54 protein-coding genes and 1 pseudogene (1 of these 55 only partly in view) are annotated in these 56931 nt (G+C 64.5%); 29 read left to right on the forward strand and 26 right to left on the reverse strand.

Features of this window, described 5'->3' with window-relative positions; genetic code table 11:
* The 10 genes and pseudogenes from QF015_RS16165 to QF015_RS16210 form a co-directional block, all read left to right on the forward strand.
* A pseudogene (locus QF015_RS16165) lies at positions 1 to 480 on the forward strand (lipoyl synthase); the annotation flags it as partial.
* Between the two features lie 602 nt (positions 481 to 1082).
* The gene (locus QF015_RS16170) at positions 1083 to 1535 is read left to right on the forward strand and encodes a hypothetical protein (RefSeq protein WP_310207716.1); all 453 of its coding nucleotides are present in this window, start codon (positions 1083 to 1085) and stop codon (positions 1533 to 1535) included.
* An 87-nt stretch (positions 1536 to 1622) separates the two neighbouring features.
* Positions 1623 to 2456, forward strand: coding sequence for a hypothetical protein (locus tag QF015_RS16175; protein ID WP_429390156.1), 834 nt, complete (start codon positions 1623 to 1625; stop codon positions 2454 to 2456).
* 1 nt (position 2457) lies between these two features.
* Positions 2458 to 2973 carry a hypothetical protein gene (locus QF015_RS16180; protein WP_310207710.1) on the forward strand — a complete coding sequence of 172 codons (516 nt, stop codon included), beginning with the start codon at positions 2458 to 2460 and terminating at the stop codon, positions 2971 to 2973.
* Positions 2970 to 4241: an Ig-like domain-containing protein gene (locus QF015_RS16185; RefSeq protein ID WP_310207707.1), complete on the forward strand. Its 1272-nt coding sequence runs from the start codon at positions 2970 to 2972 to the stop codon at positions 4239 to 4241. Before QF015_RS16180 ends, QF015_RS16185 begins: the two co-directional genes overlap by 4 nt.
* Positions 4242 to 4422: 181 nt before the next feature.
* Complete coding sequence (locus tag QF015_RS16190; protein WP_429390157.1) at positions 4423 to 5487, forward strand: FUSC family protein; 1065 nt, start codon at positions 4423 to 4425, stop codon at positions 5485 to 5487.
* Between the two features lie 65 nt (positions 5488 to 5552).
* On the forward strand, positions 5553 to 6074 hold the full coding sequence (locus tag QF015_RS16195; RefSeq protein WP_429390158.1) for a MarR family winged helix-turn-helix transcriptional regulator: 522 nt from the start codon (positions 5553 to 5555) through the stop codon (positions 6072 to 6074).
* A gap of 115 nt (positions 6075 to 6189) precedes the next feature.
* Positions 6190 to 6555 carry a hypothetical protein gene (locus QF015_RS16200; RefSeq protein WP_310207697.1) on the forward strand — a complete coding sequence of 122 codons (366 nt, stop codon included), beginning with the start codon at positions 6190 to 6192 and terminating at the stop codon, positions 6553 to 6555.
* Positions 6552 to 7517 carry a serine/threonine-protein kinase gene (locus QF015_RS16205; protein ID WP_310207694.1) on the forward strand — a complete coding sequence of 322 codons (966 nt, stop codon included), beginning with the start codon at positions 6552 to 6554 and terminating at the stop codon, positions 7515 to 7517. The genes QF015_RS16200 and QF015_RS16205 overlap by 4 nt, the downstream gene beginning before the upstream one ends.
* A 73-nt stretch (positions 7518 to 7590) precedes the next feature.
* Complete coding sequence (locus QF015_RS16210) at positions 7591 to 7851, forward strand: GlsB/YeaQ/YmgE family stress response membrane protein (protein WP_310207691.1); 261 nt, start codon at positions 7591 to 7593, stop codon at positions 7849 to 7851.
* Between the two features lie 99 nt (positions 7852 to 7950).
* On the opposite strand, the gene QF015_RS16215 is transcribed toward QF015_RS16210, so the two are convergent.
* The 4 genes from QF015_RS16215 to QF015_RS16230 all read right to left on the reverse strand — a co-directional run bounded on the left by QF015_RS16215 (position 7951) and on the right by QF015_RS16230 (position 15921).
* On the reverse strand, positions 7951 to 9462 hold the full coding sequence (locus QF015_RS16215) for a leucyl aminopeptidase family protein (RefSeq protein WP_429390159.1): 1512 nt from the start codon (positions 9460 to 9462) through the stop codon (positions 7951 to 7953).
* Positions 9459 to 11213 carry an MFS transporter gene (locus QF015_RS16220; protein ID WP_429390160.1) on the reverse strand — a complete coding sequence of 585 codons (1755 nt, stop codon included), beginning with the start codon at positions 11211 to 11213 and terminating at the stop codon, positions 9459 to 9461. The genes QF015_RS16215 and QF015_RS16220 overlap by 4 nt, the downstream gene beginning before the upstream one ends.
* 152 nt (positions 11214 to 11365) lie before the next feature.
* Positions 11366 to 13168 (reverse strand): SLC13 family permease, encoded by a 1803-nt coding sequence (locus tag QF015_RS16225; protein WP_429390161.1) that lies wholly within the window; start codon positions 13166 to 13168, stop codon positions 11366 to 11368.
* Positions 13169 to 13284: 116 nt separating this feature from the next.
* A complete protein-coding gene (locus QF015_RS16230; RefSeq protein ID WP_429390162.1) occupies positions 13285 to 15921 on the reverse strand; it encodes a LuxR C-terminal-related transcriptional regulator in 2637 nt (878 codons plus the stop codon).
* 126 nt (positions 15922 to 16047) lie between these two features.
* On the opposite strand from QF015_RS16230, the gene QF015_RS16235 reads away from it, so the two are divergent.
* On the forward strand, positions 16048 to 16644 hold the full coding sequence (locus QF015_RS16235) for a DedA family protein (protein WP_310207675.1): 597 nt from the start codon (positions 16048 to 16050) through the stop codon (positions 16642 to 16644).
* Positions 16645 to 16712: 68 nt separating this feature from the next.
* Here the strand turns inward: QF015_RS16235 and cls are convergent, their stop codons facing one another.
* From cls to QF015_RS16250, 3 genes are read right to left on the reverse strand one after another with little or no spacing between them, the layout of a single operon-like run.
* Positions 16713 to 18179, reverse strand: a complete 1467-nt coding sequence (gene cls, locus QF015_RS16240; protein ID WP_429390163.1) for a cardiolipin synthase — start codon at positions 18177 to 18179, stop codon at positions 16713 to 16715.
* Positions 18180 to 18185: 6 nt separating this feature from the next.
* On the reverse strand, positions 18186 to 19250 hold the full coding sequence (locus QF015_RS16245; RefSeq protein WP_429390164.1) for an AI-2E family transporter: 1065 nt from the start codon (positions 19248 to 19250) through the stop codon (positions 18186 to 18188).
* A gap of 52 nt (positions 19251 to 19302) precedes the next feature.
* Positions 19303 to 19680 carry an SHOCT domain-containing protein gene (locus tag QF015_RS16250; protein ID WP_310207667.1) on the reverse strand — a complete coding sequence of 126 codons (378 nt, stop codon included), beginning with the start codon at positions 19678 to 19680 and terminating at the stop codon, positions 19303 to 19305.
* 345 nt (positions 19681 to 20025) lie between these two features.
* Between QF015_RS16250 and QF015_RS16255 the strand changes: the two genes are divergently transcribed.
* Complete coding sequence (locus QF015_RS16255; RefSeq protein WP_429390165.1) at positions 20026 to 21261, forward strand: hypothetical protein; 1236 nt, start codon at positions 20026 to 20028, stop codon at positions 21259 to 21261.
* Here the strand turns inward: QF015_RS16255 and QF015_RS16260 are convergent.
* Positions 21258 to 22013: a ZIP family metal transporter gene (locus QF015_RS16260; RefSeq protein WP_429390166.1), complete on the reverse strand. Its 756-nt coding sequence runs from the start codon at positions 22011 to 22013 to the stop codon at positions 21258 to 21260. The two genes, QF015_RS16255 and QF015_RS16260, sit on opposite strands and share 4 nt — an antisense overlap.
* Positions 22014 to 22232: 219 nt before the next feature.
* On the opposite strand from QF015_RS16260, the gene QF015_RS16265 reads away from it, so the two are divergent.
* The 3 genes from QF015_RS16265 (at position 22233) to QF015_RS16275 (ending at position 24221) form a co-directional block, all read left to right on the forward strand.
* Entirely contained in the window at positions 22233 to 22838 is a 606-nt protein-coding gene (locus tag QF015_RS16265) for a TasA family protein (RefSeq protein WP_429390167.1), read from the forward strand.
* Positions 22839 to 23035: 197 nt separating this feature from the next.
* Entirely contained in the window at positions 23036 to 23761 is a 726-nt protein-coding gene (locus QF015_RS16270) for a signal peptidase I (RefSeq protein ID WP_429390168.1), read from the forward strand.
* Positions 23754 to 24221 carry an Hpt domain-containing protein gene (locus tag QF015_RS16275; RefSeq protein WP_429390169.1) on the forward strand — a complete coding sequence of 156 codons (468 nt, stop codon included), beginning with the start codon at positions 23754 to 23756 and terminating at the stop codon, positions 24219 to 24221. The genes QF015_RS16270 and QF015_RS16275 overlap by 8 nt, the downstream gene beginning before the upstream one ends.
* Positions 24222 to 24231: 10 nt before the next feature.
* On the opposite strand, the gene QF015_RS16280 is transcribed toward QF015_RS16275, so the two are convergent.
* Positions 24232 to 25500, reverse strand: coding sequence for an MFS transporter (locus tag QF015_RS16280; RefSeq protein ID WP_429390170.1), 1269 nt, complete (start codon positions 25498 to 25500; stop codon positions 24232 to 24234).
* Between the two features lie 183 nt (positions 25501 to 25683).
* On the opposite strand from QF015_RS16280, the gene QF015_RS16285 reads away from it, so the two are divergent.
* Both QF015_RS16285 and QF015_RS16290 read left to right on the forward strand, forming a co-directional pair.
* Entirely contained in the window at positions 25684 to 26424 is a 741-nt protein-coding gene (locus QF015_RS16285; RefSeq protein WP_310207649.1) for an IclR family transcriptional regulator, read from the forward strand.
* 117 nt (positions 26425 to 26541) lie between these two features.
* Positions 26542 to 27729, forward strand: a complete 1188-nt coding sequence (locus tag QF015_RS16290) for a 4-hydroxybenzoate 3-monooxygenase (RefSeq protein ID WP_310207646.1) — start codon at positions 26542 to 26544, stop codon at positions 27727 to 27729.
* Between the two features lie 140 nt (positions 27730 to 27869).
* Here QF015_RS16290 and QF015_RS16295 read toward each other — a convergent pair whose 3' ends face one another.
* The gene (locus QF015_RS16295) at positions 27870 to 29699 is read right to left on the reverse strand and encodes a DUF222 domain-containing protein (protein ID WP_429390171.1); all 1830 of its coding nucleotides are present in this window, start codon (positions 29697 to 29699) and stop codon (positions 27870 to 27872) included.
* Between the two features lie 49 nt (positions 29700 to 29748).
* Positions 29749 to 30099, reverse strand: coding sequence for a MerR family transcriptional regulator (locus QF015_RS16300; RefSeq protein WP_310208582.1), 351 nt, complete (start codon positions 30097 to 30099; stop codon positions 29749 to 29751).
* 44 nt (positions 30100 to 30143) lie between these two features.
* Here QF015_RS16300 and QF015_RS16305 point away from each other — a divergent pair, with 44 nt between their 5' ends.
* On the forward strand, positions 30144 to 30602 hold the full coding sequence (locus tag QF015_RS16305) for a VOC family protein (protein WP_429390172.1): 459 nt from the start codon (positions 30144 to 30146) through the stop codon (positions 30600 to 30602).
* A gap of 114 nt (positions 30603 to 30716) precedes the next feature.
* On the opposite strand, the gene QF015_RS16310 is transcribed toward QF015_RS16305, so the two are convergent.
* Together QF015_RS16310 and QF015_RS16315 are read right to left on the reverse strand one after the other, a co-directional pair.
* Positions 30717 to 31583 carry a class II glutamine amidotransferase gene (locus QF015_RS16310; protein ID WP_429390173.1) on the reverse strand — a complete coding sequence of 289 codons (867 nt, stop codon included), beginning with the start codon at positions 31581 to 31583 and terminating at the stop codon, positions 30717 to 30719.
* 68 nt (positions 31584 to 31651) lie between these two features.
* Positions 31652 to 33052 (reverse strand): glutamate decarboxylase, encoded by a 1401-nt coding sequence (locus tag QF015_RS16315; protein WP_310207633.1) that lies wholly within the window; start codon positions 33050 to 33052, stop codon positions 31652 to 31654.
* Positions 33053 to 33405: 353 nt separating this feature from the next.
* On the opposite strand from QF015_RS16315, the gene QF015_RS16320 reads away from it, so the two are divergent.
* The gene (locus QF015_RS16320) at positions 33406 to 34224 is read left to right on the forward strand and encodes a DUF2382 domain-containing protein (protein WP_429390174.1); all 819 of its coding nucleotides are present in this window, start codon (positions 33406 to 33408) and stop codon (positions 34222 to 34224) included.
* 107 nt (positions 34225 to 34331) lie between these two features.
* The gene (locus tag QF015_RS16325; RefSeq protein WP_310207626.1) at positions 34332 to 34538 is read left to right on the forward strand and encodes a hypothetical protein; all 207 of its coding nucleotides are present in this window, start codon (positions 34332 to 34334) and stop codon (positions 34536 to 34538) included.
* Here the strand turns inward: QF015_RS16325 and QF015_RS16330 are convergent.
* Positions 34507 to 36366 carry a glycoside hydrolase family 15 protein gene (locus QF015_RS16330; protein ID WP_429390175.1) on the reverse strand — a complete coding sequence of 620 codons (1860 nt, stop codon included), beginning with the start codon at positions 36364 to 36366 and terminating at the stop codon, positions 34507 to 34509. The genes QF015_RS16325 and QF015_RS16330 overlap by 32 nt on opposite strands.
* A 10-nt stretch (positions 36367 to 36376) precedes the next feature.
* Positions 36377 to 37042 carry a TetR/AcrR family transcriptional regulator gene (locus QF015_RS16335; RefSeq protein ID WP_429390176.1) on the reverse strand — a complete coding sequence of 222 codons (666 nt, stop codon included), beginning with the start codon at positions 37040 to 37042 and terminating at the stop codon, positions 36377 to 36379.
* Between the two features lie 112 nt (positions 37043 to 37154).
* On the opposite strand from QF015_RS16335, the gene QF015_RS16340 reads away from it, so the two are divergent.
* Entirely contained in the window at positions 37155 to 38204 is a 1050-nt protein-coding gene (locus tag QF015_RS16340) for an NAD(P)-dependent alcohol dehydrogenase (RefSeq protein ID WP_429390177.1), read from the forward strand.
* Positions 38205 to 38246: 42 nt separating this feature from the next.
* Here QF015_RS16340 and QF015_RS16345 read toward each other — a convergent pair whose 3' ends face one another.
* Positions 38247 to 39173, reverse strand: coding sequence for an EamA family transporter (locus QF015_RS16345; RefSeq protein WP_429390178.1), 927 nt, complete (start codon positions 39171 to 39173; stop codon positions 38247 to 38249).
* Positions 39170 to 39784, reverse strand: coding sequence for a helix-turn-helix domain-containing protein (locus tag QF015_RS16350; RefSeq protein WP_429390179.1), 615 nt, complete (start codon positions 39782 to 39784; stop codon positions 39170 to 39172). The genes QF015_RS16345 and QF015_RS16350 overlap by 4 nt, the downstream gene beginning before the upstream one ends.
* A 107-nt stretch (positions 39785 to 39891) precedes the next feature.
* On the opposite strand from QF015_RS16350, the gene QF015_RS16355 reads away from it, so the two are divergent.
* Together QF015_RS16355 and QF015_RS16360 are read left to right on the forward strand one after the other, a co-directional pair.
* Positions 39892 to 40788, forward strand: coding sequence for an SDR family oxidoreductase (locus tag QF015_RS16355; RefSeq protein WP_310207611.1), 897 nt, complete (start codon positions 39892 to 39894; stop codon positions 40786 to 40788).
* Between the two features lie 109 nt (positions 40789 to 40897).
* Complete coding sequence (locus QF015_RS16360; RefSeq protein ID WP_310207608.1) at positions 40898 to 41128, forward strand: DUF6458 family protein; 231 nt, start codon at positions 40898 to 40900, stop codon at positions 41126 to 41128.
* 106 nt (positions 41129 to 41234) lie between these two features.
* On the opposite strand, the gene QF015_RS16365 is transcribed toward QF015_RS16360, so the two are convergent.
* Positions 41235 to 42152 carry a carbon-nitrogen hydrolase family protein gene (locus QF015_RS16365; protein WP_310207605.1) on the reverse strand — a complete coding sequence of 306 codons (918 nt, stop codon included), beginning with the start codon at positions 42150 to 42152 and terminating at the stop codon, positions 41235 to 41237.
* Entirely contained in the window at positions 42153 to 43733 is a 1581-nt protein-coding gene (locus QF015_RS16370; RefSeq protein WP_429390180.1) for an APC family permease, read from the reverse strand.
* Between the two features lie 113 nt (positions 43734 to 43846).
* On the opposite strand from QF015_RS16370, the gene QF015_RS16375 reads away from it, so the two are divergent.
* Together QF015_RS16375 and QF015_RS16380 are read left to right on the forward strand one after the other, a co-directional pair.
* On the forward strand, positions 43847 to 44485 hold the full coding sequence (locus QF015_RS16375) for a TetR family transcriptional regulator C-terminal domain-containing protein (protein ID WP_310207600.1): 639 nt from the start codon (positions 43847 to 43849) through the stop codon (positions 44483 to 44485).
* 34 nt (positions 44486 to 44519) lie between these two features.
* Positions 44520 to 44804, forward strand: coding sequence for a hypothetical protein (locus QF015_RS16380; RefSeq protein WP_429390181.1), 285 nt, complete (start codon positions 44520 to 44522; stop codon positions 44802 to 44804).
* Positions 44805 to 44867: 63 nt separating this feature from the next.
* Here QF015_RS16380 and QF015_RS16385 read toward each other — a convergent pair whose 3' ends face one another.
* From QF015_RS16385 to QF015_RS16405, 5 genes are all read right to left on the reverse strand, one after another.
* Positions 44868 to 45461: a histidine phosphatase family protein gene (locus QF015_RS16385; RefSeq protein ID WP_310207594.1), complete on the reverse strand. Its 594-nt coding sequence runs from the start codon at positions 45459 to 45461 to the stop codon at positions 44868 to 44870.
* Between the two features lie 81 nt (positions 45462 to 45542).
* On the reverse strand, positions 45543 to 46448 hold the full coding sequence (locus QF015_RS16390; protein ID WP_429390182.1) for an alpha/beta fold hydrolase: 906 nt from the start codon (positions 46446 to 46448) through the stop codon (positions 45543 to 45545).
* Positions 46449 to 46516: 68 nt separating this feature from the next.
* Positions 46517 to 48139 (reverse strand): amidohydrolase, encoded by a 1623-nt coding sequence (locus QF015_RS16395; protein WP_429390183.1) that lies wholly within the window; start codon positions 48137 to 48139, stop codon positions 46517 to 46519.
* Positions 48136 to 49362, reverse strand: a complete 1227-nt coding sequence (locus tag QF015_RS16400; protein ID WP_429390184.1) for a serine hydrolase domain-containing protein — start codon at positions 49360 to 49362, stop codon at positions 48136 to 48138. The genes QF015_RS16395 and QF015_RS16400 overlap by 4 nt, the downstream gene beginning before the upstream one ends.
* Positions 49359 to 50816, reverse strand: a complete 1458-nt coding sequence (locus QF015_RS16405) for a purine-cytosine permease family protein (protein ID WP_429390185.1) — start codon at positions 50814 to 50816, stop codon at positions 49359 to 49361. Before QF015_RS16405 ends, QF015_RS16400 begins: the two co-directional genes overlap by 4 nt.
* A gap of 110 nt (positions 50817 to 50926) precedes the next feature.
* On the opposite strand from QF015_RS16405, the gene QF015_RS16410 reads away from it, so the two are divergent.
* Together QF015_RS16410 and QF015_RS16415 are read left to right on the forward strand one after the other, a co-directional pair.
* A complete protein-coding gene (locus tag QF015_RS16410) occupies positions 50927 to 51568 on the forward strand; it encodes a TetR/AcrR family transcriptional regulator (protein ID WP_310207580.1) in 642 nt (213 codons plus the stop codon).
* Between the two features lie 209 nt (positions 51569 to 51777).
* Positions 51778 to 53166 carry a protein kinase domain-containing protein gene (locus tag QF015_RS16415; RefSeq protein ID WP_429390186.1) on the forward strand — a complete coding sequence of 463 codons (1389 nt, stop codon included), beginning with the start codon at positions 51778 to 51780 and terminating at the stop codon, positions 53164 to 53166.
* A 67-nt stretch (positions 53167 to 53233) separates the two neighbouring features.
* On the opposite strand, the gene QF015_RS16420 is transcribed toward QF015_RS16415, so the two are convergent.
* Positions 53234 to 54463 (reverse strand): GAF domain-containing sensor histidine kinase, encoded by a 1230-nt coding sequence (locus QF015_RS16420; RefSeq protein WP_310207574.1) that lies wholly within the window; start codon positions 54461 to 54463, stop codon positions 53234 to 53236.
* A 79-nt stretch (positions 54464 to 54542) separates the two neighbouring features.
* Between QF015_RS16420 and QF015_RS16425 the strand changes: the two genes are divergently transcribed.
* Positions 54543 to 55949 carry an MFS transporter gene (locus QF015_RS16425; RefSeq protein WP_310207571.1) on the forward strand — a complete coding sequence of 469 codons (1407 nt, stop codon included), beginning with the start codon at positions 54543 to 54545 and terminating at the stop codon, positions 55947 to 55949.
* 131 nt (positions 55950 to 56080) lie between these two features.
* A complete protein-coding gene (locus QF015_RS16430; RefSeq protein WP_310207568.1) occupies positions 56081 to 56458 on the forward strand; it encodes an STAS/SEC14 domain-containing protein in 378 nt (125 codons plus the stop codon).
* Positions 56459 to 56572: 114 nt separating this feature from the next.
* On the opposite strand, the gene QF015_RS16435 is transcribed toward QF015_RS16430, so the two are convergent.
* Positions 56573 to 56931: the 3' portion of a hydroxyacid dehydrogenase gene (locus QF015_RS16435; protein ID WP_310207565.1), read on the reverse strand. The gene runs 646 nt beyond the window's last position; the window shows 359 of its 1005 coding nt (coding positions 647–1005); its start codon lies off the right edge, out of view — the gene reads right to left on this strand; its stop codon occupies positions 56573 to 56575.

Raw genomic sequence — 56931 nt, forward strand, 5'->3', positions numbered from 1 at the left:
TTCGCCCACAACGTCGAGACCGTGCCGAGGATTTTCAAGCGGATCCGTCCGGCGTTCCGGTACGAACGGTCCCTGGATGTCATCACGCAGGGCCGGGATCTGGGCATGGTGACCAAGTCCAACCTGATCCTGGGCATGGGTGAGACCCGGGAGGAAATTTCCGAGGCCCTGCGGGACCTGCACGCTGCCGGGTGTGATCTGATCACGATCACCCAGTACCTGCGCCCGTCCGAGCGGCACCTGCCGGTGGACCGGTGGGTCAAGCCGCAGGAATTCGTGGACCTCCAGCACGAGGCCGAGGAGATCGGTTTCCTCGGTGTCATGTCGGGACCGTTGGTGCGGTCTTCGTACCGGGCCGGGCGGTTGTGGGCCACCGCGATGCGGAAGAAGGGCTGGGAAATCCCGGCCGCCCTGGCCCACATCGAGTCCTCGGGCACCACCCGCCAGGAAGCCTCCACCATCCTCGCCGCCCACGGCTAAGCGGCCAAGCACCTCACAGCCCAGCACGAGCGGTACTCGCCGGATGCCCTGATCAGCGAGCTGTCTGCTCGACCCGGAATCGCCGGCATCCAGCTGTACAGCTTCAACTCCCTGGAGGCACTCCCGCAACCGGTGTGATCACACCACAAGCGACATCACGACGGCGGTAAGTCACCTCACAGAGGCGACTTACCGCCGTCGGGGGTTAAGACATGAACCCGAAATCATCGAACACCAGCGCAGTTTTTGCTCAAGACGGGCACAATGTTTGCGCAAGGCACTTAAAAGTCGTGCTGTGGCGGACGACAAAGTACTTCGCGGCCCCTGAAAGCTGATTCCCGGAATTGGGTACCAACGGCCCCGCCCTGCCTGCATTCATGGCTGTCCAACCAAGTAGTGTGCCGTGCAAAAGTGAGTACCCGACTCCCGCTTCAGGGTATTTTCGACCCCCCGATCGGCCGAAAAAATGGCGTACACCCGAGAGTAGCCATGGGACCTTCACTGGCTGAAACATGGGGGCATCGCTTCATCCGACAACAAAGTACGGATGCTGGGGGTTGCGAGGCGGCTCCCCGGGACAGAGAAAACCAAGGAGTCTTATCATGCGCAAGCTTTCCAAGAAGAGCCGTATCACCGCCGCCGTCGCTGGCGTGGCATTGGTAGCTGTGGGCGGCGGAGCCGCATACGCCTACTGGACCACCACGGGTTCGGGCAACGGATCGGCCACCAACTCGGCCGGTGGCGGAACGGTCACCCTCCACGCCACGTTTGCCGGCGGGCTCGCCCCGGGCAACCAGGTGAATGTCGCCTACACGGCTGACAATTCGACCACTTCCAGCACGGTAGTTGGCGCCCTCAGCGCGAACGTGACCACCAACGTGGCAGGGTGTCTGCCCGCCTGGTTCGAGGTCACCGCCGTGACCAGCAACAGCACCGTAGCGGCCGGAGGCGTCGGAACGTCAGTGGGCAGCGGCGTGCTGAAGTTCAACGACAGCGTCGACAACCAGGATGCTTGCAAGTCCGCCATCGTGACGGTCAACGTCTCCAGCCTGTAGCACCGGCCAGCCGGGGACCACTTTGCGAGTGGTGGTCCCCGGCTGGTGCTTCCTGCCCAGCACTGAACCCGTCCGAAAAGAGCTTCCATGGACCCCCGGCCAGAGCGTACTGCTCCATTGCACCGACTCGGAATTCCACTGCGCGCGCTGCTCCTGGCGCTCGTTGTGGCAGTCGTGCCTGTTGCGGCACTGGCCGCAAGTGGCGGACAGAGCCAAGCCAAGGCCACCAAAGGGATCACCGTCACGTTGTCGCCCTCCAGCCGCACGGTGGATCAAGGGCAAACGGCCACCTACACGATCTCCGCCGCCTCGACAGGAGGTTTCGCGGGACCGGTGACGTTCGGCGTCGCGGGCCTGCCGTCAGGAGCGACCGCGGCATGGTCGACGTCGCCTGTGGTCCTGGCGTCCGGAGGCACGGCGCAGGTGACGGTAACCATCACTACTGCCCCCGGCACCCCGGCTGGAAAGTCGGACTTCACGGTGAAGGGGACCGCCGGAACACTCCAGGCGACGGCGCAGGCGCAGTTGCACGTCTTGGAGGTCAAACGGACGTTTGACGTTACCGGAACGGTCAGCGGGCTGCTCGCCCCGGGAGTCTCGCGCTCCGTGGATCTGCTGATCACCAACTCCAACACCAAGGGCATTGCGGTGACCAACCTGACTGTCTCGATGACACAAGTGGTGAGGACTCCCGCCGCAGTTGCGGCCAATCTGCCGTGCACAACGGCGGACTACAAACTCACCCAGTACTCCGGAACGTATCCGCTGACGGTGGAACCGGGTGCACGCTCACTCTCATCGTTGGGAGTACCTGAGCAGAAACGGCCCCTCATCACCATGCTGGACACCTCCCGGAACCAGGATGGTTGCAAAGGTGCCACCCTCCTGCTCACGTTTACGGGTACAGGACAGGCGAACTGACATGACCAATCCAGCCCGGACCCCGCATATCCCCACCACCGGACGCCTTGCGCGAACAGCGGCAGCCACCGTGGCCCTCTGCATCCTCGGCGGCGCGGGATCCGCCTACGCCTACTGGGCCGCTGCCGGCACAGGCAGCGGCTCGGCAACCAACGGCACCATGCAGACCGTCACGGTGGACGCACTCGTCCCGGGCGATACCCTGCAGACCAGCCTGTTCCCCGGCGGAACCGCAGACGTCCTCCTTCGCGCTTCGAACCCCAACCCGCATGCGGTGACCATCTACGGTTTTGCGGCCAATGGCCCCGTCACCGCGGACGCCGCCCATGCCGGCTGCACCACCACCGGTGTGACGTTCACGCCCCCTGCTGCCCCGCTGACCCCTCCGGTGGTGATCCCGGCGAATTCATCCATGCTGCTGACGCTTTCCGGCGCGGCCAGTATGAGCGCAGCATCGTTATCCGCCTGCCAGGGCGCCCAATTTACCGTTCCCGTCACGCTGGAGGTGCGGAAGTGAGTCCGCTTCGTCATAACCCCGCCTCGTCCGCCGTGTTCGGCTGGCGGGGCAGGCTCGCGATCATCGTGGCCGGCCTTCTCCTCGTCTCGTGGGGAGGGCCCGCTGCCAGCGCGTTCTGGGGCTCCATCAGCACGGGTCCAGGTGCAGCGAAAGCCGACGCCGTATCACAGGGCGCCCGGCCCACTACCGCTGTCTCCGGCGCCAACGTGACGGTCTCGTGGACGGCAAGTACGACGGCGGCGGGACGGTCCGTGACCGGCTACAGCATCGCCCGCTACGGTTCTGCGACAGGCGGAACAAAGGTTCCCGCCACCGGTGGATGTGCCGGAACCGTCGTCGGACTGAACTGCGCGGAGACGGGAGTTCCCGCAGGAACCTGGTATTACACGGTGACGCCCGCTCTGTCCCTGTGGCAAGGACCGGAAAGCCAACGCAGCACTGGCACCACGCCCGTCACTGACACCACCCCACCCCTGGCTCCGGTGGTGACGGCGCCAACGTACGTCAACCAGGGCAACGTCGCCAATGTTCCAGTCAGCGGCACTGCGGAGGCCAACTCGACCGTGACGCTCACGGTGACGGGAGCCGGCTCCCTGCCGGTGACACAGACGCTGACGACAAACACCAACGGCGTGTGGACCGCCACTACCCTCAACCTTGCGGCTTTCAGTGACGGAACGATCTCCTACTCGGCCCGCGCAACTGATGCCGCGGGAAATACCGGCACTGCAGGTGTGGCAACATCCACCAAGGACGTAGCGGCGCCGACGGTCACGGGAGTCCGTTTGAACAACGGCACTGGAAAAACCCTTGGCATCGTGGAGACAGGTGACTCGGTGACCTTGACGTTCTCCGAAGCCCTGGGCGCCGCCACAATCTGCAGCGCGTGGACCAGCAATACGGCAACCCAAACCCAGAACGGAAACGGCAGCAGCCAAGTCCTGGTGAACGTCAGCGCAGCCGATGTACTGACGGTGACGCAAGCCGGCTGCCCCACCCTGAGGGTAGGAAACGTTGCACTTGGCGGACATTACACGGGCTCGGATCTTACCTTCGCTGGGAATAACGCCAGCGGCTCCGCCCTGACGTGGAACCCGGGCGCCAAGACGCTGACCATCACCTTGGGTGCGGGCGGCCCCGGGACGCTGACCGTGGCCGCTGCACCGACACCACTTCCGGGCTACACCCCGGCATCCGGGTTGACGGATATTGCAGGCAACCCACTCGCCACAACGCCGGTCACCAGCTCCACGGCATCCAGGTTCTGATACCCAGTCTGTGCAGAAGGATCCGCGGCTTGTTTCCGGACAGTGCCCCGTCATCATCGTGATTCGGGGCACTATCCGTCCACATTTCCGGAGGAGGCAAGTGCGCGGAGCGTAACCTTGGAAGCGGACGCCAGTGCCGCCGTCGTACGTTTGATCCTGCGACGAAAGGCGAGCCGCCCCCTTGAAGGCTGTAGCGGAAATGTTCACGATGGGTCCTGGGAACAAGGACCACCATCCCGCCCTCCGCTGCGCTGTAGGTGTGTTTGTTCCGCTCATCACGTTGACCCTGATCGGGCGGCTGGACCTGGCAGTGTTTGCCTCATTCGGCGCCTTCACCGGAATTTATGGCCGCAACGAGCCCCATAGTGTCCGCTTCCGCAGCCAGCTGCGCGCCGGCGGCTTCATGCTTTTCATCATCCTTCTGGCTACTTTCATGGCCCGTTTCGCACAGGGTGCCGGGCTGGAAGGTGCCGCGTATTCCTGGCTGTTGACCGCTGCTACCACTGTTGTGGCCGGAGCCTGCTCGGTGGTGGTCGCTGCCTGGCGGCTCCGCCCCGGCGGCTCTCTCTTTCATATCTTTGCGTTCGCCGCCATCGCGTCCATCGCAGCCCAGCCGCCGCTCTGGGAAGCGATGCTGGTGGCGGTCCTGACGACTGGATTCTGCCTGCTGATTGGTATGTCCTCACGCGTGGTCAAGAGCCACCGGACACCTTGGAAGCGTCCGCCACCCATCCGTCACACCGCGGCGGAACGTCGGGCGATCTGGCTCGAGGGCGGCGGCTACCTGGTGGCGGCGGGCCTCGCGGGAACCATCGCTACGCTTGTGGGGGAGCGCCTTGGTTTTGGGCATACGTACTGGGCGATGGTCGCGGCCGTGGTGCCCCTGGTGGGCCATTCGACCCGTCACCGCGTGAGCCGCGGCATCCAGAGGATTGCCGGAACAGTGATCGGACTGGTGCTGCTGGCGGGTATTTTGTGGCTCAACCCGGCACCGTGGGCCATGGTCCTGGTGATCGCGGCGTGCCAATTCGGCGCGGAAATGTTCATCGCCCGCCAATACCTGGTGGCCCAAGTGTTCGTGACCCCGCTGGCGTTGATTGCCACATTGTTGGCCGCGCCGGTCGATCCTGGCTTGCTCCTGCGGGACCGTATCATCGAGACCGTCATTGGCGCCGCCGTCGGCGTTGCCGTGGTGGTGTCTCCGGCGGTGTGGCGCCGGGTGCGGGGCCCCCGCCCAACAGCCTGACGCGGCACTGGTCGGCAGCGCCTTCAGTTATCACCTAGTATCAATTGGTTAGACAAGCGAGATACATGTCTACCAAAGGACTGGTGATGAGCGACAAAAGTGAACGTCAGGGCTATTGGTATGGGCTGGAGAGCCGCAAGCAGATGGGCGCCGTGGACGTCCTGAATGCGCTCAGGGATTATCGTTCCGCGGAGGCTGACATGCGGCGCCGTACGCGGGCTTCCATGGGGATGGGTGAAACCGACCTGTTGGCGCTGCGGTACCTCCTCGAAGCCGAACGCGCCGGCCGCGAGGTGGGCCCCAAGGAGTTGGCGGTGCGTCTCGGGGTGACGTCCGCTTCCATGACGTCCCTGGTGGACCGGTTGGTGAGGTCAGGTTACGTGACGCGCCAACCGCATCCCACCGATCGGCGCGCCCTCATTCTTCGACCCACTCCCGGCTCTGACCAGGAGGTTCGTTCCACCTTGGGGGACATGCACACGCGCATGATGGAGGCGGCGGAAACCCTGACGGCGGAGGACTCTGCCGTGGTGGTGGAGTTCCTTCGGCGCATGCGGAAAGCCATCGACAGTATCGCGACTCCATGAAGTCCCGGTTGGACATAATTGATAAGTACACATATAACTAGATAGCCAAGCTACTTACTAGTGAATGTGTGGGAAGACGATGACAGTCGCGCTGCGTGAACCAAGTTCCACACCAGTGGCTGAGAATGACGTACAGGTTCTCACGGACCAGGTGATTCCCGTGGGCCCCGTGCACTGCGGTTCGCACATGGCCATCTCCGCCGGTCCTGCGTATGACGCCATGAAATGGGTCTCGGTCGAACCGATCTGGCCGGAGTGGGCCTGCGGGTGCGGCTTCCGCATGGATATCGACGCCGTAGATCCCGTGAGCGGTGTGTGGATCGCAGCGCTTCGCCGCCAGAGTCTCCAGCATGAGCTCGCCATCTCCCAGAACACCCTTGCGCTGGCCTTCAGGAAAGCCGTTGACGCCGGAGTCGACCCCGCTGCGCTTGCGGAGGTAGCGGGAGTTCCGGCGGCCGAAATCGAAACTCTCCTGGCGTGACGACGCTTGACGTTGCGGCCGTCCGCGCTGATCGCGGGGCCGTCGGCGCAAGCGCAGCGCACGCGGGCGTTGTGCACTCAGGGGGAGCACACGCACTTGCAGCCCCCGCAGTGGCAGCGCGTGCAGGCGCGGTTCCGCCGGAGCGCGTCCAGCAGGACGTGGTCCTCGGTGGGCGGTACCGGCTCGGCGAACGACTGGGCGGTGGCTCGGAGGCCTACGTCAACCAGGCCCTTGACCTGCGCACAGGAGTGCCGGTGGCGGTGAAGATCTTCAGGGCGACGGATCCGGCCAAAGACGCGCCCTTCCGCCGTGAGGTGGAAATCCACAGCCGTCTGCGGCACCCGAACATCGTCCGCGTCCTCGACTCGGAGGCCGTGGTGGCTGACGATCCCGAGCGAAGCCGGAACTACTTGGTGATGGATCTGGTGGGCGGAAACGACCTTCGGTCAATCCTGCACCACCAACCCGCTTCGCCGGAGCAGACCGTGGCATGGATGAGCGGTATCGCCAAGGCGCTGACCCATCTGCACCGCCGGGGGATCGTCCACAACGACATCAAGCCCGGCAACATCCTGGTGGACTTCGGGGCCGATCCGGATGGCCCCGGGATCGCGAAATTGACGGACTTCGGGATAGCCATCGACGGGCGCCATGCGGCGCCCAAGTCTTCCTCCGGAACGCCGCATTATTTGAGCCCCGAAGAAGTGTGCGGCGGTACCTCCACGTCGGCCAGCGATATCTATTCGCTGGGCCTGGTGGCACTTGAATGCCTTACCGGTACGAAGGCGTTCCCTGGCCCTCCCCTCGAGTCGATGGTGGCCAGAACCTTGGGGGAACCTCGAATTCCCGGCACTGTTCGGCGGCGCTGGTCCATGGTGCTTCATGCCATGACAGACCCCGAACCTGCCGGCAGGCCGTCTGCCAGCCAAGCTGTCGGTATGCTCCGACGGCTCGTCTGGTAGCCAACAATCAGGTCGATAGCGGCATGCATCCTTATGCCGAACTGGGACCTCTTCACGAAAGAGAGAATGAAAAATGGGAATCATCGGTTGGATTGTTTTGGGTTTGATTGCCGGAGCCATTGCCAAGGCCATCATGCCGGGCCGCCAGGGTGGCGGCTGGATCGCTACGCTGCTCCTGGGCATCGTTGGCGCCATCCTGGGTGGATGGATCGGCAGCGCGCTGTTCAACGTGGGCATCAACGAGTTCTGGTCGCTGTCCACCTGGCTGCTGGCCATTGTGGGCGCTCTGGTAGTCCTCTTCATCTGGGGACTGCTCACCCGCAAGAAGGCCTAACTGCCTGAACGCCAAGAGGCCTCGACGCTGCTGCGTCGGGGCCTCTTGGCGTGCGGCGGGCAAGCAATACCAGCGGGCCAGCTGAACTATGCTGAATGGCTAAGTGGCCGAATAGCCGAGGGCCAGATCGATGAGGAGCCGCGCGCCAAAGCCCGTGGCCCCTTTGCTTCGCCAGGCATCGTCCTTGTCCGACTGCATGGTGCCTGCGATGTCGATATGCGCCCACGGCGTCCCACCCACGAACTCGGCCAGGAACAGGGCCGCAGTGGTTGATCCTGCGTAGGGGCCACCAAGGTTTGAAATATCCGCGACGTCCGAGTCCAGTTGGGGGCGGTAGGCCCGTTCCAGGGGAAGTTGCCAGAGTTGTTCGTCCGCGCGGCCTCCCGACTCCAGTACGAGGTCCACCAGGCGCTGGTCGTTTCCGAATACCGGAGCAGTGAGCTGCCCCAGGGACATGAGTGCGGCCCCGGTGAGGGTGGCGATATCCACGATCCCATCCACGCCATCCTCCACCGCAAGCGTCAAGGCATCGCACATCACCAGGCGGCCTTCGGCGTCGGTATTCTTCACCTCGATGGTGAGTCCGCTGCGGGTGGTGAGGACGTCCCCCAATTTGTAGGCCGAGCCGGAGGGCATGTTGTCCGTGCACATCAGGAACCCCGTCACGGCGGCTTTGCAGCCGAGGTCCCGGAGGCCGGTGAAGACGGCCAGGACTGCCGCCGCCCCACCCATGTCCATTTTCATGAGCAAATGCATGGGGTCGCTCGGTTTGAGGCTGACGCCCCCGGAGTCGTACATGATCCCCTTGCCCACCAGTCCGAGGTGGCCTGTGGGGGAACCCTCGGGCCGGTAGGTCAGCTTGATCATCCGCGGCTCCTGGGCACTGCCGGCGTTGACGCCGAGCAGGCCGCCACAGCGGAGGTCGATGAGCTGTTGTTTGTCGAACTCCTCAACTCCGAAGCCGAAGCGGTCCCCAAGTTCTTTCGCTGCAGAACCGAGTCCAACTGCGGTGAGGTGGCTGGGCGGGGCGTTGCACAGGTCCCGGGCGATGACGGTGGCGCGGACTTTCACCCGTCCTGTCTCCAGGCCCCGCGAAGCGGCCGCCGTGTCTATCCCGGGAGCCAGAAACTGCACTTCGGCCAGTGGCGTTCCTGTGGCTTTGCTCTTGAGTATGTCGTAGCTGTAGCGGGCCAGGAGCGCTCCCTCGGCCAGTACCTGGCCCAAGCGTTCGGCGTCGATACCGACGGTCCCGGTGAGTTCGAAGCCGATCCGCGAATGTTTCCTCGTCGCCCGGATCAAGGCGGCCGCCGCCTTGCGCCATCCGTCCACATCCAAGGAGCCGGGCTTTCCGCCGCCCACGGCAACCACCAAGGTCCCTGAGGCGTTGGCCAACTGCAGCGTCGTCCCCGGTTCTCCGTCGAAACCAGCGCTTTCCAACGTTTCCCGGTGCAGGCCGACGGTCTCCGGAACGTCTCCCTCCGAGGGGACCAGCACGCCGATCGCATCCAGCGTGCCGAATCCATCCACGAAGCCCAGTTCAGGGTCGGTTCCCTCGAGCGATGGGAGTACCGGGAAATCGTCCGGGATCAGTTTGTAAGGTTCGTGGTTCACCGTTTCGCCTGTTCTGTCGTGGTTCGGTCAGCATCGTGAGCGGTCCCGCCAGCACCGGCAGCAGCGTCAGCACCGGTACTCCCGTCTGTAAGGGCGGGCTCTGGGATCGCGTCGGGATCATCGGGTTCCAGCTGTTCAGGCAGGTCGCCCTTCATCCGGCCAGGCATACGGCCCGCGGGAACAATCGCCAGCAGGGCAAGGCCCGACAACCCAAGGAGGGAGATCTGCAAGGCACGGAGCCTGGCCTCGGCGTTGACTTCGGTTGCTGCCGCCAGCTCGGAAGGGCTGCTGACCCTGTCCCCGATAGCCGCCTCCAGCTGGGCGTTGGTCATGAAGTCGGCATCGTTGATGCTGACCTTCGAGATCAGTTCCGGGGAGACCTCCGGATGGGCGGCGGCGCCGCTCGCTATCAGTGAGGAAAGCATCCCGACGGCGAACGCGCTCGCCACGGCGATGCCCACGCTGCCGGAGAGGTTGTGCACCAGGCCCCGCCACGCTCCGACGTCGCCGGCCAACTCGCGGGGGACTGCGCTGAGGAGGGTGTTGAAGACCAAGGCGACGATGGCTCCCTGGCCCAGTCCCAGCAGGATCAGGCCCAGCACCACGAAGAGCTGGCCCCAGTCGTTCCGGATGGTGAAGGCAAGAAGGACCAGCGCACCGGCCACCACCACGAAGCCGGCTTGCGCGATGGTCCGGGGCGGGAACTTTTCATACAAGAACGCCACGAACGTGCTCGCGAGAAAGATGGACAGGGTGTAGGGAATGATCGCGAATGACGTCTCAATGCCGGAGCGCCCCTGCACAATCTGCATGTACAGGGGGATCAGGAAGTTGGCGGCCGTTCCCACGAAGAGCATGGTGGCCATGCACGCCGTCACAGCGAGCTCGGAGCTGGAAGCCAGTACCCTGAGGTCGAAGATGCGGGGCAACTTGGCATCCTGGCGCTTCCGCACCCACCTGAAGAACACCTGTCCCGCGACTGCTCCGAGGAGGATCAGCAGGGGTGCCGGGGACAGGCCCAGGATCTCGAACGGCGCCTGCTCAGTGGCAAACCAGGTGCCCCATGCGGAAAGGCCGCTGAAGCCGAAGCTCAGCAGGATGATGGCCACGGCGGCGATGATGGCCCCCGTCCAGTCGATTTTCAGGTTGGGTTGGGCAGGCACGGTCTTGAGCCTGAAGCTCAGCAGCAGGTTGACCGCGCCAAGGACCACCATCAGGCCGAACGAGTACCGCCAACCAATGGTGGTGGCGAACCAGCCGGCAATGAGGAGCGCCAAAACGCCTGCTGCCGGGATGGCGGCAGCCAGGAGCCCGATGGCTTTTGCCTGCTGTTGGTCCTTGTAGTTGGTGGCAATGAAAACCGTGAGGGCGGGTGCGATGAGCGCGATGACGGCGCCCGAAGAGGCCTGGGCGATGAACAGCATCGCGGGGCTCAGGCTGAGTGCCACACCCGCCATGGCGGCTGCATGGACGGCGACGGCGATTTGGAACACCTTGCGGGTTCCGAAGCGGGCGCCGAGCTTGGCCCCTAAAAGGATGAAGGCTGCCATCGAAAACGTACCGGCTGTGATGGCCGTGCCCACGGAGGTTGCTGCCGTGTCCAGGTCGGTGGTGATGCCCTGCATTGAGACGGTCAATGCGTTGACGGCGAACGATGCCTGGATCTGGGTGAGGACCACGACGATCAGGGGCAGCCATGAAGCAGCCTTGACGGGTAGTGGTGTCGCTTTGGTGGTGTGGTCACTGGCCATGTCTAGCTCCTGTTGTGCTTTGCCCCTTCACCGTGAAAGGGCGCTGGAATACCTCACTACGGGGTGTGACGGAACGGTGTGCGGGTTTGCTGGGATGTCGATCTCCGATCCTTGGTTGCCGGGTTCTTTGGGGTGATGTGGTGTCGCGGTTGCTAAGTCCGAAGTGGCCAGAACACGGGTACCAGCAGAATGGCAACGGCCGCGTACAGCGCCATGACCGCGAGTCCGAACTTCCAGTAGTCGCCGAACCTGTAGCCGGCTGGCTGCATGATCATCATGTTGGCGGGCGTTGCCACCGGTGTCAGCAGGGCAGCTGAGGATGCCACGGAGACGCACATCAGCACGGCGTACGGGTTGATGGCTGACTCCTGGGCCACGGAAAGGGCGATGGGGATGATGATCAGGGCGGTAGCCGTGTTGCTGATCAGCTGACCCAGGACGGCGGTGACAACGAAGAGTCCGGCCAGCAGCAGCAGCGGTCCGCCATCCCCTACGACAGACACCATGCCCTCAGCCAGGATTTCGGCGGTCCCGGTGGAGGTGATGGCCGTGGACAGGGGAATCATGCCTGCCACCAGGATGAGGGTGGTCCAGGCCATCGACCGGTGGGCTTGCTGGACTGTGACGACGCGCAACACCACCATGGCCACGGCAGCCAGCAGGGCCGCGACGGGCGCGGGCACGATGTTGGTGGCCAAGAGAACCACCATGGCACCAAGAATGATCAACGCGGGAGTGGCCCGCGGTCCCAGCGGGACAGTCTGGCGCCGGATGGTATCCGGGGAATCCACCAGCAACACGTTGTGATCCACCGTGTGCTGGTCCAGCGCGGACCAGGTTCCCTGCAGCAGCAGCCTGTCACCCGCGGTCACGCGTGAGCGCCCGGAGGATTCCGGTTCGCCCGGATGCTGATGGGCCAGCACCACCAAGGCCTCGCTCTCCGTCACCATGCCGGGGTAGGCCTCAGTACCGACAAGGTTGGAACGGGGTGCGACCACCACCTCGGCCACACCGTAGCTGCTGCTGATGAGCCCGCACGTAGCGTCGTCGTCCTGGGTGAGGCCATGCCGGGCCGCGAACGCGTCGATGAGAGCTTGGCCGCCGCGTACCACGATTTCGTCGCCGGGTTCGAATGTCGCCTTGGTGGAGAGCTTGCCGTCCGGCCGCTGAACGCTGATGAGGTGGAGGTGGCCGCCGTCGTTATCGTCCTGGAGGCAGGCAACAGGTTGGCCCGCCAGCCCTGAACCCGCCGGGATGGTGAGCCGGCTGAGTCCGTCCCCGCCGAGGTAATGGCTCATGAGGGTCTTGCCGTGGGAGCCCAGGTCCTTCGGCAGGGTTTCCGGGGTGCGGCTCGGCAGCAGGGACGGCCCAAGCCACAGTGTCAGCCCGATGGTTCCCACGAGCAACGGCAGCCCCACCAGGCCGAACTCAAAGAACCCGATACCTTTTCCCGTCGTATCCAGCGCCGCGTTGAGGATCAGGATGTTGACCGGTGAGCCGGTAAGGATGAGCAAGGATCCGGCGTGGGCCGCGAAGGCCATGGGCATGAGGAGTTCGGAAGGCCGCCGCCCCAGCCGGACTGCAAGGACAACAACCATGGGCAGCAAGGCCGCAACAGCTCCATTGACGCTGATAAGGGCTGTCAGAAGCGCAGTCAGGACCATCATCAACACCATGAGCCGGCTGCGGCTGGTCCCGGAAAACCTGATGAGCAGGCTTCCGAGCCACGTGGTGACGCCCGCGGCATCGATGGCTTCCGCCACCACGAACAACGCGGCGATCAAGACCACCGTCCCGCTGCCAAAACCGGCAAACGTATCGTCCAAGCCCACAATGCCCGTGCCGTAAAGGGCCAAAGCTGCTCCCAGTGCCACGACCTCCACCGGCAAGCGGTTCCACACGAACGCGGCGATCACCACGACGAGCACCAGCAACGTGATGGAGACGTCGGTCATGCGTGCCTTGGGCAGCTCGTGGCATCTTTTGCCAGCATGCTTTCAGACTAGATCCGGCTCAAGGCCGCAGGGTCACCCCAATCGGGTGAGTGATGGGCGTTTTCCGAGGTCACGGCCTACGGTAAGTGCCCGAACTTGTACGCGGCGGCCACCGCATCATGCCGCGTTCCTGCCCCCAGCTTGGAATAGATGATCCGCAGGTGGGTCTTCACCGTATTCACGGACAAATGGAGCTCTGCAGCGATCTGTTCCTGGGACAGGTGTGAAGGGAGCAGGGTGAGCACCTCGCGTTCCCGTGGCGTCAGCAAGGGCGCCCGCCGGGCATCGGCAGGAGACCGCAACGCCATCAGCCGCTTGGCGAGTTCCTCATGGGGTCCGTGCGCACCGGCTCTTTCCACCAGGAGGTCGATGATCTCCTGGGGAGCGATGGCCAAGGGCCGGATCACGCCCAGGTCCTCGGCTTTGCCCAGCGCATCGTCCAGGAGTTTGCCTGCAAGGGTCCGTCTCCCCGTGCGGATGGCCATGGAGCACTCCAGGACGTGCACGTGAAGCCAGGTCCAATCCAGCAGCGGTGCCACCATGCCCGTGTGCAGCGGCCGGAGCCGCTCGGCTGCGGCGTCGAAGCGGCTGATCCCCGCAGGTCCCTGCGCTCGCAGCAGGCATAACTCGCCGGTCCCCGGGATGAGTTCCTCCGCCCACTCCAGGACCTCCCGGGCTCGCTCTGCATGCCCCAAGGAAAGGGCCGCAGTGTGTTCGATCACGGCAATGAAGGCTGCCATTGGCTGCGCGAAGAGGTGGTCCTGGCCGATGCGAAGCCGGGCTTGCCGCATGCCGTCCAGCGAGTGCCTCCTGTCCCCTGAGTCCAGATGCGCGCACGCAGTGACCAGTTCCAGGGTGGCGCGCATTGCGGCGCCGACTCCCTTGGACGAAGAGCCCAACTGTCCGAGTTCGGCCGTAGCTGTGGCGGCACATTTCAGGGCCATAGCGGGTTCCGCGCCGAGCAGTGCTGCGGAGGCATGCATCAGGGCACCCACCGAACGGCCGGCTCCCGCCGTCCATACCTGCGCGGAAAGTTTCTCCTCCGCCTGCCGCAGGAATTCGCCGGCACGGCGGAGTTGGCCTTGCATCGAAGCGATGCCCGCCAGTTTGAGGTACACCTTGCCGGCAAGATAGCTGTTGCCTGCTTCGGTGGCCTCGATCAGTGCCTCCGACGCCTCGTTCTCGGCAGCTCCGTACTGTCGCTCTGCGACTGCTGCGGTGAGCGAGACCATCCTTGCTTCGATCCGGACGTCGCTCAGCGGTGAGTACGGGAGGGCGGCGTCGTCGGTGGTGGTTTTGGGATCCTGGTTCTCCCATTCCCCGCTGAACCACGAAAGGCGGGCTTCTGCCAGGGCCCGGAGCTCACGAAGATCCGACGGCGGGTCGTCCACCCAGTTTCGATGTGCGGCGGCCAGGTAGCGGGCAGCAGTGGTGGGTTGGCGGCTTTCCACGTGGGCCAGCGCTGCAACCACACAGAGCCGGGGGCTCGCTGCCAAGTGGGAATCAGGGAGGGACGCGATGGCCCGCCGGACCCGTGTGACCCCGCCGGCTCCCAGGAGTGTTGCTCCGTGCCGCTCCAGGATGTCACCGATCAACCGGGGGTCAGCTGTGTCCAGGGCGTGCCGGAGCGCGGCCTCGGGTTCCCCGGCCTGTTCATGCCACCGTGCGGCAATCCGGTTCAGGCGGGCCAGCTCCTCCGGCTCACGTCGCGCAAGTTCGCCCCGGAAGCACGCGCGGATCAAGGGACGCACCAGGAAAACCTTCCGTCCGCTCCCGGCGGACTCCACCAGATCACGTTGGTCCGCCAGCACGGCGAGGACGTTTCCGGCATCCCGGTGTCCAGCGAGGTCGTTGGCCTGGGCAGCAACCAGGACCCGGCACACGCTGGTGCTGGAGAGCACGGACCGCTCGGCCGGGGTGAGGTTCCGGAGAATTTCATGGTCCAGATATTCGGCGAGCTCACGGTTGTTGGCCGCAAGGTCACCCACGGGCCGCTCGGGGTCCGCCGCCTCCCGCAACGTCCGCAAGGCAAGCACGACGCATGCAGGCCAGCCCGCAGTCTGCCGGAACACCTCACCCAACTGGGGCGTCCCCAGCAACGTGATGGTCTTTGCCGCGAGCGCATTGATTTCGTCCAAGGAGAAGGCAAGGTCGCTTGAGCGCAATTCCAGGATGCGACCATTGAGCCGGGCGCGCCCCGGGTCGACGGCGGTGCTGTCCCTCGTGGCCAGGACAAGTTGGACAGGCAGGCCCGCCTGGTTCAGCAGGGCCGGGAGCCACTGTTCGCGTTCGTGTGCCGGGAAGCGTTCGACGCCGTCGATGACCAGGCGGATGGTGCAGGCTGAGGTGGTCAGTTGTTCTGCAAGAAGGTCCAGGACGTCAGGGGCGTTCGGGGAGGATTCGGTGAGCCGGCGCAGCGCGCCATCCGGTATGGCCGGGCAGTTCCGGAGGGCGCGAAGTATCGCCGGTCCCAAGGACGGTCTGGCTGCACGATCCGGACTGACCCACGCGACGTTGTGCCCTTGGCCGCCAAGCCATTGGCTGAGGAGCACCGTTTTGCCGTATCCGGCGGGAGCACAGAGAAGGACGGCGTCTGCTGCGGCATCGAGTTTTGACACAAGCCGGGATCGAGCCAGTAGGTCCAAGGGCGGCCTGGAAACCGCGATCAGCTGGGGGCTCAAGAGGTCCGGGCCGGTACCACCTTGGTCGTCCACTCCTTCAGTGTAGGGTCGGGGCATCCAGGATTCACCCAGTACGGGCGATCCGCGTGGCGACCTTTGCGCGTAAGGATGGTGTGTCCGCGATGATGCGCTTGGGCGAGGCCCGGAAAGGGGTTCACCGTGCAAGCAGTCAAGGACATCATGAGTGCTGCGGATTCCGGGTGGGTCTACCCGCTCGGGGCGCTCGTTGTGGCGTTGTCCGCAGTCTTCCCACCCCTTCCCACGACGTCCTTGTTCGTGGCCTTGGGGGCTCTTTCAGCCACGGACAACCTTCCCAACGGTTACCTCTTGGTCGCCGCGATGCTTTCCGGGGCGGTAGCCGGAGACCTGGGCGCGTATGAGATGGTCAGGCGCCGCGACATGGCCAACTGGAAGATCCTGCAGGGTCCTCGTACCCAAAAAGCCTTGCATGCCTCCCGGGCCCGCTTGGCCAAACATTCCGCATCATGGGTCCTGACCTCCCGGTTCGTCCCGCTGGGACGGTTGACCATGAACGTGGCCAGCGCCATTACTCCGGTTCCGCGGGGGAAGTTTGTCCTCTACTCGGTGGCGGCTGGGATCCTTTGGTCCGCGTACTCAGTGGGTATAGGTGCCCTGTCCGGGCTTTTGCCCGGGTTGTCCACAGAGTTCGCCGTGGTCATCGCCATCGCCGTTTCCCTGCTCTTGGGCCGCGGCATCAGCGCCGCGGTGAGTTGGTACCTGCAGCTGGACGACTGACTTGTCCCGCCCGCACCGCTGAAGAGACCCGCGCCATTGAAGAGAATCCGCTGCTGAAGAGACCCGCGCTATTGCAACGACGACGTCAGCCGGGCCAGGTTGTCCAACGCCACCTCGCCCACCGGTCGCCGCAGCCAGTCCTCCAACAGCAGCTCCGTGCTTGCTGCGCGGTAGCTGTCTTCGACCTCACGCATCCGGTCCACGATGGATCGTCCGTGGACCAGCACGGAGACCTCCATGTTCAGGCTGAACGAGCGGACGTCCATGTTGCTGGAGCCGATGACGGCCACGTCGTCGTCAATGGTGAAGTGCTTGGCGTGCAGGACCTGCGGGGCCCGGTACAGGTAGATCCGGACGCCGGCCCGCAGCAGGACTTCATAGTAGGAACGCTGCGCGTGGTAGACCATGGCTTGGTCGCCCACTTCCGAGACGAAAAGTTCGACGCTCAATCCGCGGGACGCTGCGGTGATGATGGCCAGCTGGATGGCTTCGTCAGGAACGAAGTAGGGGCTGGTGATGCTGACGCGGTGTTCGGCTTTGTAGATGAGCGTGGTGTAGAGCTTGAGGTTGTTGTCGTTGTCGAAGCTGGGGCCGCTGGGGAGGACCTGGGCGTCGATCAGCTCCGGTTGGGAACCGAGGACAACCGGTGAGGTGTCCAATGGCAGCAGGGTCTCGGACTCGCTGTACCAGTCGGTCACAAACACCGCGTTGAGCTCCCGCACGGTCGGCCCTTCCAGGCGCACCATCAGCTCATGCCATTGGAGGCCGCGCCGTATGTTCCGTTTCTTGTTGTACGACGCGTCGATCAGGTTCTGGGAGCCGGTGTAGCCCACCCGGCCATCCACCACCACCAGCTTCCGGTGATTGCGCAGGTCCGGGCGTTGCCATTGGCCCTTGTGGGGGCGCAGGGGCAGCATGGCATGCCACTCGGCGCCCATGTCATCAAAAGCCTGCACCATGCCACGGTATGAGGGGGCGCCGACCGCTGCCAGATGATCAAAGAGCACCCTGACCGCCACCCCGCGTCGGCATGCCCTGGCCATGGCATCGAAGAACGGAGAGGTGGTGGGATCCAGCGCAAGAATGTAGAACTCCACGTGCACGTACACTTCCGCGGTATCAATGTCCGCGATCATGCGGTCGAAGCTGCCGTTGTAGTCCTCCAGCAACTCGGCGCGGTTGCCGCCTACCATGGGCAACGCACCGAGCCGGAGGTTAAGTTCGACGGCGGATCGCAGCCAGGCGGGCCAGTCCTCACTGTGGCTGACTGCTGAGAGGCCGGGCGTGCGTCCGAGCATGAGTTCGTTGACGAAACGCTGCTTTTCGCGCCGGGCCTTGGGGAGTTTGCCGCGGCCGACCAGCAGGAACGCCACTGTGCCCAGGTACGGGATGAAAATGATGGCCAGCACCCAGGCGATGGCAGATGACGGTCTCCGGTTGGCTGACACCATCACTGCGGCAAGGCATCCAACCACGATATGCAGCGCCAGCAAGACCAAGGCGACAGCATCGGCGTCGTGCAGTAATCCTTGCATGGCGCGCTACTTGGCGTTCTGTTGTGGGATGACCACCTTTTTGATGATCAGCAAAATGGAGGCCGTCGTGGGGCAGGCGATGAGCGCCCCCAGCAGCCCCAGCAGCGTTCCGCCCACCATCGCACCGATGAGCACCAGGGAACCCGGGATGCTGATCGCCTTGCCCACCACGCGGGGCGTCAGGATGTAGGCCTCGATCTGCATGTAGGCCAGCATGACGAGGAAGACAACAACTGCCGTTGAGGGAGAAGTGAACAGCGAAACCACCGTGATGATGGCGGTGCTGATAGCGCTGCCCACCAGGGGAATGAGGGTAATGGGGAATGCCAGGACGGCGAGGACCGCCGCGTACCTGACGCCCGCAAAGGAGAGGAGGATGAACGTGAAGACGGCATTCAGCAATGCCAGGATCGACATGCCGCTCAGGTATTTACCCACCGAAGAAATGATGGTCTCCGAGATATCTGCGAATGATTCCCGGCGTGACGCCGGCACCAGTGCATAAAGGCTTGACTTCATCACTTCATGCCCGGCCACGAAATACAGGGTCAGGACCACCACGAAAACCACGGCGAAGGTCCCGTTCACTACGTTGTAGCCGAGCTGCACCGCGCCACCGCCAATGGCCAACCAGACATTGGGATCGGCAGCCGAGGTTTCCAGCCATTCCAGCAGCGGAGTCAGTGCTCCGCCCAGTGACCCGTTGAAGTCCCTGAACCACTCCTGTTCACCCATTGCGTCAAAGCTGGAGGGCAGCAGCCGGACCAGTGCAGCGCCCTCCTCCACCAGGATCGGCACCACAAAACGGATCAGGACGGCTACCACCACCAGGAAACCAGCGGCCACCGCGAGTACGGCTCCGGCGCGTGACAGCTTCCACCTTTCCAGCCAACGGACCAAGGGATACAGCCCCAGCGAGATGAACAAGGCCGCAAAGATCAACGTCAGCGAATACCGCAGCGTGATGACGGCGGAACCCAAAGCCAAGGCAACCAGAACACCCAATGCCGTGATCAGGCCGAATCGGAACGGCCCGGCTTCCAGCAGTGGAAATGCCTTCAATCGCGTCATGCGGTCCCTTTCGGCGGTGGGGCGGTCAGCGGATTACGGGCCATCGCCCGGATCAGGCCAACGCGAGCTCCTTGAGGCGGGCGTACTCGGCCTCGGTGATATCGCCGGCGGCGAGCAGTGCTTTGGCTGCTTCGATTTGTTGGGTCGGCGAGGGGGTCCCGGCAACGTCGCGAATGTAGTTTTCTGCTTCCTCCACCGATTCGCGGACCCGGATTTCGCTGCGCAGGGCCATGCCCTTCCCGCGCATGATGACGTAAATCAAGGCGGAGATAAAAGGGGCGATGAACAGGCACAAAATCCACAGGGCCTTGACGCCGCCGCCGAGTGCTTTATCGCGGAGAAGATCGGAAATGATCTGAAAGAGGAGGATCAAGTAGGCAATGAAGAAAAAAGCGACAATGATGCTCCACAACGATTCCAAGAAGTTCATGGTGTCTTTCCCATCGTTCGTTCGGCCCGGGGCAGGACCGTCGTCATCCAGCATGGGACCCGTTCCCCAGCGGGACCCCACCACCATTCTCGATTCGGCCGCGCCGTTCGGCGCCCGCCCGCGCTGGATCCGCAGTGATTGGACAGAAAGATCACCCACTAAAGGTGAGCGCTGGCCCTGAGGCCCGACGGCGGGTAGCCCGGGCCCGATAATCAACGCACCATCGCGCGGGGAGACATGGGCCGGTCTTCGGTCACAAATACCCCGTACGGCTGCGGTTGCAGCTGTCGCCAACCGGTCCGTTACGCTGCTCAAATCCATGCACCACCGCACGTTGAGGGCCCAATGACGCACTCTTTTACCGCCGGCACCGCGGCCGACGTTCCTGCTACCCCATGCCCGGAACCCCCGCTCAAACACAACGCGGCAGCAGTGGCCTTGGGGGCGTTCAGCATGGCGGCGGTTGTCGGAGGATTCGCCCTGTTCCTGCACATCCTCGGGCAACGATCTCCGCGGCTTGGACCGGTGTTCGACGGGTGGCCCGAGGCGGCCGCCAACTCGCCGCTGGCTGCCTTCCGCTGGTTCCTGGGAGACATGACCGAACCCTTGTTCCTCAAGTCGGATCTCGCTGCACTTGGCCTCCTCGCCGGCGCCGCGTTGGCATGGTGGGCCGGACGCCGGGGAAGGACCTGGGCGGGTTCGCTGAGCTACGCGACCGGCCTGTGGCCGTGGGTCCTGGCGTCGGCAACGCTGAGTCTGCTGCTGTCCAACCTGGCGTTCGGCTGGATGCTCGACGACGGGTGGCAGCCCACGTTCGTGCCGTTTGTTTGCGTCGCTCCCGCCGTGGTCCTCCTCTACGGAGCCGGCTGGAAGGCCTGCGTTACCGGCGCGGTTCTGGGCTCAGCCACCACTACGCCCCTGGCCTTGCTGCTTATTCCGGCCCTGTCCACCCCGCTCGGGCTGCCCGTTGTGGTGGCGAACGTCCTCGCGATGTCCCTGGGTTCAGTCCTGGCGTTCACGGTGGCCCGGCAGTTGCCGTGGCTGACCCTGCAGGGGCCGGGCCGGACCGCACAACCGCACCGGCCGGCGTCGGGCCTTCACCGGACTTTCCGCAACGATGCCCGGTGGGCAGCGCGCCGGGTCCTCAAGGACTTTACCGAGACCCATTTCTTCGCCAACGAACTGGCCGGCATCGGCGTGATCCTGGCGGCCGCAACGGCTTTCGTGCTGAACCCGGGGATGCCGTCGTACGGGTCGGACCTGCTGCCCCACATACTGTTCGCCCAGGCACTGACGTCGGCCATCGGCGTCGTCCTCTGGCAGCGTTGGTACCGGGGCGGCGGGTGGGCGGCCACCTATGCGTCTGTGGTGTCCGTAACTCCCGCGGCCGTCCTTGCCTACGGTGGCTCGTGGACCGCGATGGTCGGTGGGGCCGTGCTGGGAGCGATCCTGGCACCGCCCATCGCCCGGCTTGTCTCAGCTCGGCTGCCCGCCGGGTTCCACCCGGTGATCGGCAATACGGCGGCCATGGCAGTGTCGACGGCGGTCGCGTTGCTGTTGCTGGGACTGCTGCCCCACTAGCCCCCGACGTGGTGGATGGTGAAGGCGGTGAGGAACCCGACGGCGGCCGTCAATCCAGTGAGGTTGTGGTGCTCTTCGAAGGCTTCGGGAATCATGGTGTCGGCCAGCATGGCCAGGATTCCGCCGGCGGCGATGGCGGTGATGAACGCGATGACGGTTTCCGGGGCATTTTCCAAGGCCGTGTAGCCAACCAGGGCCGCGAGTCCGCTAAACACGGCAATGCCGATCCAGGTACCAAAGACGTATGCGGGGCTTCGGCCGGCTTTCTTCATCCCGGCCGTGCTGGAGAGGCCCTCCGGAACGTTGGAGATGAACACTGCGGCCAACATGGCCGGACTGACCACTCCGCCGGCAAGGAGGCCCACGCCGAGCACCACGGATTCGGGAATGCCGTCAATGAGTGCCCCGACTGCAATGGCGGTGCCGCTGCCGGGCGTGTCTTTCTCGGAGGGTTGGGGGCCGCCGGACCGCTTCCGATGTTTGGCCCCGGCGCGTGCCAGGAGGACGTTGGAGCCCACGAAGATCAGCGCGCCCAGGAGGAAGCCCAGGACGGTCGGGACCAACCCGCCACCTTCGACGGCCTCGTCCACCAGTTCAAAGGCAAGGGCGGAGATCAGGACGCCCGCACCGAAGGCCATCACCGTGGAAACGATCTTGGGCGGAACCTTCCACAGCCAAGCGATCCCTGCGCCCAGGACCAAGGCGCCACCTGCCAACGTGCCCCATAGCAGGGCCTGCAACCACATCGGCATCCTTGCGCCCTTTCATTGGCTCTACACGTGCACCAAGCAGTGTTTCACATGGGTCTGGCGGGGTTGTGGTGAGTCTTGAGTATTTCCTGAGGAAGTGTTGCGGGTTTGCAGGATTTGTTCTTGATCCGGCCCCGGCACAGTAGTTCTTGTCAGCCAAACAGGCCGATAAGAACAGGCCGGCCGGTCTCACGGTGGCCACCCGAAAGGACACCGATTCCCATGGCCATCAGCCTCAAGACCACCTCCGGCAAGATCCTCGCCTCCGTCGCACTGGTCGGCACCGCAGCCGCCGTCGCCGGCATGGGAACCTACGGCGCCTTCACCTCATCAACCTCCGCCTCCCAAGCCGTCACCGCAGGCACCGTCACCATCGCCCTGGGCACCGGCACCTCCAACACCCTCAACGTCCCCGTCGCAGGACTGCTCCCCGGAGACAAAGTCGAAAAACTCGTCACCCTGGCCAACACCGGCAACTCCGACCTGAACAACGTCACCCTCACCACCTCCGCCGGAACCACCGCCTCCCTGCTGACCACCGACACCACCAACGGCCTGCAACTGACCATCGAAAACTGCTCCGTGGCCTGGACCGGCACCGCAGCGCCCTACACCTGCGCCGGCACCAAAACCACCGTCCTGGCCAACGGCCCGGTCATCGCAGCGAACAAGGCCCTGAACAACCTGACCTCCCTGACCTCGACCAAAACCGACAACCTCAAAGTCACCACCGCGTTGCCGGCCACCGCGAACAACGACTTCCAGGGCGCCACCTCCACCATCGGCTTCTCCTTCACCGGCACCCAACGCACCGAAACCACCAAGTAACCACCGCAACAGATACACACCACCAAGCCCCGCCGGGCCTGGTCGGGCGCCCCCCTGCCCGATCAGGTCCGCCGGTATTTTTCCCGAACCGGATATTTCCTGAGCCATCCTTGAGGATTTTCCGCAGGAAGCCCTGAGCCGGGTCACGCAGACTCTTATTCAGAAGACGATCACCACCCGGAAGGAACGCCAGGACAATGAGCACCATCACCAGCATCAACGGACCAGCCCTCCACGGCCGGCGTTCCGCCGCCACGTCCGCCGCCGCCGTCGAGACCCGGCCGACCGCCGCCGTCGAGACCCAGCCGTCGGCCGTCGGGACTGCGGCCGCCGCTGAAGCATCCACCAGCGTCGGGGCCTTCCGTCGCATCGCCGGCACTGCCGCGAAGTTCATCGGCATCGGCATGCTGGTCCTCGCGGCGTTGGTGTTCCTGTTCCTGGCGATCGGCCCGCGCATCCTCGGCTACCAGACCTCAACCATGTTGACCGGTTCCATGGCCCCACTGATCAACCCGGGCGACGTCGTCGTGACCGTCCCCACACCGATCTCCGACGTCAAGGTGGGCGACATCATCACGTACCACATCCCGGTCGAAGACCAGCGGGTCGAGACGCACCGCATCACCGACATCACCGCCACCGCCGACGGTGGCGTGGCCGTGCAGACCAAAGGCGATGCCAACAACGGCATCGACCCCTGGATCGCTACTTTGCAAGGCACCACCGTGGACAAGCAGGTCGCCACGATCCCCTACGTCGGCAACGCGATCCGCGCCCTGCGCGAACCGATGGTCATGAACATCCTGATGTACGGAGCGCCGGCCATCCTGGTCATCGGAATGCTCGCCTCCATCTGGACCAAGGAGCCCAACAAGTCAGCTTCGGAAGGCGCCGCAGAGCCCCAGGCAGCAAGCGGTGAGTGACCAGCAAGCGGCAAGAGGCCACCGGGGGCTGAGCGGCCCGGTTGAGCCTGTCCCGACGCATGCGGAAACTCTCCAGGCGTTGCCGGAACCTGTCCTGGAGGCCTGCAGGCTGCAGGCGCTGGCCGACGAGTTGGGAGACTCCACTCCGGCCATCCGTTTCCTCTCCACCTACTTGTCCATGCTGCCCGGCCGAATCCTGAGGATCTCCAACGGTCTGTGCATGCACGATCCCGAGGCGAGTATGGATGCGGTCCTGAGCCTCAAGATTTCCTCGTCCATGGTGGGGGCCTTGGAGACAGAAACACAGTGCCGGGCCCTTGAATCGATGATCCGGGAAGATCATTTCGATTCTGCGGTCCAGGCTCTCCCGGCACTTCGGAACTCCACCGACCGTTGCTTCGCGGCAGGGCCGCAGTTGCTCGGGAAGGCGCAGGAGTCCCTCTGCAAGGGGCAGAGGTAGCGAAGAGGGGTCAGTGACCGGCCGGCACGGAGGTGTCGGCGGCCTTGACCTCATGCGGTACCAGGAACAGCGCGGCTACGGCCAGGAGGCCGGCGGCAGCGAAAACGTAGAAGCCCGCAGGGTAGGCGATATTCGCGGCCACCAAGGTTCCCGTTACCGCCGGGCCGACGATCGCGCCCAGCCGGCCAACGCCTGCGGCGAAGCCCAACGCGGTTCCGCGGAGCCTGGCCGGGAACAACTGGCTGACCCAGGCGTAAACCAACACCTGTGAGCTGAAGACGAAAACTCCGGTGACGAAGACGGCCGCGTTGAGCAGGAATTCGTTCTGGATCTTGACGCTGAGGACCGCCAGCAGCACCGCCGACAACCCGAACCACACCAGCACGATCCGCTTGGTTCCGTGCTTGTCGGCCAGGACTCCGGCCAGGAACAGCCCTGCCACCGCACCGACATTCAGGACAAGGAGCAGTGTCAGCCCGGTGCTCACGGGATATCCGGCGGCGGCCATCAGTTGCGGTAGCCACGTATTCAGCCCGTAAACCAGCAGCAGTCCCATAAACGACGCGATGCCAATACCAACGGCCACCAAGGGATAGGGCTTCTGCAGGAGGTCGCGGAAACCGGTCTTCTGCCGGGTGCCGACAGAATGCTCGACGGCGGCGGTTTCCTTCGCGGGTTCGCCCACCTTGGCGGGGGCTGCTTCGGGGAGCGATTCGGGCAGCTTGGCCCACAGGAAGGGCAAAAGCAGCAGCCCGGCGACGCCGCCGATGATGAACATGAGCCGCCAGTTGGGAACGATGAAGATGGCCAGCAAGGCCGTTGCTACGGCCCCAACGTGGTACCCGGTCATGGTCCGGGTGGTGGACTTCCCCGCTGATCCGGCCGGCGCGTAGTCGTTCATGTACGCCAATGCGGCAGGTAGGCAGGCGCCCAGGCCAAGTCCGGCAAGCAGGCGGAGCAGCGAGAAGACGGCCACGTTCGGGGCGAAGGCGACACCGATGGTGAACACCGAAAATCCAGCCACGCAGGCAATCAGGAGTTTCCTGCGACCGAACTTGTCCGATAGTGGCGCGATAAAGAGTGCGCCCAAGCCCACGCCCACCAAGGAGATGGTGGCAGCGAAAGTGGCGCCCACGGCGTCGAAACCAAGCTCGCCGGTCTTGATGAGCGTGGGGATGACGGTGCCAAGGACCACGAGGTCGAAGCCGTCCAGGACCATGGCCAACCAACAGAGCCATACAGGCCATTGGGAGCGGCGGGCAGATGACATCGTTGGCATAGCGTCCTCGGTACTTCTTTGTTGTTGGGCACGACCAAAGAACGTTCGGTCGGTTACGAGAGTTGTATCACTGCCTGATGTTGTGTGGCACACGTTCTACCATTGAATGGAAGGTATCGCAGGTGGGAACGGAAAGCATCTCAGGTGCCGAAACTGCAAGATCCGGGACGAAGGGAGCGTGTCGTGGCCAACTCGACGTCCGGTGACTCCGTTGTCGACCGCGTGGTGCGGGTGATCGAGGCTTTCCCCGAGGGGGTGACCTCCCTGCAGCTGACTGAGCTGGCCGATCGGGCCGGGATCCCGCTGTCGTCGGCCCATCGACTGGTCCGCCAGCTCTCTGAGCATGGACTGTTGGATCTTGGGGCGGGCGGTACGGTCCGGCTGGGCCTGAGGTTGTGGGAACTCGTCAACCGCAATTCGCCCACGTTGGCTCTCCGCCAAGCCGCCATGCCGTTCATGGAGGACATCCAGCAGGTCTTGAACCAGAACGTGAACCTGGCGGTGCTCGACGGGTGGGAAGCGCTCTTCGTCGAGCGACTTTCCCGGAGGGGATCCGTGGCAAACCGGGCGAGGATCGCCGGACGGATGCCGGTGCACATTTCGTCTGCCGGACTTGCCCTGATGTCGCACCAGTCGCGCGAAGTGCAGGCGGAGTACCTCGAGCACTTCCAGGACCCGTCCGGGAAGGTGACTGCCGACGTCGTGCGTCATTTCCTGGCCGAAGCGGCCCAGCAGGGTTATGCGCAACTCGCGGGGGTGGTGGATCCGGATACCTGGGGCATCGCTGTTCCAGTGGTGAATGGCAAGCGTCGCACCGTGGCGGCTCTTGGTGTTGTTGTCCCGCTTGCGGAGATGCGGCTGCAGGCGCTGGTGCCCGCGCTCCAAACGGCCGCCCGGGGCATAGGGCGACACCTCGCCGATTGAATCTTCTTCCGTTCAACGGAATTCATGTAACGCCAGTCACGCGTTGCGCGCCACACTGATTCCAGATCCATCCCGCTTCGAAGCAAGCCGGGATCCGCAACGAAGCGAGGAACAACCATGGCACGCACACCCATCACCACCCAAGTCGCCATCATGGGCGCAGGCCCCGCCGGGCTCATGCTGTCCCACTTGCTGGCCATGCAGGGCATCGAGTCCGTCGTGGTCGAAATCCGAAGCCGCAAGGACATCCAGGAGACGGTCCGCGCCGGCATCCTGGAGCACGGCACTGTGAACCTGCTGGTGGATTCGGGAGTCTCGGACCGTGTACTGCGTGAAGGCGACCGGCACGACGGCATCGAGTTGCGCTTCAATGGCGAGAGCCACCGCATCAACTTCAAGGAACTCGTGGGCGAATCCGTGTGGCTGTATCCGCAGACCGACGTGTTCATGGACCTCGCCGCGAAGCGGGAAGCCGACGGCGGCGACGTCCGGTACAGCGTCACGGACACCACGGTTCACGATCTCGAAGGTAAGCCGAAGGTCTGGTTCACCGACGCAGAGGGCCAGGAGTTCGAAATCCAGGCCGACTTCCTGGTGGGCGCTGACGGGTCCCGCAGCCACTGCCGATTCCAGATCCCCGAAGCCAACCGCAAGTGGTACTTCCACGAATACCCCTTCGCCTGGTTTGGCATCCTCGCCGAGGCCCCACGCAGCGCGGACGAACTGATTTATGCCAACTCCGAGAACGGCTTCGCACTGATCAGCCAGCGCACCGAGACTGTTCAGCGCATGTACTTCCAATGCGACCCCAAGGAAAACGTCGCCGACTGGGACGACGAACGCATCTGGACCGAATTCCGCAAGCGGGTCAACGGCAACGGTTTTGAGCTCAAAGAAGGACCCGTCCTGGAGAAGATGGTCCTGCCGTTCCGCAGTTTCGTCCACACCCCCATGCGCCATGGCAACCTGTTCCTGGCCGGCGACGCAGCACACACCGTTCCACCCACGGGGGCCAAAGGACTCAACCTGGCCATTCACGACGTCAAAGTGCTTTTCGAGGGCCTCGACTCCTTCTACTCGAATGGTTCTACTGCGCTGTTGGACTCCTATAGCGACCGTGCCTTGGACCGTGTGTGGAAGGCCCAGCACTTCTCCTATTGGATGACATCGATGCTGCACACGGTGCCGGGTGCCGACGACTTCGACCGAGCCCGCCAGCTCGGCGAATTGCACTCCGTGGTCACTTCCGAGCACGCGAAAGCGTATCTTGCAGAGTCCTACACGGGCTGGCCGACCTCGCGCTAAACCGGGAGGTCCGCTCATCAACCAGCGCTCGACGGCGGCTGGTCTCCTCGCGGAGATGGGTCGCGGTTGGGTGCTTTGTTGCTTAAACGACTCTGGTGCTTCCAGTGCTTCCGGTGCTCGTGTGCTTCCGGTGCTCGTGCCTAAGTGCTTGTAGCGGTTTCAGCGATCTTGGAGTTAGTCCCGCCTAGATGGTGATTTCCCGCGGTCCGAGCCGGCATGTCCAGATTCGGTGGGTTTTCCGGGGTTCGGTGGGGTGTGTGGTGGTGGTTGCGTCGGGGTTTTTGGTGGGGGTCGATGTGGGGTGGGGGGATGAACCAGGGGACGCCGGTGGTCATGTCGATGTGCCAGTTTTCTTTGTGGATGAGGTGGTGGTGGTGGCTGCAGAGGAGGGTGCCGTTGTCGGTTGAGGTGGTGCCGCCGTGGGACCAGTAGGTGGTGTGGTGGGCTTCGCACCAGGGGGCGGGCATGGTGCAGTCGGGGAAGGCGCAGCCTCCGTCGCGGGCGGTGATGGCTTTGCGGATGTGGGGTGGGAAGATCCGGGTGGTGCGGCCGATGTCCAGGATGCGGGAGTCGCTGCCGAGCAGGACGGGGATGATATCGGCGTCGCAGGCGATTTTCCGGATGGTGCTGGGGTGGATCGGGCCGGTGAACGTGGCGGTGCCGGTGTCAGTGTGGTGGTCGGCCCGGCTGTGATGGCTGTGGTGGGCGAGTTGGTTGAAGAGGTGGCGTTCGTCGATGGTGATGGTCAGTTGGGGTCGGAGGCCGCCGTTGGAGGGCAGTTTCCCGGTGGTCATGGCGAGGCTGCAGGCACCGACGAGGCCGTCGAGGAGTTTCTGGGGCCGGCTGCGCCGGTCCAGATCCGGGCCGGTGCCGTGCTGGCCGGTGCTCTGGAGTCTGGGGTTGGTGGCGGTGTTCATGACGGTGCTGAGGGTTTCGAATTGTTCGTCGGTGGCGAAGATTTCGAGGTGGTGGAGGCCGTGGCGGCGTCGGCGGCGGAGGAACACGCCTTGGAGTTGGCGCAGGACTTCTTCGGACGGTTCGGAGCCGTCGTGGTCGATGACGTCGGTCCAGCGTTTGGCCATGGTGGTGACGAAGTCCGGGTCGGTTTCGATGGCGGTGCTGGTCAGGGCGTGTTCCATGCGGGTGAGGGTGTCGTCGTCGGTGAGGTGTTTGACGTTGTCCAGGGCGGTGCTGATGATCGTGGCCGAGCGGGACGGGACCAGTGCGGATCCGACAGCGTGGGCGAGGACTTCGCGGCGGGCCGGGATGTCCTGGCCGGTCATGCCCGTCTGGGGGAGTATTTCCCGGGCCAGGGCGAGCCGTCGGCGGGCTTCACCGATCCCGATCCGCAACCGCGCCCGAAGGAACTGGGCCGCGTTCCGATACCCATCATCCACAACACTGGCCTTGGGCCTGGCCCCATCCGTGGGCAGTGCACTGGTGGAGCGTTCTCCACCAGTGGGCACCGGAGCAGTGGCGGTTCCCGTCCGGTTCTGAGCTGTTGCCGGAGCGTTGGATCCTGGCTTTGATTCCGTCCATCCGGTCCGCCATCCCGGCGCTGCCGCCGAGGACCCCGGACCAGCCTGCTGTGCTTCCGTCCGGGTCCGTTCCACAGCCTGCGCGGCAACGACCTGCAAGTACTCCAGCGTCCGGGCAATTTCCTCTACCCTGCCCGCGAAATCCGCAGCCTCTACGAATCCCAGGGTGCGTGCTTCGGAGATTGCGATGACCCGAACGGCCGTCAAGGCCAGGTACGCCTCGTCCAAGGGTTCGTCAAGCTCCCGGGAAGGATCAACCCCCGACACGAATGCACCCTCCATGCCCTTCGACCCAACTTCCGGGGCTGCCGATGAGCCGCTGGCCAAGACGGAACGAGAGCTGGGCAAAAGCCCGGCAACACCGCCGGGCAGGGCTTCATCATCGCCGGGCGCTACCGCCCTCGATGCCAATGCCTGCCCGCCGCTTCCCATACAGCAAGCCTGTCACGCCCGCTCCAACCACCATCAGCCACCACATGACCTATGTGGAAAACCGCCCCATTTCACTGATCAGCTGATCCAAGGACTCACGGCTTCGCTCAATTTTGGCGATGTCGTTACTGAGCCTTTCGCGCTCCTTCAAAAGGCGCGCTTCCAGCGCGGCTGCCCGGGGCCGGGGATCGGCGATGAAGGGGAGGATATCCGTCATCGCCTTACTGCACAGGCCGGCGTCGAACAGTCTTTGAATGAGTTCAACCCGCTGCACGGACTCTGGACCGTAGATCCGTTGCCCCGAAACGGATCGCTCCGGGCTGAGGAATCCTTGGTTCTCGTAGTAGCGGAGGGATCGCACGCTCACCCCGGTGGCTGACGCGAGTTCGCCGATACGCATAGGCACTTGCCCCTCACATTGGTGTCAGGTCCTACGGTACAGAAATGACCAGTGAACCGAACCCCCAATCACCAGTCCGACAGATGCGCCTGATCGTTGAAGCGGAGGATTACGATGCCGCTCTGGCGTTCTTCCGCGACGCCCTGGGCCTCCCTGAGCAGGCCGCCTTCGAGGGCGCCGGTGATGCCCGTGTTGCCATCCTCGACGCAGGACGGGCAACCCTGGAGATATCCAATCCCGCGCAGGTGCGGATGATCGACCACGTTGAGGCCGATGGCCGACCCAGCGCGAAAATCCGGATCGCCTTCGAAGTGGACGACTCCGCGGCGACCACCAAAGACCTCACGGACGCCGGGGCCACACTGATCGCAGAACCCCGCGAAACGCCCTGGAAGTCCCTGAATTCCAGGCTCGAAGCACCCGCGGGCCTCCAAGTCACCCTGTTCCAGGAGCTGGAAACCATCGACGAGAGAAGCTCCAAACCCGGTTTCAAACGACCCTGACCTCGCACCGGGAAAGTTTCTTCGGGGCTGTCCAGGCCGGTGTCGGAAGCGCACGACGGCGGCAGGTCGCCGTCGTGCGTTGGCGCCGTACGGTGCGGGTTGAGGCAGCGGCGGTCAGGACCGCTGCGACTCCGCAGCGGACGGTTCGAGGTCGGCCAAAGTGAGCAGATGAACAGGGGCGTCCGGGAAGGAAACCGTGGAGGTCAGGTGCAGGTCCGGGCCAACATGGACCAGTTCGCCGGGTTCCATAGCCCGCCAGCCCGGGTTGTGATCCATGGGTTCGGTGGCGAAGAGGACGTGGGGTGACCGGGAAAGTTCAGTGCTGCGCGAGTGGATCCGCCTGCTTCGGGCATCGAGTGGTGCTGCCGGATCCGGTGCCGAGGGGTTTCGCTCCAGCACGTACAACCCGTGGGTGTCCGGGTACCTGAGCGCCCACATATCCGTCGCGGTGCTCAGGATGAAGTTGAGGCTGAACACAGGCAACTCGCGGGCAACCCACCCGACGGCCTCCACGATGCCGGCGCCCACATCACCTCCTGCGCGACGGGTTTCTGCGGTGATGAGCGCAAAAAGACGTTCGCTGTCGGACTGGCCCAGCACCAGGTCCATCACGCCGAATTCCGCGAGGCGCTGGTCGAGGTGGTGGAGCCCGTGCAGAACTCCGTTGTGCGCAAACAGCCGCCCATCCTGCTCGAACGGATGCGTGTTGACCATGGTGAGGGCACCGGTGCTGGCGTACCGTACATGAGCCAGAAATGTGGTGCTTTTCAGGTCCCGGGCTTCTCGGGCGAAGGCGTGATCCTCCCATGCCGCCAAGGGTTGCTTTGCTACATGCGCCTTGCCTGCGGCATCGAAGGTTCCTATGCCGGCGCCGTCGGGCTCCCTTCGGCTTTGGGCCGAGAGGCTGTCCGGGGCGTCCAACAACCAGAAGGTGGCGCGGACCGGACGCGGACCGGCATGGAGCCCGAAGAGTCGGCACATGTCAGGCCTCCCTTCTAAAGTCGATGGTTCCAAAACCTGGTGTTTTCAAGAGCCGGTGGTTCCGGACGTCAGTGGTGGAAGCCCTCCGCCTGCTTGTCTGTGGGCATCGGCGCAGTGAGGCTGTCGAGGTAGTCAACTTCCTTCTTCAGGTCCTCAAGGAAGCTGGACGCAAGATCGCGGGTGAAACCGTTGCGGACCACGATCCGTTGGACGGTGATGTCATTCAGCCCATCGGGCAGGGGATAGGCCGGAACCAGCCAACCGTTCATCCTCAACCGCTCGGATAGGTGGTGGAGATTCCAGTGTTCTGTGTGGCCGTCGGTGAGCTGCCACGCAAACACAGGGATGTCGGACCCGTCGCTCCACAGGGTGAACGCGTCCATGGCTCCGATCTCGTTGGAAAGATACAGTGCGACATCCCGGGACGTTGCTTGGACTGACCTGTACCCGGCAAAGCCAAGGCGAAGGAAGAGGTAGTACTGCAGAAGTACCTGGGCGCCGGGGCGGGAGAAGTTCAAGGCAAAAGTGGGCATGTCCCCGCCGAGATAGCTGACGTGGAAGATGAGGTCCTCCGGAAGTGCCGCCGCGTCCCGCCACACCACCCAGCCGAGGCCGGGATACACCAGTCCGTACTTGTGGCCCGAGGTGTTGATGGAAGCCACGCGGGGCAGCCGGAAGTCCCAGACGGTTTCCGGCTGCAGGAAGGGTGCCACCATGGCTCCGGAGGCGCCGTCCACGTGGATGGGAATGTCCAGGCCACGGCGCGCCTGGATCTCATCCAATGCTTCGGAGATCAGCTCCACCGGCTCGTACTTGCCGGTATAGGTCACGCCGAGGATAGCGACGACGCCGATGGTGTTCTCGTCCACGTACTGGTCCAGGTCGTGGCCGTCCAGCGTTGGATGTTCCGCTGAAACGGGGACAAAACGAGGCTCCACATCCCAGTAATTGCAGAATTTCTCCCAGCACACTTGGACGGCGGAGCTGAGGATGAGGTTGGGCTTCTCCGTGGACTTGCCCGCCGCCCGCCGCGCATGCTGCCACCGTCGCTTCAGCGCCAAACCACCCAGCATGCAGGCCTCGGAGGAACCGATAGTAGAGGTGCCGATGCTCTTCCCGGGATCCGGTGCATTCCACAGGTCCGCGAGCATCCGCCAGCAACGGGTCTCGATGAGCGCCGTTTGGGGGTACTCGTCCTTATCGATCATGTTCTTGTCGAACGTCTCGGCATACAGCGTGGATGCTTCCGTCTCCATCCACGTCCCGACGAAGGTCGCGAGGTTCAGCCGCGAGTTGCCGTCCAACATCGCTTCGTCGTGGACAACCTGGTACGCGGTGGCCGGCAGGGATTCACCGTCCGGCAAAGTGAATCGAGGGAAGATGGTGGACTCGCCGGGCCTGCTGAAGAGGGGATTGAGTTCGACGGCGGTGTCCGGTTCGTGGTGTGACGCGCGGTGGGATCTGCTCATGGGCCAGCTCCTTGAAGTCGTTCGCCTGCGGTGGGCAACCTGTCTGTGGCTCACGCTACCCGTGGCAGTCTCCGCACCCAAGCCTTCCCAAAACGGCGGCGATCGAAAACGCTCGAGGCGGGAGGTCGCCGTCGGGCGTTTCTTGCCTTGGGTGCCGCGGAAGCGGGTCAGGGCCATGCGTTGGAAATCTTCCCCAGGGCCTTGCCAAGCAAACACTAAGCATGCTTATGATTTAGGTGTTCCTCAAAGCCGCCGGGTTGATCCGAATCCCCGCCGGTGACTGGAAACCATGCCTGGTGATGCAGCCCGCTTGGCGATCCACACAAAAGAGAACCGCATTCCAAGGAGACATCATGCTCGCGAGGGAAAATATTGACCGTCTGATGGGCCTCAGCGGAAACGTCCGCACCACGGAAGGTGACAAGGTAGGCTCCATCGGCACTTTCTACACCGACGATGACACGGGTGAGCCCACCTGGGTCACCGTCAAAACCGGCCTTTTTGGCAGTTCAGAATCATTCATTCCGCTGCAGGAAGCCACGGTCGACGGCGATGACGTAGTGGTCCCGTTCAGCAAAGACCACATCAAGGACGCACCGCGGGTTGCCGAGGATGGGCATCTGGACCCGGGGGAGGAAAGCCGCCTGTACAACCACTATGGACTCGAGGGCCGCGGCGGCACCATGGGCACTGCTGACGTGGATGCCAACTACCATCGGGACGCCGCTGACGTGGACGCCGGCTACAACCGGGATGCCGGCGACAACCGGGATACTGACAGGGGCCGCGACGACGAAGCCATGACCCGTTCGGAAGAACGGCTGAACGTCGGCACCGAGAAACAAGCCACGGGGCGGGCACGCCTGCGCAAGTACATCACTACCGAGAACGTCACCACAACGGTCCCCGTCCAGCGCGAGGAGGTCCGCCTGGAACGCGAACCCATTACGGACGCGAACGCCGGTGACGCCATGTCCGGCCCGGAGCTGACCGAAAGCGAACACGAGGTCACACTGCACGAGGAACGCCCCGTGGTGGACAAGGAAACCGTCCCGGTGGAGCGCGTGCGCCTTGAGAAGGACACCGTCACCGACGAGGTCCAGGTGGATGAGGAAGTGCGCAAGGAACGCATTGAAACCGAGGGGACCGGGCCCGACCAAACCCGGCGATAACGCGTGAAGTGAGGCCCGCTCTGCGTTTCAAGCATGTCAGGGGGCGGAGTGGGCCTCACAACGCAGTCTCCCTATCGCGGAAGCGATCGCGATGGGACGATGTGTTAATGGGCGAACAAGAGAAGGACCAGCCCGCTGTGCCATCGGCCGCAGCGACGGAGGACAGGGGCGACCCCACGACCCAGCAAATGAGGACCGTCGGTCAGCGGCGGCGTGAGTCTGAACGCAAGCTGGATCTTCATCTGGAAGAAGCCACCCGCAAAGGCGAAAAGGGCGAGGCTGCTAACGAAGACGGGGATCATTCCGCAGAGTAGAACCGCTGGCCTGCCCCGGATGCCTGGGCTTGCGGAGCGGCGTGTCACTGCTGTGGGCTTCGCCGTGGTGTAGCTGCAAAGCACTGTGGATAAGCGGAAAGTGGCTGAAGGCCTGAGGAGTGTTGCCAAGATGCCGCTGGGTGCGGGGATCCCACTCCTCGCTGAGCAGCCCCACGTCGTTGCGCAGGGTAAGCAGCCGCTCGAAGAGTTCGGTGGCCTCGCTGGAACGGCCGATGCCCAGCAACGCATCCACCAGCCAAAACGAACAAGCCAGGAACACGCCTTCGTCGCCGGGCAAGCCGTCGTGCCCGGACTGGGTCCGGTAGCGGAGGACCAGGCCGTCCTCGGTCAGCCCCCGTTGGATGGCATCCACCGTCCCGGCAACGTGGGGATGTTTGTGCGGGAGGAACCCAACACGGGGAATCAGGAGCAGGCTCGCATCCAGTTCCTTGCTGCCGTAGGACTGGACGAACGTGTTGAGTTCCTGATCGAATCCCTTGGCCATGACGTCCGCGTGGATTTCGCTGCGCAGTGCCGCCCAGCGGTCGTGTGGACCGGGCAGCCCGGAGCTCCGTACGCCTTTGACCATGCGGTCCGCGGCCACCCAGGCCATGACCTTGGAGTGGGTGAAATGCTGCCGCGGTCCACGCATTTCCCAGAGCCCGTTGTCCGGCTGGTCCCAAGCGCCTTCCAAGTACTCCATCAGCGCGACCTGGATGTCCCATGAACTGTCCTCGGTGCTGTCCGCGGATGCCGCGCGGGTCAGTGAGAGCCCATCCAGCACCTCACCCCATACGTCCAGTTGCAGCTGTGGGGCGGCCGCGTTACCGGTGCGGACAGGGGCGGACCCTTCGTAACCGGAAAGCCACGGGATGTCTGCCTCCGGGAGTCTCCTGGCGCCGTCGAGCCCGTACACAATCTGAAGTTCCGACGGGTCGCCGGCGATGGCGCGCAGCAGCCAATCCCGCCACGCTGACGCCTCCTCCGTGTAACCTGCGGCGAGCAGCGACTGCAGGGTCAACGTGGCGTCGCGCAGCCAGCAGTAGCGGTAGTCCCAGTTTCTGGGGCCCCCGATCTGCTCGGGCAGGGACGTGGTCGCCGCCGCCACAATGCCGCCCGTGGGTGCGTAGGTCAGTGCTTTGAGGGTGATCAGGGACCGCTCCACCGGTTCCTTGTACTTCCCGGTCATTTCACTGCGGCCGATCCACTCCAGCCAGAACGACTCCGTTGACTCCAGCGCATGGAAGGGGTCGATCCGTCGCGGCTCCCGCTCATGGCTCGGCGCCCAGCGCAACACGAACGGGACGCGGTCGCCCGCCCGGACCGTGAATTCGCTGTACGTGCGCTTGTCCCGCCCTTCCAGCGGGGCATGGGTGGTGAGATAGGCCGAGTCCGGTCCGGCCACCGCGCTGATGCCGTGCTTGCTGTGCCGGACCCAGGGCACCACCCGGCCGTAGTCGAAGCGCAGGACCAGTTCCATCTCCATGGATACCTCGCCGGAAATACCTTCCACGATCCGTACCAGGTCCACTGCGTCGTCACGGACCGGCATGAAGTCGAGCACCCGGACCGCTCCGCCCTCCACTTCCCATTCGGTCTCCAGGATGAGGGTGTCTTCGCGGTATTGGCGGCGGGTGCAGTTGCCGCCGTCGGGTGTGCCGGCCGGCGCCAGGAGCCAACGTCCGGCCTCTGGCGTGTGCAGCAGCGACGCGAAGCAGGCGGGGGAGTCGAACCGCGGCAGGCACATCCAGTCAATGGATCCGCTTCTCCCCACCAAGGCAGCTGTGTTCAGATCCCCGATGATCGCGTAGTCCTCAATCCTGGCCATGGATCAGATCCTAGTCTGCGTCTCCTGCCAGACGGCTGAGGCCGTCCAGGATGAGGTCCAGGCCGAAGTCGAATTCGTCGCCGAAGTCGTAACCGGGTTTCAGGACATGCTCGACGGCGATCTCCACCATGCGCGGATACTCACCGGTGGCGAATCGCTCCATGATGGGGTCGGTGATCCCGGCCGCCGTGTCCCGGCCCTCGAACGGCAGCGCAGCTTCCTGCAGGGCGAAGCCGTAGATATAGCTGTCCAGCAGGGCGTAAGCGTGGGCGGTCGACTTGACGGAGAATCCTGCAGTCCGCAGCGTCGCGAGTGTTGCCTCGTGATGCCTGAGCGTGGCCGGGCCCGGAGCTGACCGGCTTTCCAGTAATCCGACGGCCCAGGCATGGCGTCTGAGTGCCTCTCTCATCCGGTGGGCTCTCAGTTTCATTTCCCCGCGCCAGTTTCCTTCGGGTGACGGCAGCTCGATTTCACTGAAAACCATGTCCACGATGCCGTCCAGGATTTCGTCCTTGTTGGCCACGTAGTAGTACAGCGACATGGGTTTGGTCCCCATGCTTTGGGCGAGCGTGCGAATGGTCAGTCCCGCTATTCCGGACTCGTCCGCGAGGGCTACGGCGCTCTGGAGGACGCGCTCGCGGCTAAGCGGGAGCCGCTGGGTTGCTGCAGTGGACACTCGAACTCCTTGGCTGGACCATCGCCTCTAGCGGTTTAGTACAGTGTACGGTAATCTCATTAGTACAGCGTACGAAAAGTGCGCGCCACCACCAGTACTGAAAGGTCCGGCCATGACCACTGGTCAGAAAGCCAAGGAATCCCGTCGCCGCAAGGATCAGGCTTTGCCGGGTCCCTTCATGCGGGCCATCGTGCAGGAGGCCTACGGTTCCGCCGATGTCCTCCATGAAGCACAAGTCCCGGTTCCCCCCATTGCGGACAATGACGTGCTGGTGAAGATCCACTCGGCCGGACTCGACCGCGGCACCTGGCATGTCACCACCGGCTTGCCCTACGCCTTGCGCTTGGCGTACGGATTCAAGGCCCCCAGGAACCCGGTTCCCGGGGTGGACCTCGCCGGCACGGTGGAGGCGGTTGGAAGTAAAGTGACCCGTTTCGCGGCGGGAGACGAGGTGTTCGGATCGGGGACGGGAACCTTTGCCGAGTACGCCGCTGCCCGTGAGGACCGGCTGGCCCCCAAGCCGGCAAACATCAGCTTCGAGCAGGCCGCAGTCGTGCCGGTGTCCGGGTGCACGGCCTTGATCGCAGTGCGTGCCGGCGGCATCGACCCCGGCCGTCAGTCATCCCGCGGGGTCAAGGTCCTGGTCACGGGCGCATCGGGCGGCGTGGGCAGTTATGCGGTGCAGCTCGCCAAGGCCGCCGGCGCAGAGGTCACTGGTGTGGCCAGTGCTGCGAAAACAGACATGGTGCGAGCCCTCGGGGCCGACCACGTGATCGACTACACCACGCAGGATTTCGCTGACGGCTCGGCGCACTATGACGTCATCATCGACATCGCAGGCAACCCCTCGGTGTCGCGTCTTCGCCGCGCGCTCACTCCTGCCGGGACCGCGGTGATCACCGGCGGCGAAGAAGGTGGCACGTGGACGGGGAGCATGGACCGCCAACTCCGTGCCGTGGCCCTTTCGCCCTTCATCCGGCAACGGCTCACCATGATCGTGGGCACGCAGAAGAGCGACGATCTTGAGTGTTTGGCGGGACTCCTGGAGTCGGGGGCCATGAGGCCGGCCATCGACCGTACTTACCCGCTGGCGCAGGTGCCGGATGCCATGCGCTACTTCGACGCCGGCCAGGCGCGGGGCAAGCTGGCCGTCACCATCTAAGGTGCGGTCCAGCGCGCGACGGCGGCAGGTCGCCGTCGTGCGTTATGCCTTTGCGCCGGGGTGGTCGGCTGATACCGCGTCCGGCGCCGGTGCCACAGTGGTGGGTTCGGCCAAGGGCGGCAATTTCCTGATCCCGCCGCGCTGCGACGCGGCCCCGGCAAACACCACCAGCGCAATGCCCATGAATTGGATGATCGACGGTTGTTGATGCAGCACCAGCAGCCCGAGGAGGACGCCGAACGCGGGCTCCAGCGACATCAGTGTGCCGAACGCGGTGGACGTCATGCGGCGCAGTGCCTTCAGCTCCAGGACGAACGGCAGTACGGGCATCAGGATGGCGACGCCCAGTGCCCCTGCCAGGATGCCCCAGTCGAGGTGGCCAACAGCCTGCGGGATTCCGACGACGGCGGCCGTCACGGCGGCAATGGGGACCGTCAGCGAGAGTGCTCCAATGCCGGTGAAGCGATCCCCGATGATTTGCGTCAGCAGGATGTAGGCGCCCCAGCCGGCCGCCGCAATGGCTGCGAACATGACGCCCAGCAGGTCTATCCGGCCATGCCAGGGTTCGGTCAGCAGGACGACTCCCAGCAGTGCAAGGACTGGCCAGGCCAGTGCCCGGCGGTTATGGCTTCGGATGGCCGCAACCGTCAGTGGGCCAAGGAATTCGATAGCGACGGTGGTGCCCAGGGGGATGCGCTCGACGGCGGCGAGGAACATGATGGTCATGAGGCCGGTGGCGATGCCGAGCCCCAGGAGTGGCAGGACGTCGTTCCGGCGGACCGAGCGCAGGGGTGGGCGGGCAATCGCCAGGAAGATGATCGCCCCCATGCTCAGCCGCAGCCACGCCGTTCCTGCAGGTCCTACTTCGGCGATGAGCCCCACCGACAATGCGGAACTCAGCTGCACCGAGAGCATGGCCGCAACGGCGAGTCCCCATGGCGGAATGGGGCCGCGCTTGGGTGTACTCATGAGCTCTGTCCTCTGGTGGAATCCTGCCGGTGCCCTGACCCCACGCCGGGTTCAAAAACAGCCAGAATGAACCGGGCAGCGGCTGTGCCGAGGTTGGCGTAGGAGTGGGCTACGTCGCCGGGAAAGGTCAGGGCGTCGCCCACCTCCAGGGTGACCAACTGGTCGCCTGCGTCCACGGTCACTGTGCCGGACTGAACCTGCAGGAGTTCTTTGGTGCCCGGGGCGTGCGCTTCGCTGCCATGCCTGTCTCCGGGGCCCAACGTCCAGTCCCAGAGTTCCACCACGTCCGGTGATTCCGTTCCGGCCACCAGGATTCCCAGGCCGCCCTGCCTGCTGGTCCAGAGTGCTGCGCCTTCGCCGCTCCGGGTGATTTTGACGGGCTTCGGGCGGGGAGCCTCAACCAGTGCGGGAAGTCCGACCCCCAAGGCGTCGCTGATCCGCAGAAGAGTGCCGATGCTGGGGTTCGCCGCCCCCTGCTCCACGTTGATGATCATCCGTCGACTGACGCCGGCGGCCTCCGCCAACTGGTCGAGGGTCCAGCCCCGGCTCTGTCGTTCTTGCTTGACCCGCGCGCCGATGGCCAGCGAGAGGGTGGTGGTGCTGCCGTCCATAAGTGCATCATACTGCACTCATAGTGCACCGTAAGTTCTGCTGTGAGGTCTAGCCCTGCTCCCCGGCGCGTGCTACCACTGGAGGAACCAAATCCGGAGGAGAAATCGTGGCTGAAGATCTGCCTGTCCTTGTTGTTGGTGCCACCGGATTCCTGGGCGGCCAGGTGGTGGACGAGCTGCTCAAGCGCGGCAAGAAGGTCCGCGCTTTGGTGCGGCCCAAGTCCAACGCCGCCAAGTTGGAGGCCAAGGGCGTGGACATCGCACGCGGAGACATGCTGGATGCAGCTTCCCTGGTCGCTGCAATGACAGGGGTTTCCGCCGTGGTTTCGACCGCCGCCGGCTACACGCGCAACGACAGGAACGCCCAAGCTATCGATACCTACGGGAACAGCAACCTTGCCGTCGCGGCCAAGCAGGCCGCGGTGCCCCGCTTCGTGCTGATCAGCATCGTGACCAGCGACCAGACGCCGCAGATTCCGCATTTCTGGAACAAGAAACTCGCTGAGGACAAACTCCAGGAGCTCGGTGTTCCCTTTGTGGCGCTTCGGCCGGGTGCCTTCTTTGACCAGGCTGTGGGGATGGGTGGTGATCCGTTCGCGAAGGGGCGGTTTGTCTGGCTCGGATCCAAGGATGCGAAGCTCACGTTTGTCCTCGCCAGCGACGTGGCGGAATACCTCGCAGAGGCTGTTGACGCGGACATTGTTGAGGGAGAGCGTATCGACATTGGCTGGAGCCGGCCCGTGAGCATCCGGGAGGCTGCAGAGGTGGCCGGGCGCCGCGCCGGCAAGCCGATCAAGGTGATGACCATACCTGCGGGTGCCATCGCCGGGCTCGGCAAGGTTACCGCCAAGGTCCTTCCGCTGGTGGGTGATATGGCCAGCATGGTGGCGTGGTTCGAAACCGGAAAATATGTAGCCGATACCACCCGCCAGGAGCAGGTGTTCGGGCCGGTGCCGACGCCCGAGGATGCCATCGCCCGGGTGGCCGCGCGATACGGCCACTGAATCCGGTCGTTGTCCTGGCTGGTGGGAGTCTTTGATCATAAGTATGCTGACTGTACAGATTCGGCCGGAGATCCCTGACCACGCGCCGAACGGACACGAGGAGCACGTTATGAGAATCGGTTCTTCCATTGCCCTGATTGCGATCGGAGCCATTTTGGCCTTCGCTCTCGCCCCCGGACTCATCCCCTTCCTGGACCAGGTTCTGGTGGGTTACATCCTGATGGTGGTGGGCGTCATTGGACTCATCATTTCCATCGCGATGTCCAACAGGACCCGCCGCACCGTGGTGGAGCGGCGGACGGCACCTGAAACGGTGGTCGAGCGCCGCCCCGAGGTCTAGCAGTCCGGTTTTACCAGCCGGGGCAGCCCCGGTTAATTGAAGAAGCGCACGACGCCGGGATGCCGCCGTCGTGCGCTTCTTCCGTTAAGGTCGCGCGCTTCCTCCGTTAGGGGAGGCGCAGCCCGGTGGAGGCAGCCCCGCCGGGCCGGCTTGCCGGACTGGGCTCGTTCCACTCCGGGGACTGGAAATGCGCGCCGCCGAACATCGGGAAGGACAACAGGCCCTCCTGGTCCCGGAGCTGCGTCCACGGGCGGTTAATGCCGTGGGTCCCAGAGCGACGGAGTTGGGTGACGCGGTCCAGGTCAAGGACGGCGAAGAGGATCTCCTCCCCGCCCTTGGCGTGCTGCATGATGGTGCCCTCGGGGTCGACAATGACGCTTTCGCCCACCCCGGAAGGGGACGCGCCGTTGACGTTCACCACGTAGACCTGGTTGGCGAAGGCGTTGGCTTGGGACATGACGATTTCCATGGCCCTGTCCCGGGTGGTGGTGAGCGTTGGCTGGATGATGACTTCCGCGCCGAGCCAGGCCAGTTGCCTCGCCACTTCAGGGAAGCTGCCATCGAAGCAGATGGCCAGGCCAATGCGTCCGCAGCCGGGGATGTCGAACGTGACGAATGAATCCCCGGGCGTGGTGGTTTCGAAGGGGCGCCAGGGGAAGAGCTTCCGGTAGCGGGCCACGATCTCACCTTGCGGAGAGACGGCGATGGCTGTGTTGTAGGTGCTCCCGTTATCCGTCTCCAGCAGTGAGCCCGGCACGAGCCACACATTGAGCCTGCGGGCCAGCGCCGAGATGCGGTCGGTCAGCGGGCTGGGGATGGGGGCGGCGGAGCGGGTTTCGGCTTCCGGGTCCGGTATCAGGAACTCGCCAGGTGCCGAAAGCAGGAGCTCGGGAACCACGATGACGTCCACGTCGGGGCCGAGCTTCCTGGCTGACTCGGCCTGGGCTTCGAATCGCGCCCACGTGGCCTCGAGGTCGTTGGGGACCGGGTTGGTTTGAATTGCTGCGATGGACAGGATGCGCATTTATGCCTCGGTTTCGTTGCTGAGAATGGTGGGAAGTTCGTGGCGGGAGGTGACGTTTCCGCGGGGGATCGTTGCGCCGGAGAAGAAGCGCCGAAGCCTGGGCTTCACGATTGCGGTGACCGCGGCGCCGACGGCCAGTGCGCCGATGCCGATCCAGAAGACCGAGCCGATGCCCAGCCAGGAAAGCCCCGCGTAGTCAGGGGAGAGCATGTCAACGGCGCTGTAGGCGAACGCTCCGATCATCAGGAGTGCTCCGATCCCGGGAAGGATGCCCTTTAGGACCAGGGCTGAGGGAGAGGTGCGCATCAGCGGCGCGAAGTACACCACGGAGGCCAGGGCCGTTGCCGCATAGTAGGCCGCGATCATGAGGCCCACTGACAGGATGGCGAGCCCGATGAAGTCGGCGCTGATGGCCGTTAGTCCCAGGGTTATGGCCATGGTGATCACGGCCCACCAGGAGATGGAGGTGGCGGGGGTTCCGCGTTTGGCGTGCATCCGGGTGGTGCCGCGGGGGAGGGCGCCGTAGGTGCCCATGCTGAGCCAGGTCCGGGGGGTGCTGACGGCCACGGTCATGAGCGCCGCCAGCGCGGAGAGGCCCACCGCCAGCATGATGACCTGGCCAAACACCTCCCCCGTCGCCTGCGGGCCAAGAACGGAGAGGACATCCGAGACGGTGTCCGGATTGGTGATGCCCGCGGTCCCTGCGAAGCCGACGGCGGCGGTGGCTGTGACGACGTAGAAGAACAACAGGATGACGGTAGTAATGACAACTGCCTTGCCGGGGGTTCCCTTGCGGTCGGTGGTTTCTTCATTCACGGCTATCAGGGCGTCCCAACCCCAGTAGATGAAGAGGCACAGGATGACGCCGGAGACCAGCCCGGAGATGTCCCCGGACGCGAAGGGGTTGAACCATTCCAGGCTTGGCGGTTCAGCGCCGCCTGCTGCAGTTCCGGCGGAGGTCCCCGTAGCCATCGCCGTGAACGCCGCGACGCAGAAGCCGCCGAGGGCCACCAGTTGCAGGCCAATCAGGGCGTACTGGACCCACGCGGAGAGCTCGATGCCCCTGGCGGCGATCCACGCGCTCAGAGCAATGAGTCCGCACGCGATGGCGGAAACAGCGATGGGCTCAGCGGCGATCCAGACCAGGCCGAAGAAGTTGAGCAAGTACGTGGTGGCCACTTGGGCCAGCGCCGCGCTCGCAATGAAGGTGGCCATCTGGGGAACCCATCCGCCAAAGAACCACCCTGCTGCCGGTCCGAAAACCCGGGTGATCCACACGAAGACGCCACCGCAGTCGGGCATTTCCTTGTTCAGGTCCCTGAAAGCGAGGGCTGTGAACAAGATCGGCACGAATCCGAGCAGGAAGGCGGCGGGAGTGCTCGCGCCGACGGCCAGGACGACGAAGCCGAGCGTGACGGCGAGGCTGTAGGCGGGGGCGACGGCTGCCAGGCCCAGGGCGACCGTGGGGCCGATGCCGATGGAGCCGGCTTTGAGTCCTTTGGAGGCTTTGGGGCCTTCAGACGGTGGATCCTTGGGTGTTGGGTCAGTGGTGGTGATGCGTGGGGTAGGGGGATGTGACACGGAGACTCCTCGTTGAATCAGTAATTTGAATTACATTCAAATTTGAATGCCATTCAATACCCGTCTAGAGTCAATGTCAACAGAAATCTTCGGGAGTCCACGGGGGAGCGGCAGTGGCAAGGGTCGACAAGAAGGAAATCCGGCGACAAGAGATCGTGGCTGCAGCCCAGGCTGTGGCTGCGCGTGACGGCGCCGAGGGGGCCACGCTGCGGGCCATCGCCGCCGAAGCCGGCATGGCAGCCAACGCTGTGCTCTACTACTTCGGCAGCCACGCCGAGATCATCGCCGCCGCCGTCCGCGCATCCTCGGCAAGGTTCCTCGAAAAGCTCGCAGAAGCGGTTGATCCGGAGATGGGCCCCACAGCCAGGCTTGCCGCCGTCATCGGTGCGGGTACCACCGCAGGACTCGACGACGACGTCTCCCGCATCCTCTACGAGTACTGGCCCCACATGCTGCGTGACCCGGAACAGCGCCGGATCCAGGAAGAGCTCACCGGCGCCCAGGAACGCGTCTACCGTGACATCATCGACGCCGGAACCCGTTCGGGCGAGTTTTCGCCCCTTTTGGACCCGGCCAAGATTGCCCGGACGCTGGTCGCCCAGGAAGACGGCCTGGTGATGGACGTGTTGGCTGGCAGCGCCGGCAGCGAGTATGTACTGGAGCTGATGGGCAGTCTCGCGGCCGCCCTTCTAGGCCTGCCGGCGGAGGCGTTGCTGGAGCACATGGGCGCCCGGTCGGCACCGGCCACGTAACAGCGAACGGTGATTCCGGCGTTAGGCTGCTGCCATGGAGAAGTCATTCGATATTGAATCGGTCAATCAGAACGAATACTTGGTGCGCTGGGCCTCGGAGGGCCAAACCGGGGAATCCCTGGTCCACACCAACCCGGAGTTCCTTGCCGAGGTGGGCTTGGACGCGTTCGATGAGCAGCTCATTGTTGAAGAAACCACGACGTACCTGGCTGAACACCAGCCCGTGATCGACTTCCCCCAGACGGTGGACCTGGAAGAAATTGCTGCCGCCTACACGGACTATGCGGAACAGCTGAAGGCGCGCCTCGAAGCCAGGTAGATCGGGCTGCCCGGAGCCCCCGACAGTGCTGGCCCCTGTCCAACCCTGCCCGCCGGCGTAACGTCAGGCGTCGATATCGGCCGAGACGCGCTCGCCGTTGAAGTACTCCAGCTGCCAGCCGTCGGTCACGTGGTGATGGGCCAGATTGAGCACCGCATTCTGGACGCTGTCCAGGGTGCGGCCGATGGCGCGGCTGAGGGTCAGCCGGATCAACGTGCCATGCGCGACCACCAGGACGCGCTTGCCCGCGAACTCTTCGGCGAGCTCTTCCAAAGCCGCGATGCCACGGTCAGCGGCAGCTTCGTCGCTTTCACCGCCGCGGAAACCGCCCGGGATGCGCAGGGCCTCCAGCTCGGGGCCGGCCTGCAATCCTTCGGCGGGACCGAAGCTGCGTTCGGTGAGCTCGGGAACCAGCCGCGCAACCTTCAGGCCGAGCCCTTCTGCGATGATCTCAGCAGTTTCGGCGGCGCGGCCCAGCGGCGAGGACACCACGGTGTCCCATTGCTGATCCGAAAGGAAAGCGACGGCTTCGCGCGCCTGGTCGCGGCCGACGTCGTTCAGCGGAATGTCCGTGGAACCCTGCAACCGGCGCTCCGCGTTCCAATCGGTTTGGCCATGGCGGACGAGGGCGAAAGTTGTGAGGGTCATGCCTTCCATTGTGCCCTGCGTACCTGCGGGACCGCAGTTCCGTACGTCACGTAAGGAAGCGCACGACGGCGGGAGGTCGCCGTCGGACGTTCAGCGCAGCCGCAATTCGTCCACCAGTTCCTGAACGACCGCGGGTTGCTCAGCGATCGCGAAGTGGCCGCAGCGCCGCACTGTCACTGTCCGGATCCGGGATACGACGGAAGCCAGTTGATCGAGGTCGGACTGGGGCGTGAACGCGTCGTTGGCCCCTCGGATGGCAAGGACATGGCACCTGATCCTGTCCCACTGGGCAAAGTTGTAGCGGGCAATGGCCCGCGCTGCGGCACAGAAAGCCACAGGCCGGGCATCCCTTCCCAGCCCGCGAATCACTTCCGCCGGCACGGAACCCGTGTCCGAGAAAAGGGGCGACAGCAGCAGCCGCATCAGCGGGGTGGTGCCGACACCCCGGATCAGGGCCAGGCCCCAGGCTCCGAGGGCTGCCATGGCACGCATGAGCAGGAGCATCCCGACAAACCATGGCAGCGACGTGAGTCCCCGCCTCGGTTGCCGGGCCGATTCCGCTACCCCGAAGGCTGTGGGTGATATCGCCCCAACGCTGAGTGTCCGTTCGGGCCAGGCGGCAGCAAGATGCAGGGCAATGACGCCGCCCATGGAGTGGCCCACCAGGTTCCACCTGCCATACCCAAGGTCATCCAAAACCTCGACGACGGCACCCGCCATGGCCTCGACAGTGGCGGTTGCAATCCGCGCACCTTCAGTGGAATCGCCCCAGCCGGGCAGGTCCAGGAGGACTTGGTCGCGTTCAGGGGAGCCCGGGAGCAGCGGTTGGAACGTTGTCCACGATCCGGCCGCTCCATGAAGGTACACATCGGCGAGGGTTCCGTGCTCCTCCGGGGCTCTCTGGATGCGGACAGCGCACGGGCCCAGCTCCGTGGTGATCACCTCGCGCCGCAGCCCGGCGCCGGCCGATAGGGCTGTTTCCTGCAGAACGTCCATGGGTAAACCGCTGCTCCTCACCTTGTGACACTGATTCGGAGCAGCGGCCGTTGTGGATCGGTTGTGCTCTAGGCGGTTGCCGGGTTTTCGTAGACCGTACGCCCGCCGACCACTGTCCGCGCGACCTTCGCTTCCAGAAGGACGCGCGGGTTCTCGTTGGCGAAAACATCGGTGTCCAGGACCGCGAAGTCTGCGTACAGTCCGGCAGCCAGCCGGCCGAGGTGGTTCTCTGCCCCGCATGTCCACGCCGAGTCGCGGGTGGCGTGCTCGATCGATTCGGCCAACGGCAGGGCGAACTCCGGCACGTTGGTTCCGGCGGACTCGTCCAGGGCCGAGGCCCGGGTGGTGGCCACATACATGTTGGGCAGCGGGGCGTGCGGGGACGTGGGGGAGTCCGTGCCGAAAGCGAGGCGGCCCCCGGCGTCGGTGATCCACGGCCAGGCGAATCCCCGCTCCACACGGTCGTCGCCCAGCTTCGCACACCAGTTCTCGCTGATGGCAGGATCGGCGTGGACCGGCTGCATGCTGGCCGTGATCCCCAGGGCGGCGAGGCGGTCGACGTCGGCCCGGTCCACCAACTCCAGATGCTCAATCCGGTGACGGCGTTCGCGGGGGCCGTTCTGCGCCACGGCGTGTTCCACGGCGCCGATCGCGATCCGTACCGACTCGTCTCCAATGGCGTGCATGGCAACCTTCAACCCGGCGGCGTCCGCCGCGGCAACCACCGGCGCGAGTTCCCCAAGGGTCCAGATCGGTTCGGCATTCGAGCCGTCGGCGTAGGGCATTCCGAGCGTGGCGGTGCAACCGTCGATGGTGCCGTCAATGATCACCTTGATGCCCACCACCCGCAGGAACGGCGATTCCTGCTCGACGGCGAGCGCGGCCGCCCGCTGGACCTGGGCGATGTTTTCCTCGGGCGATCCGCTGTTGTTCACCCGCCAGTAGGCGATGAGCCGGCTGGTCAGCGTCCCGTCCTTGTCAGCCCGTTTGAAGGCCTCGAGGTCGGTCTCGTTGAAGCCCATGTCGCAGGCGGTGGTCACGCCGGTCTCGCGGTAGGCCTGCTGGACTGCGGCGATACTGGACATGTGCTCGTTCTCGCTTACCTGGGAGTCCAGGAAGGGGAGCACCATGTCGTAAAAGGCGTTCTCGTCGATGTAGCCGGTGGCGTGCCCTTGGGAATCGCGTTTAATGGTGCCGCCGTGCGGATTCTCCGTGTGGTCGTCGATCCCGAGTTCAGCGAGCGCCGCGGAGTTCACCCACACCGAGTGGAAGTCGTAGGCAAAGGCATAGACGGGCTTGTCCTGGACCGCGGCGTCCAGCATCCCAGCGTCCGGAACACCGCCGGGAATTGCTCCGTGGAGCCAGCCGGTGGCCAGGATCCGGTCAGCGTCCGGGCGCTCGGTGTCCCGCGCCTGGATGCGTTGCTGGATCTCCTCCACGGACTTGGCGCCCCACAGGCTGACCTGTCCCAGGGCCTCTCCGGTGCCGACCACGTGCGCGTGGCCGTCGACGAAACCCGGGACCACCAAGCGGCCCCCGAGATCGACCCGCTCGGCATCCGGGCGGAGGCGCTCGGCGGTGGCGGCGTCACCGACGTAGAGGATGCGTTCGCCCTGGACGAGGAGGGCCTCGGCCCAGCGGCGGGTATCGGCAGTGAAGATGCGGGCATTGGTGTAGAGCTGGGTGGTCACGCTGCGGTTTCCTTGCTTTCTGGTCCTGTGGTGTTGGCGTCGTTCAGGTCGTTGGAATTCAGGGCATTGGAGTCCATGGCGCGGCTGATGTCGAGGAGTAGCTCATTCTGAAGCGCGTGCAGGTGTTCGCTGTCCGGCTCCGGCCAGGTGGACATCTTCACGATCACAGTATCGGTGCCCGGATCGATCCAGAGGTATTGGCCGTAGATTCCTACGCCAGTGACGTTGCCGCGCTCGTTGCCGGTGCACCACCACTGCCGCGTGTAGGAACCACGAGGGTGAATGGCGGTGAAGGACGAGTCAGCCATGGCTTCGCGGTCCCCGCCGTTGAGGATGCTGCGGACCCACTCCGCGGACACCACCCTCCCGCCTGGACCTTCGCCGTCGTCGAGCATCAACCGCCCTACCCGCGCGAGGTCGCGGGCGGTGCAGGAGACGCCACCGTTGGCGAAGCCGAAACCGGCGGAATCCACGGTGATGGTGGCGTCCTGGTCTGCGTCGAGCTTGGACCACAGGTAAGTGGACAGTGCCTCGGAGTACCGCAGCCCCGTGACCCGCTCGATGACCCAGGCCAGGACGTCGGTGTTGGCCGAACAATACTGGAAGTTGCCCGGCGTCCCGTTGCCGGTGAGCGTGGTGAGGAAGGCGTAGGTGTCTTCGGGGTCACCGGGGCGGCGGGTACGCCACCCGGCGGAGCGGTCGTGGGTCTGCACCTCGGAGGCCGGGTCCATGTAGTCCTCGCTGTAATCGAGGTGGATGGCCATGTCGAGCACGTGCTGGATGGTGGGTCCGTCGTAAGCAGAGCCGGTAAGTTCGGGGACGTAGTCCACCACGCGGGCGGACGGGACGATCCCGCCGGCATCAATCAAGGCCCCCACCACGAGCCCGCACATCGACTTCGAAATACTCATCACGAGGTGGCGGTCATCGCTGGCGAAACCGGGGCGGTAGTACTCCGCGATGACCTTGTTCCGGTGCAGGACCAGGAAGGCGTCGGTGTAGGTCTCTTCCAGCCGGCGCCGCAGGCCCGGGAGCGCCACAGCGTCCAAGCTGTCTGAAGCCAGGGTGGCCGGCAAACGGCGGGAGATGGACGCCGTCGGGATCATTTCGCCGAGGTGCGCGAACGTCCAGCGGTTGTGCGGCCCCTCCTGCCAGGTGTCCAGGGTTGGTTGATCGGCCGCGCCCGGGTAGCGGGCGGGGTGGTGTCCGGTGTCGACGGTCATGCGGTTGCTCCTTGGATGGCGGGTGTGTTGCGGGGGCTGCGGCGCAAGGCCGGGCACAGCGCGATGTACACCCCGGCGGTGACGATCATGGATACAGGGACGGAGAGGTCCAGAAGGCCCATGGCTGCCGACATGGGGCCGGTCCACACGGCGTTGGTGAGGAAGAGCGAGGCCACGGCCGCGCCGAGGACAACGGCGAGCAAACCGGGGATGTGCCAGCCCCCGCTGTACCAGAACGGGCTGCCGGGCTTCTCGTTGAAGAGGTCCCCACCGCTGTAGCGGTTACGGCGGAGGATGACGTCCACAGCGAAGATCGTCATGGTGGGACCGGAGATCAGGACCAGCAACTGCAGCATCAGGTTGACGGCGTCGAGGAGGCTGGTGGACATCACGAGGTAGATGGTCAGGGCGGTGCCGATCGCTCCGACCACCACTGCGGACGGGATGCGGCGGATCGGGACTCCGATGGATTGAAAAGCCATGCTCGCCGTGTACGTGGTCATGCCATTGAGCGCAATGGTGTTGATGATGACGCCGACTACGAAGATCGGTCCCAGCCAGGCCGGGAGCAGGGCGAGGAGGGCCGATTCGATGCCGAGGTCCATGGCCGCTGCGCTGATGCCGGTGGCCAGCAGTGCGCCTACGGCCGTAAAGAACATGCAGGGCAAAGCGCCGCCGAAGGCCGTGGCCGCGACGATGTGCGACCGTTTGGTGGTCTCCGGGAGGTAGCGGGCCAAGTCCGGACTGTTTGAGTAGGACAGGGGTGTGGAGGCCAGGATCGCGAATCCGATGGTGACGGCGGACCACAACGGTGCGCCTTCCAACGGCGCGGGGGCAGAGTATCCCCACTGCACGTGGGGGAGGACGAATGCCGTGACCAGCAGGAAGATGCCCAGGAGCACCGAGGCCACCACGGGGTAGCTCCGGAGGATCAGGCTGTGGCCGAACACTGCCACCAACACGGTGACTGCGGCCACGACGATGGTGACGAGCACTGGAGCCAGGACGGGATCCGTGAAGCCAAGCTGCGCCAGGAGCTCGGCACCCATGAACGAGGACGCGAGCCAGTTCAGGGCCAGGAACACTGCTGAAATGAACCAGCCGAAGAAAGCCACGATAACCCTGTTGCCACGGATGCCGTAGATGGCGCGGGTGATGACGGAGCCGGATGTCCCTGCCGCCGGGCCGCTGGTGGCCACGACGCCGGTGAGAATCCAGGGGAGGCTCCCGGCCACGATGACCAGGAGGGCCTGCCACAGCTCCAGTCCGAGCAGGATCAAGGAGGCGCCTACGGTGAAGTTCAGGACACTGACGTTGGGGGCTGCCCATACGGGGAAGAGGTCGCGGGCTCGGCCGTGTCTCTCTGAGGCTTCGATGACTTCGATGCCACGGGTTTCGGGGTGGGCAAGGGGTTCGGGGTAACTGACCGGATCGGTCGTGTGGGGCTGGGACAACGCTGTTCCTCTCGGGCAAGGTCCGGTTCGCAACGCTGGAAACCGGCCTGGGGCGCTATTGGTCATGCGACCAACGTGCTATTGGTCACTAATCCAATAGACTGATGGGCATGGTGTCAAGCCCCACATCGCAGCGCGTCCGAAAATTACCTGACGAACGCCGCGCCGAGATCCTTTCCGAGGCCGCCTCCATCGCCTTGAACGAGGGGCTGGAGCGGATAACCCTCCGCGCGATCGCAGACCGCCTGGGTGTTCGGCCGGGCCTGATCAGCCACTACTACCCCGCTGCCGAGGACCTGGTGGTCGCCGCCTTTGTCCGTGCCGTTTCGGAAGAGCGGGAAGAGCTTTTTCCCGACGCCGGAACACCCCTCCTGCGGATGGCGCACCTGGTGTCACGCATCGAGGGCAACGGCGCCTACGAATTGACCCGGTTGTGGCTCAACGCCAGGCATCTTTGCCGCTTCACGCCGGCCTTGACGGATGCGCTGCTCGCACAGGAACACCTGGACCGCACCCGGCTCACCGCCCTCATTGAGGACGGGGTGGCGTCAGGCGACTTCGCCGTGGATGACCCGTTCGCGGCCTGCATCCGGATCTGGGTGGCAATCGATGGCGTGGGTTCCTATGTCAACAACGCCGGTTCCTTTGATTATGAAGCGTTCACGCGGTTCGTCACCGACGTCGCGGAATGGTCGCTGGGCGTGCCCGCGGGCACGCTTCGCGCGGAAGTGGATCGCTTGGGAAAGGCCTGAGCCATAACGCCTGGCGAGACGCCCGTATTGTTCTTTCCCTCACTTAATCAGTATCCTGATGACTTATCTGGTGAAACCGGATGATGCTGTTTGGGCTGGATTGCCCAGGCCGCTGAGGCTGAAGCAGGCGGCCACGCGGCTATCGTGAAGTTTGATTGACGGCATTGCTGGGTATCACCGAACAGCGTTTGGGTTCGTAGCTTCCAGGTATGCCTGAAGGACGTGACATTTTCGTGGGCAACAATGACGAGGCCGTGGACTCACGGGTCCCCGATTCCATCGACGACACACTTGACGGCCGCTACCAGTTGGGACCTGTCCTGGGCAGGGGCGCCATGTCTGCGGTCTACCGGGCGACTGATCTGTTGCTCGGCCGCGACGTCGCCATCAAAATCTTCCTGCCCGGCTCCGGTGACGACTCGTTCCGGGCCCGCCAGAAAAATGAAATGCGGCTCCTGGCAGCCTTCGACCACCCAGGGCTGGTGGCGGCGCTGGATGCCGGTGTTGACACGCGGAACGACGAAGAGCGTGCGTATCTGGTCATGGAACTTGCCGAAGGCCGGGACCTGCGTGCGGTGCTGACGGAGGGGCCACTCACCATTCCCGAGACCGCGCGCATCGGGATCCGGCTGGCCGGGGCACTGTCCCAGGTTCACGCCCACGGCGTCATCCACCGTGACATCAAGCCGGCCAACATCCTGGTATCCGACGACGACGGGCTGGGCCAGTCTGTGAAGCTGGCGGACTTCGGCGTAGCACTGGTGATGGACGACAACCGCCTCACGGCGACCGGATTCACTGTGGGAACGGCTCAATACCTCAGCCCGGAGCAGGCGCAAGGCCTCGCCCTGACTCCCGCGAGCGACATCTATTCGCTGGGCCTCGTGCTCCTCGAATGCCTCACAGGCAGGGCGGAATACCCGGGGACCCCCATCGAAACGGCATCAGCGCGTCTCCACCGGGCACCGCAGATTCCCGTGGAGTTGCCCGCGCCGTTGCGCTCCCTCCTGGAAGCCATGACGGACATGGATCCCCAAAAGCGTCCTGCCGCGCACGACGTCGAAAAGTCGCTTGCCGAAGAAGGTATCCAGTCCGGACGCAGGACCGCGGTGCTGCCGCCGGTGCCTTCGCGGACCCCGCTTCGGGCAGCTACCCGGAAGCAGGCGACCGTCACCAGCATCCGGACCTTCACCAAACGTCGTCCCAAGACAGTCCGGGGCGTCGCGGCAGCAGCAGTGACTATCCCGCTCGCGCTGCTGATCTTCTCGCAGGGCATCAATCCGACAGGCAACAACACGGCGGATCCGTCACAGCCTGCTGACTCCGGCATATCGCAGGCCGAACCGCAGCCCAGCGTGCCTGACGTCCCGGCTGCGCCCGTTGGGCCTGCGCCCGCCGAGGCCGTGCCTGCTGAAGTGGTCAACCTCCCGGAGACGACGCAACCAGAGCAACTTCCGGCCCCTGCCGTCCAACCGCCCGCCATTCAAGCGCCCGTCGTGGAAGCACCTGTGACCGGCAAGGATGTCGCCGACAAAAAGGGCGACGGCAAAACTGACAAAAAGCCCGCGAAAGACCGGCATAACGAAGCCGGTAAGTAGCCACCGGACGGTGACAAACGCACGACGGCGACCTGCCGCCGTCGTGCCTTAACCAGCGGAAAGTGCCTCAGCTGCCGGAAGGAAAGCTGACGGCCACAGTGGTTCCGCCGCCGGGGGTTTCCGCGAGAGTCAGGTCACCGCCGTGTGCCTTGGCGATGCTGCTGCACGTGGCCAGTCCGAGCCCCGAGCCCGGACCGTCGCCCTGCCGGCGCAAACGCACCAGGGGCTCCAGGACCTTGGCACGGTCTTGCGGATTGATGCCTTTGCCGTTGTCGGCCACGAAAAGGGTGGCCCCGTGGTAATTGGAAGCACCGCCGACGCGGATATGGAGGTCGCGCTCGGGACTGCGGTAGTTCATGGCGTTGGAGAGGAGGTTCTGCAGCAATGTGCGAAGTTGGCCGCGGTCCGCGTAAAGGCTGAGATCCTCAACCTCAACAATCCCGTGGTTCTCGATGCCCAAATCACGGGTTACTTCTTCGGTGACCTCTCGCAAGGAAACGTGGCCCGGCTGGATTCCACCACCTACGCGGGAGTAGCTGAGGACATCTTCCAACATGCCGAGCATCCGACGTCCGCTGGCACCGATGCGGTCCAGGTACCGCGCCGCGGTGCTGTCGGGTTCCACGTCCGGATCATCCTCCACCAACTCCACGTAACCGAGGATGGTGGTCAGCGGGATGCGGAGATCGTGGCTGACCCGGCCCGCGAACCCGGCGAGTTTGGCGTTGCTGTCCTTGAGTTCGGCGTAGGTGCGGTCCAGCTGGACCGTCCGGTGCTGCAGTTCCAGCAGTTCCACCACCTGCTTGGCCAGGACCTCCAGCATACTGACCTGCTCGGGACGCAACTCCTTGGTCTGGTCAGAGAAAACACACAACGTTCCGGGGACGAATCCTGAGTCCGTCTGCAGGGGAACGGACGCGTAAAAGCGGACCTTGCCGATCTCGCCGGTGACAAACGGATTGTCCGCGAAGCGGGGATCCCGGGAGGCATCTGCCACCACGGTCCGCTCCCTGGAGAGGAAGACCTTGGCGCACATGGAGTCCTCGCGCGAGCACACCCCGGGATCCACGCCCCAGGCGCCGATCTGGTGCTGGTACTCGGCGCTGATGATGTTGACCACGCCAAACGGAGCGCCGCACAGTTCCGTTGCAAGCCGTACGAGGTTTTGCAGTGCACTCATGACGGCGGCATTGGGCAGGAGCGTCGAATCCACCGCAGGGTCGAGGCCGTATTCCTGGAGTTCCAAGTCCCGGTCGGCGTCCTTCGTGAAGGACAGTTGCCCCTGAATTTCTGTCATAGAAAACAATCCCCCAAGAGTTTAGTGAATTCCCTGCCGATACTACCGGCAGGTTGGGCCCGGTGGTTTACTGGATCGCATGACCGAGCAGGAACCGGCATCCGCCGCGTCTACTGACACCGTCGACCTATCCGTTCGTACACCCGCGCAAAGATCCCGGACTTTCACCGGGATCCTGGTAAATACTGCGCTGGCCAACATCACCACGAGCTATCTCTGGTTCGCCCTGACGTTCTGGGTGTACCTGGAGACCCGCAACGTGATCGCCACAGGCGTCATCGGTGGCGCGTACATGCTGTTGATCGCGCTTTCCAGCATCAGCTTCGGCACGTTCGTGGACCGTTACCGCAAACTGGCCGTCATGCGGTTCGCTGCCGCGTTCACCCTGGTGATGTTCGTCCTGTCTGGGGTCATGTTCCTGCTGACACCAGAGGAAGCGTTGCTGGACTTGACCCAGCCCTGGTTCTGGATCTTCACCATGATCATCCTGATCGGCGCAGTGGTGGAGAATATGCGCAACATCGCGCTTTCAACCACGGTGACCATCCTGATCGAACCCGATCGCCGGGCCAACGCCAACGGGCTGGTGGGCATGGTGCAGGGACTCACGTTCATTGTGACCTCGGTGCTCTCCGGATTGTCGGTGGGGCTGCTGGGCATGGGCTGGACCGTGGTTGTCGCCTTGGCACTCACGGCCTTGGCTTTCATGCACCTGCTCACGCTGCGGATGCCCGAGGAACTGCGGGCCGCGGCCTCCGACGCGGAGGGCGGTTTCGACCTGCGTGGCTCCTGGGCTGCCGTCATGGCAATTTCCGGGCTGTTCGCGCTGATTCTCTTCTCCACGTTCAACAACTTCATCGGTGGCGTCTACATGGCGCTGATGGACCCCTACGGCCTGGAAATGTTCTCGGTGGAGATGTGGGGGACCGTCTTCGCCGTGGGAGCCACGGGGTTTGTGCTGGGGGGCGCCCTGATCGGCAAATTCGGGCTCGGATCCAACCCGTTGCGGACCATGCTGATAGCGGTGGGCGTAATGGGTGTCATCGGCGCAGTGTTCACGCTCCGGGAATGGGCCTGGCTCTACATCGTGGGAATCTGGCTCTACATGGCGCTGGTTCCCGTGGTGGAAGCGGCTGAACAGACCGTCATCCAGAAGGTGGTTCCCTTGCCCCGCCAAGGACGGGTGTTTGGCTTCGCCATGGCATTCGAGTCCGCGGCTGCACCCATCACAGCATTCCTCATCGCCCCGATCGCCCAGTTCTGGATCATCCCGTACGCCCGTTCAGCCGAGGGCGCAGCCCAGCTCCAACCGCTGCTGGGCGAAGGCGTTTCCCGCGGCATCGCCCTGGTGTTCCTGGCGGCCGGTCTCATCATGATCGTGGTGGCGCTCCTGGCCTTCCTGACCCCGGTCTACCGGCGGGTCTCGGCCAGCTACGCTCAAACGGCGGCGGAGGAATCCGAGAACGCGGACTCTTCAGCCGGCTGAGCCCGTGAAGAACGGGCAACGCCCTACCCAAAGATCACTCTTTTCGGATGAGAGGGGATGATTGTCCTTGAGTGCAGGGTTGAGTCAGGCCGTGGCAGCCGGGGCAAACCGGCAGAGAGGGAGGGACGTCGATGACGCAGAAGGACCCCTGCGATTACGGCATCGGCTTCGAACCCGATGACGTCATGTTCCTTGCATGGAAACCCGGAGTCCGCATCGAGGCCGCCAACGCCCGCGCGGCCGTGGAGGCCGTCAATGAACTCGCCGCGGGCAGCCGGTACCCCCTTTTGGTGACGATGGCAGACACCGCCCACCTCAGCCGCGCAGCCCGCGACGTTTTCGTTAAACCCTGCGCGGCCTCAAGGATTGCCTTGCTGGGAAACAATCCGGTGGACCGCATGCTCGCCGACTACCAATTGGCCGTCCAGGAGCCTCCGTGCCCCACCCGCTTCTTCACTTCCCATACGGAAGCGCTCTCCTGGCTCCGGGAAACCTCCGAGGGGTCATAAGGCGCAGCGCCAAGCCAAGAAGGACGCGCGCTAAGCCGGCCGCCAGCAAAAGCGGCAAACGCACGACGGCGGGAGGCCGCCGTCGTGCGCTGTTTCGGTTGCGCTGTGGTGCGGTCAGGCTGTGAACGCCAGGTCTTCCAGCCTCACCGGGAACCGCAGCGGTTCGCCGCGGGACAGCCGCAACGCCTCATCTACTGCGCTGGCTGCCATGCGCTCCAATTCGTTGCCCAATGAACCCGCCACGTGCGGCGTGAGCAGCACGTTCGGGTGCGTGTAGAAGGGGGAACCCGCGGGCAGTACCCATGGGGTGGTCACGTCCAGGACCGCGTAAAGGTCGCCGCGTTCCACCCGCACAAGCAACGCGTCCTGGTCCACCAGTTCGCCGCGCGAGGTGTTGATGAACGTAGTGCCGGGCCGCATCTTGTCGATCAGTCCGGCGTCGATGAGGTTCTTGGTGGACGGCAACGACGGCG

The sequence above is a fragment of the Paenarthrobacter sp. TE4293 genome, from assembly GCF_050435325.1.
Lineage (GTDB): Bacteria > Actinomycetota > Actinomycetes > Actinomycetales > Micrococcaceae > Arthrobacter > Arthrobacter nitroguajacolicus_C.

Bases quoted from the DNA above. Each gene is read 5' to 3' on its own strand.
- QF015_RS16330 (WP_429390175.1), bottom strand. From the start codon at position 36,366: ATGGCCAGGATTGAGGACTACGCGATCATCGGGGATCTGAACACAGCT.
- QF015_RS16365 (WP_310207605.1), bottom strand. From the start codon at position 42,152: ATGCGCATCCTGTCCATCGCAGCAATTCAAACCAACCCGGTCCCCAAC.
- QF015_RS16315 (WP_310207633.1), bottom strand. From the start codon at position 33,052: ATGAGCAGATCCCACCGCGCGTCACACCACGAACCGGACACCGCCGTC.
- QF015_RS16220 (WP_429390160.1), bottom strand. From the start codon at position 11,213: ATGGCCAGTGACCACACCACCAAAGCGACACCACTACCCGTCAAGGCT.
- QF015_RS16325 (WP_310207626.1), top strand. From the start codon at position 34,332: ATGGGCGAACAAGAGAAGGACCAGCCCGCTGTGCCATCGGCCGCAGCG.
- QF015_RS16175 (WP_429390156.1), top strand. From the start codon at position 1,623: ATGGACCCCCGGCCAGAGCGTACTGCTCCATTGCACCGACTCGGAATT.
- QF015_RS16195 (WP_429390158.1), top strand. From the start codon at position 5,553: ATGTCTACCAAAGGACTGGTGATGAGCGACAAAAGTGAACGTCAGGGC.
- QF015_RS16430 (WP_310207568.1), top strand. From the start codon at position 56,081: ATGACGCAGAAGGACCCCTGCGATTACGGCATCGGCTTCGAACCCGAT.
- QF015_RS16280 (WP_429390170.1), bottom strand. From the start codon at position 25,500: ATGCCAACGATGTCATCTGCCCGCCGCTCCCAATGGCCTGTATGGCTC.
- QF015_RS16340 (WP_429390177.1), top strand. From the start codon at position 37,155: ATGACCACTGGTCAGAAAGCCAAGGAATCCCGTCGCCGCAAGGATCAG.
- QF015_RS16255 (WP_429390165.1), top strand. From the start codon at position 20,026: ATGACGCACTCTTTTACCGCCGGCACCGCGGCCGACGTTCCTGCTACC.
- QF015_RS16250 (WP_310207667.1), bottom strand. From the start codon at position 19,680: ATGAACTTCTTGGAATCGTTGTGGAGCATCATTGTCGCTTTTTTCTTC.
- QF015_RS16385 (WP_310207594.1), bottom strand. From the start codon at position 45,461: ATGGAAGGCATGACCCTCACAACTTTCGCCCTCGTCCGCCATGGCCAA.
- QF015_RS16170 (WP_310207716.1), top strand. From the start codon at position 1,083: ATGCGCAAGCTTTCCAAGAAGAGCCGTATCACCGCCGCCGTCGCTGGC.
- QF015_RS16320 (WP_429390174.1), top strand. From the start codon at position 33,406: ATGCTCGCGAGGGAAAATATTGACCGTCTGATGGGCCTCAGCGGAAAC.
- QF015_RS16225 (WP_429390161.1), bottom strand. From the start codon at position 13,168: ATGACCGACGTCTCCATCACGTTGCTGGTGCTCGTCGTGGTGATCGCC.
- QF015_RS16400 (WP_429390184.1), bottom strand. From the start codon at position 49,362: ATGACCGTCGACACCGGACACCACCCCGCCCGCTACCCGGGCGCGGCC.
- QF015_RS16390 (WP_429390182.1), bottom strand. From the start codon at position 46,448: ATGGACGTTCTGCAGGAAACAGCCCTATCGGCCGGCGCCGGGCTGCGG.
- QF015_RS16350 (WP_429390179.1), bottom strand. From the start codon at position 39,784: ATGGACGGCAGCACCACCACCCTCTCGCTGGCCATCGGCGCGCGGGTC.
- QF015_RS16360 (WP_310207608.1), top strand. From the start codon at position 40,898: ATGAGAATCGGTTCTTCCATTGCCCTGATTGCGATCGGAGCCATTTTG.
- QF015_RS16270 (WP_429390168.1), top strand. From the start codon at position 23,036: ATGAGCACCATCACCAGCATCAACGGACCAGCCCTCCACGGCCGGCGT.
- QF015_RS16295 (WP_429390171.1), bottom strand. From the start codon at position 29,699: ATGGGAAGCGGCGGGCAGGCATTGGCATCGAGGGCGGTAGCGCCCGGC.
- QF015_RS16290 (WP_310207646.1), top strand. From the start codon at position 26,542: ATGGCACGCACACCCATCACCACCCAAGTCGCCATCATGGGCGCAGGC.
- QF015_RS16260 (WP_429390166.1), bottom strand. From the start codon at position 22,013: ATGCCGATGTGGTTGCAGGCCCTGCTATGGGGCACGTTGGCAGGTGGC.
- QF015_RS16415 (WP_429390186.1), top strand. From the start codon at position 51,778: ATGCCTGAAGGACGTGACATTTTCGTGGGCAACAATGACGAGGCCGTG.
- QF015_RS16245 (WP_429390164.1), bottom strand. From the start codon at position 19,250: ATGACGCGATTGAAGGCATTTCCACTGCTGGAAGCCGGGCCGTTCCGA.
- QF015_RS16425 (WP_310207571.1), top strand. From the start codon at position 54,543: ATGACCGAGCAGGAACCGGCATCCGCCGCGTCTACTGACACCGTCGAC.
- QF015_RS16210 (WP_310207691.1), top strand. From the start codon at position 7,591: ATGGGAATCATCGGTTGGATTGTTTTGGGTTTGATTGCCGGAGCCATT.
- QF015_RS16180 (WP_310207710.1), top strand. From the start codon at position 2,458: ATGACCAATCCAGCCCGGACCCCGCATATCCCCACCACCGGACGCCTT.
- QF015_RS16310 (WP_429390173.1), bottom strand. From the start codon at position 31,583: ATGTGCCGACTCTTCGGGCTCCATGCCGGTCCGCGTCCGGTCCGCGCC.
- cls (WP_429390163.1), bottom strand. From the start codon at position 18,179: ATGCAAGGATTACTGCACGACGCCGATGCTGTCGCCTTGGTCTTGCTG.
- QF015_RS16265 (WP_429390167.1), top strand. From the start codon at position 22,233: ATGGCCATCAGCCTCAAGACCACCTCCGGCAAGATCCTCGCCTCCGTC.
- QF015_RS16305 (WP_429390172.1), top strand. From the start codon at position 30,144: ATGACCAGTGAACCGAACCCCCAATCACCAGTCCGACAGATGCGCCTG.
- QF015_RS16380 (WP_429390181.1), top strand. From the start codon at position 44,520: ATGGAGAAGTCATTCGATATTGAATCGGTCAATCAGAACGAATACTTG.
- QF015_RS16410 (WP_310207580.1), top strand. From the start codon at position 50,927: ATGGTGTCAAGCCCCACATCGCAGCGCGTCCGAAAATTACCTGACGAA.
- QF015_RS16420 (WP_310207574.1), bottom strand. From the start codon at position 54,463: ATGACAGAAATTCAGGGGCAACTGTCCTTCACGAAGGACGCCGACCGG.
- QF015_RS16300 (WP_310208582.1), bottom strand. From the start codon at position 30,099: ATGCGTATCGGCGAACTCGCGTCAGCCACCGGGGTGAGCGTGCGATCC.
- QF015_RS16345 (WP_429390178.1), bottom strand. From the start codon at position 39,173: ATGAGTACACCCAAGCGCGGCCCCATTCCGCCATGGGGACTCGCCGTT.